The 57,671-nt window shown below is 47.2% G+C and carries 42 protein-coding genes and 2 pseudogenes (1 of these 44 only partly in view); 31 read left to right on the plus strand and 13 right to left on the minus strand.

Translation table 11 applies throughout. The features are described 5' to 3' along the window. On the plus strand, positions 1-2,287 hold a 2,287-nt coding region (locus tag QUB64_RS14245; RefSeq protein WP_333394103.1), incomplete at its 5' end, for an alpha-mannosidase. A 119-nt stretch (positions 2,288-2,406) separates the two neighbouring features. On the opposite strand, the gene QUB64_RS14250 is transcribed toward QUB64_RS14245, so the two are convergent. Continuing rightward, positions 2,407-3,594 (minus strand): anion transporter, encoded by a 1,188-nt coding sequence (locus QUB64_RS14250; RefSeq protein ID WP_333274805.1) that lies wholly within the window; start codon positions 3,592-3,594, stop codon positions 2,407-2,409. A 478-nt stretch (positions 3,595-4,072) separates the two neighbouring features. Here QUB64_RS14250 and QUB64_RS14255 point away from each other — a divergent pair, with 478 nt between their 5' ends. Further along, positions 4,073-8,020 carry a PAS domain S-box protein gene (locus tag QUB64_RS14255; protein WP_333274809.1) on the plus strand — a complete coding sequence of 1,316 codons (3,948 nt, stop codon included), beginning with the start codon at positions 4,073-4,075 and terminating at the stop codon, positions 8,018-8,020. Between the two features lie 226 nt (positions 8,021-8,246). Here QUB64_RS14255 and QUB64_RS14260 read toward each other — a convergent pair whose 3' ends face one another. Beyond that, positions 8,247-8,417, minus strand: a complete 171-nt coding sequence (locus QUB64_RS14260) for a hypothetical protein (RefSeq protein ID WP_333274812.1) — start codon at positions 8,415-8,417, stop codon at positions 8,247-8,249. Then, a complete protein-coding gene (locus tag QUB64_RS14265) occupies positions 8,418-12,866 on the minus strand; it encodes a tetratricopeptide repeat protein (protein WP_333274814.1) in 4,449 nt (1,482 codons plus the stop codon). A gap of 39 nt (positions 12,867-12,905) precedes the next feature. Between QUB64_RS14265 and rpiA the strand changes: the two genes are divergently transcribed. The 4 genes from rpiA to QUB64_RS14285 all read left to right on the plus strand — a co-directional run bounded on the left by rpiA (position 12,906) and on the right by QUB64_RS14285 (position 16,885). Then, positions 12,906-13,622, plus strand: a complete 717-nt coding sequence (gene rpiA, locus QUB64_RS14270; protein WP_333274816.1) for a ribose-5-phosphate isomerase RpiA — start codon at positions 12,906-12,908, stop codon at positions 13,620-13,622. Positions 13,623-13,854: 232 nt separating this feature from the next. Continuing rightward, positions 13,855-15,036 carry an aldo/keto reductase gene (locus tag QUB64_RS14275; protein ID WP_333274818.1) on the plus strand — a complete coding sequence of 394 codons (1,182 nt, stop codon included), beginning with the start codon at positions 13,855-13,857 and terminating at the stop codon, positions 15,034-15,036. Positions 15,037-15,419: 383 nt separating this feature from the next. Then, on the plus strand, positions 15,420-16,175 hold the full coding sequence (locus tag QUB64_RS14280; protein ID WP_333274820.1) for a Fe-Mn family superoxide dismutase: 756 nt from the start codon (positions 15,420-15,422) through the stop codon (positions 16,173-16,175). A 101-nt stretch (positions 16,176-16,276) separates the two neighbouring features. Further along, positions 16,277-16,885, plus strand: a complete 609-nt coding sequence (locus QUB64_RS14285) for a Uma2 family endonuclease (protein ID WP_333274822.1) — start codon at positions 16,277-16,279, stop codon at positions 16,883-16,885. An 11-nt stretch (positions 16,886-16,896) separates the two neighbouring features. Here the strand turns inward: QUB64_RS14285 and QUB64_RS14290 are convergent, their stop codons facing one another. Then, positions 16,897-19,341: a c-type heme family protein gene (locus QUB64_RS14290; protein ID WP_333274824.1), complete on the minus strand. Its 2,445-nt coding sequence runs from the start codon at positions 19,339-19,341 to the stop codon at positions 16,897-16,899. 129 nt (positions 19,342-19,470) lie between these two features. On the opposite strand from QUB64_RS14290, the gene QUB64_RS14295 reads away from it, so the two are divergent. From QUB64_RS14295 to QUB64_RS14320, 6 genes are all read left to right on the plus strand, one after another. Next, positions 19,471-19,944: a GFA family protein gene (locus QUB64_RS14295; protein ID WP_333343337.1), complete on the plus strand. Its 474-nt coding sequence runs from the start codon at positions 19,471-19,473 to the stop codon at positions 19,942-19,944. A gap of 133 nt (positions 19,945-20,077) precedes the next feature. Then, positions 20,078-20,995, plus strand: coding sequence for a macrolide 2'-phosphotransferase (locus QUB64_RS14300; protein WP_333274829.1), 918 nt, complete (start codon positions 20,078-20,080; stop codon positions 20,993-20,995). 249 nt (positions 20,996-21,244) lie between these two features. Then, positions 21,245-22,267 (plus strand): ATP-binding response regulator, encoded by a 1,023-nt coding sequence (locus QUB64_RS14305; RefSeq protein WP_333274832.1) that lies wholly within the window; start codon positions 21,245-21,247, stop codon positions 22,265-22,267. A gap of 511 nt (positions 22,268-22,778) precedes the next feature. Next, positions 22,779-23,456, plus strand: a complete 678-nt coding sequence (locus tag QUB64_RS14310) for a response regulator transcription factor (RefSeq protein WP_333274835.1) — start codon at positions 22,779-22,781, stop codon at positions 23,454-23,456. A 129-nt stretch (positions 23,457-23,585) separates the two neighbouring features. Then, positions 23,586-25,976, plus strand: coding sequence for a calcium-binding protein (locus QUB64_RS14315; RefSeq protein WP_333274838.1), 2,391 nt, complete (start codon positions 23,586-23,588; stop codon positions 25,974-25,976). A gap of 371 nt (positions 25,977-26,347) precedes the next feature. Then, complete coding sequence (locus tag QUB64_RS14320) at positions 26,348-28,012, plus strand: calcium-binding protein (RefSeq protein ID WP_333274840.1); 1,665 nt, start codon at positions 26,348-26,350, stop codon at positions 28,010-28,012. On the opposite strand, the gene QUB64_RS14325 is transcribed toward QUB64_RS14320, so the two are convergent. Next, positions 27,939-28,259 carry a hypothetical protein gene (locus tag QUB64_RS14325; RefSeq protein ID WP_333274843.1) on the minus strand — a complete coding sequence of 107 codons (321 nt, stop codon included), beginning with the start codon at positions 28,257-28,259 and terminating at the stop codon, positions 27,939-27,941. The genes QUB64_RS14320 and QUB64_RS14325 overlap by 74 nt on opposite strands. Before the next feature lie 100 nt (positions 28,260-28,359). Between QUB64_RS14325 and QUB64_RS14330 the strand changes: the two genes are divergently transcribed. Both QUB64_RS14330 and QUB64_RS14335 read left to right on the plus strand, forming a co-directional pair. Continuing rightward, positions 28,360-29,790 carry a type I secretion C-terminal target domain-containing protein gene (locus tag QUB64_RS14330; RefSeq protein WP_333274846.1) on the plus strand — a complete coding sequence of 477 codons (1,431 nt, stop codon included), beginning with the start codon at positions 28,360-28,362 and terminating at the stop codon, positions 29,788-29,790. Positions 29,791-30,361: 571 nt separating this feature from the next. Beyond that, positions 30,362-37,438: an Ig-like domain-containing protein gene (locus tag QUB64_RS14335; protein WP_333274849.1), complete on the plus strand. Its 7,077-nt coding sequence runs from the start codon at positions 30,362-30,364 to the stop codon at positions 37,436-37,438. A 134-nt stretch (positions 37,439-37,572) separates the two neighbouring features. Here QUB64_RS14335 and rsmG read toward each other — a convergent pair whose 3' ends face one another. Both rsmG and QUB64_RS14345 read right to left on the minus strand, forming a co-directional pair. Further along, positions 37,573-38,298 (minus strand): 16S rRNA (guanine(527)-N(7))-methyltransferase RsmG, encoded by a 726-nt coding sequence (gene rsmG / locus QUB64_RS14340; RefSeq protein WP_333343335.1) that lies wholly within the window; start codon positions 38,296-38,298, stop codon positions 37,573-37,575. A 180-nt stretch (positions 38,299-38,478) separates the two neighbouring features. Next, entirely contained in the window at positions 38,479-39,150 is a 672-nt protein-coding gene (locus QUB64_RS14345) for an ABC transporter ATP-binding protein (protein WP_333274856.1), read from the minus strand. Between the two features lie 397 nt (positions 39,151-39,547). On the opposite strand from QUB64_RS14345, the gene QUB64_RS14350 reads away from it, so the two are divergent. The 4 genes from QUB64_RS14350 to QUB64_RS14365 all read left to right on the plus strand — a co-directional run bounded on the left by QUB64_RS14350 (position 39,548) and on the right by QUB64_RS14365 (position 41,949). Next, complete coding sequence (locus tag QUB64_RS14350) at positions 39,548-40,561, plus strand: Sll0314/Alr1548 family TPR repeat-containing protein (RefSeq protein ID WP_333274859.1); 1,014 nt, start codon at positions 39,548-39,550, stop codon at positions 40,559-40,561. Between the two features lie 15 nt (positions 40,562-40,576). Next, a complete protein-coding gene (locus QUB64_RS14355) occupies positions 40,577-41,026 on the plus strand; it encodes a DUF3531 family protein (RefSeq protein WP_333274861.1) in 450 nt (149 codons plus the stop codon). A gap of 30 nt (positions 41,027-41,056) precedes the next feature. Continuing rightward, the gene (locus QUB64_RS14360) at positions 41,057-41,263 is read left to right on the plus strand and encodes a hypothetical protein (RefSeq protein WP_333274863.1); all 207 of its coding nucleotides are present in this window, start codon (positions 41,057-41,059) and stop codon (positions 41,261-41,263) included. Positions 41,264-41,514: 251 nt separating this feature from the next. Next, positions 41,515-41,949: an NUDIX hydrolase gene (locus QUB64_RS14365; protein WP_333274866.1), complete on the plus strand. Its 435-nt coding sequence runs from the start codon at positions 41,515-41,517 to the stop codon at positions 41,947-41,949. Positions 41,950-42,088: 139 nt separating this feature from the next. Here the strand turns inward: QUB64_RS14365 and QUB64_RS14370 are convergent, their stop codons facing one another. From QUB64_RS14370 to QUB64_RS14380, 3 genes are all read right to left on the minus strand, one after another. Then, complete coding sequence (locus QUB64_RS14370; RefSeq protein ID WP_333274995.1) at positions 42,089-42,445, minus strand: phage holin family protein; 357 nt, start codon at positions 42,443-42,445, stop codon at positions 42,089-42,091. A gap of 26 nt (positions 42,446-42,471) precedes the next feature. Then, positions 42,472-43,563 carry a redox-regulated ATPase YchF gene (ychF, locus tag QUB64_RS14375; RefSeq protein ID WP_293125208.1) on the minus strand — a complete coding sequence of 364 codons (1,092 nt, stop codon included), beginning with the start codon at positions 43,561-43,563 and terminating at the stop codon, positions 42,472-42,474. Between the two features lie 202 nt (positions 43,564-43,765). Further along, complete coding sequence (locus QUB64_RS14380; RefSeq protein WP_333274871.1) at positions 43,766-44,014, minus strand: gamma-aminobutyric acid A receptor, epsilon-like protein; 249 nt, start codon at positions 44,012-44,014, stop codon at positions 43,766-43,768. Positions 44,015-44,595: 581 nt separating this feature from the next. Here QUB64_RS14380 and QUB64_RS14385 point away from each other — a divergent pair. From QUB64_RS14385 to QUB64_RS14425, 9 genes and pseudogenes are all read left to right on the plus strand, one after another. After that, on the plus strand, positions 44,596-45,180 hold the full coding sequence (locus QUB64_RS14385; RefSeq protein WP_333274874.1) for a biotin/lipoyl-binding protein: 585 nt from the start codon (positions 44,596-44,598) through the stop codon (positions 45,178-45,180). Between the two features lie 36 nt (positions 45,181-45,216). After that, positions 45,217-46,383 (plus strand): NHLP bacteriocin system secretion protein, encoded by a 1,167-nt coding sequence (locus tag QUB64_RS14390; protein ID WP_333274876.1) that lies wholly within the window; start codon positions 45,217-45,219, stop codon positions 46,381-46,383. A gap of 589 nt (positions 46,384-46,972) precedes the next feature. Then, positions 46,973-47,281: pseudogene (locus QUB64_RS14395) on the plus strand (cysteine peptidase family C39 domain-containing protein); the annotation flags it as partial. A gap of 180 nt (positions 47,282-47,461) precedes the next feature. Further along, entirely contained in the window at positions 47,462-47,725 is a 264-nt protein-coding gene (locus QUB64_RS14400; protein ID WP_333274998.1) for an ABC transporter transmembrane domain-containing protein, read from the plus strand. A 63-nt stretch (positions 47,726-47,788) separates the two neighbouring features. Then, the gene (locus QUB64_RS14405; RefSeq protein WP_333274879.1) at positions 47,789-47,929 is read left to right on the plus strand and encodes a hypothetical protein; all 141 of its coding nucleotides are present in this window, start codon (positions 47,789-47,791) and stop codon (positions 47,927-47,929) included. A 115-nt stretch (positions 47,930-48,044) separates the two neighbouring features. Further along, positions 48,045-48,455, plus strand: a complete 411-nt coding sequence (locus tag QUB64_RS14410; RefSeq protein ID WP_333274881.1) for a hypothetical protein — start codon at positions 48,045-48,047, stop codon at positions 48,453-48,455. Further along, on the plus strand, positions 48,400-49,110 hold the full coding sequence (locus tag QUB64_RS14415; RefSeq protein WP_333274884.1) for an ATP-binding cassette domain-containing protein: 711 nt from the start codon (positions 48,400-48,402) through the stop codon (positions 49,108-49,110). Before QUB64_RS14410 ends, QUB64_RS14415 begins: the two co-directional genes overlap by 56 nt. Positions 49,111-49,379: 269 nt before the next feature. Then, a complete protein-coding gene (locus QUB64_RS14420; protein WP_333274887.1) occupies positions 49,380-50,576 on the plus strand; it encodes a hypothetical protein in 1,197 nt (398 codons plus the stop codon). 38 nt (positions 50,577-50,614) lie between these two features. Further along, positions 50,615-52,363, plus strand: coding sequence for an NHLP bacteriocin export ABC transporter permease/ATPase subunit (locus QUB64_RS14425; RefSeq protein ID WP_333274891.1), 1,749 nt, complete (start codon positions 50,615-50,617; stop codon positions 52,361-52,363). Positions 52,364-52,785: 422 nt separating this feature from the next. Here the strand turns inward: QUB64_RS14425 and QUB64_RS14430 are convergent, their stop codons facing one another. The 3 genes from QUB64_RS14430 to QUB64_RS14440 all read right to left on the minus strand — a co-directional run bounded on the left by QUB64_RS14430 (position 52,786) and on the right by QUB64_RS14440 (position 53,776). Continuing rightward, complete coding sequence (locus QUB64_RS14430; protein ID WP_333274894.1) at positions 52,786-52,926, minus strand: hypothetical protein; 141 nt, start codon at positions 52,924-52,926, stop codon at positions 52,786-52,788. Positions 52,927-53,041: 115 nt separating this feature from the next. Further along, positions 53,042-53,311, minus strand: coding sequence for a class IIb bacteriocin, lactobin A/cerein 7B family (locus QUB64_RS14435; RefSeq protein WP_333274897.1), 270 nt, complete (start codon positions 53,309-53,311; stop codon positions 53,042-53,044). A gap of 258 nt (positions 53,312-53,569) precedes the next feature. Beyond that, positions 53,570-53,776, minus strand: coding sequence for a hypothetical protein (locus QUB64_RS14440; protein ID WP_333274899.1), 207 nt, complete (start codon positions 53,774-53,776; stop codon positions 53,570-53,572). A 237-nt stretch (positions 53,777-54,013) separates the two neighbouring features. Between QUB64_RS14440 and QUB64_RS14445 the strand changes: the two genes are divergently transcribed. From QUB64_RS14445 to QUB64_RS14460, 4 genes and pseudogenes are all read left to right on the plus strand, one after another. Further along, positions 54,014-54,175, plus strand: coding sequence for a hypothetical protein (locus tag QUB64_RS14445; protein WP_333274901.1), 162 nt, complete (start codon positions 54,014-54,016; stop codon positions 54,173-54,175). Positions 54,176-54,382: 207 nt separating this feature from the next. Then, positions 54,383-56,246, plus strand: a pseudogene (locus QUB64_RS14450) (CHAT domain-containing protein). Positions 56,247-56,409: 163 nt separating this feature from the next. After that, entirely contained in the window at positions 56,410-57,039 is a 630-nt protein-coding gene (locus QUB64_RS14455; RefSeq protein WP_333275000.1) for a response regulator transcription factor, read from the plus strand. 53 nt (positions 57,040-57,092) lie between these two features. Further along, a protein-coding gene (locus QUB64_RS14460; RefSeq protein WP_333274904.1) for an aminotransferase class I/II-fold pyridoxal phosphate-dependent enzyme crosses the window boundary here: on the plus strand, positions 57,093-57,671 show its 5' portion. The gene runs 948 nt beyond the window's last position; only the first 579 of its 1,527 coding nucleotides appear in the window; the start codon lies at positions 57,093-57,095; its stop codon lies off the right edge, out of view.

The following is a 57,671-nucleotide window of genomic DNA, read 5'->3' on the forward strand; positions in this document are numbered from 1 at the left end:
GGATGTCGCACCGGGAAACTTGCTCGAAAATTCAGCAACTTTATCCGAAACTCGAACTTCAACTCCCGAAACTCCCGCAAGTTGGCAAATTCCTGAAGTTGTTGAAACTTTATCGGATGTCGCACCGGGAAACTTGCTCGAAAATTCAGCAACTTTATCCGAAACTCGAACTTCAACTCCCGAAACTCCCGAAAAATTGTCGTCGGGGAAAGTTGTCGAAACTTTATCAGATGTCGCACCGGGAAACTTGCTCGAAAATTCAGCAACTTTACCCGAAACTCGAACAAAGTCGCCGGAAAACCCGGAAAGTTGGAAAATTGGGAAAACAGCCGAGAATTTGTCGGAATTAGATGGTAGTTTTTCCGCCAAAATGTCGGAATCAGAACCTGAATACCTTGATTCCTCAACAGAGATTGACAACCAGAAATCCCAACTAAAAAATCCTCCCCCTCTCCCCCTCTCCCCCTCCCGCACTCTCCCGATTTGGAAAGACGAACTTTACTTAGAATTTCACCGGGGTTGCTACACGACTCGCGCTGACCAAAAACGCCAAAACCGTCGCTGTGAAGATTTGCTCTATCAAGCTGAATTGCTGTGTTCGATCGCAACAATCTGCACCGCTGCGGTTTATCCGAAATCTGAGCTAGAATCTGCCTGGAAACAGGTGTTGTTTAACCAGTTTCACGATATTTTGCCCGGTTCTGCGATCGCCCAAGTCTACACTGATGCTAATCTAGCCTTTGCTGAGGTCGATCGCACTTGCCGCCAAATCCTGCTACAATCTTTAGATGCCATCGCAACTCAAATTTCTCTGCCGAACCCACCCCAGCCCGACGCTCAACCGATTTTTGTTTTCAATCCTCTCAATTGGTCGCGCTCGCAGGTTGTCGCCGTAACCCTTCCCGATTCCCCCGATGTAGCTTGGCAAATTTACGATTTTTCGGGACAGCGGTTGATTTCGCAGATTGTCACGGGCGATCGGCTCCCACCGCAATCTACACTGTTATTTTCTGCAAATCATGTTCCGGCGATCGGCTACCGCGTCTTTTGGCTCTGTCGCGAAGATACTCAAACAGTCGATCGTCCCTCAGCAAGCTCAACTACCGAAAAACAGACAGACTTATCGAAACTTACATACGGTATAGCACAAAAAAACACCCCTTGTCAAGAAACGCATTTTGCAGCCCAAGAAATCGTCTTGGAAAATGAGCTGATTCTGGCAAAAATAGACGCAGCAACTGGTAACTTATCCAGCATCTGGGATAAAATAAATCATAGAGAAGTCCTGAATGCAGCCGGAGGCAATCAACTACAAGCCTTTCAAGACAGCGGTCAATATTGGGATGCTTGGAACATCGATCCGAATTACCAAAAACATCCATTACCCGCGCCGATACTCAAACAGATTTATTGGATAGAGCGGGGAGAAGTGTGGCAGAGTTTGCGCGTAGTTCTGCAAATTGGTAAATCCGAGTTTCGCCAAGATTATATAGTAGAAGTAGGTTCCCCACTGCTGAAAATCAAGACAGTCGTAGATTGGCAAGAAACTCACGTTTTAGTGAAAACAGCCTTCGGGTTAAATGTCGCAGCAGATTTTGCGACTTGCGAAATTCCCGGCGGCGCGATCGCACGCACGACCAAACCGCAGACACCCGCAGAAAAAGCCAAATGGGAAGTACCGATTTTGCGCTGGACTGATATCAGCAACGACGGTTTTGGAGTAAGCTTGCTCAACGATTGCAAATACGGTTGCGACATTCAACCAAATCAAATTAGACTGACTTTGCTGAGAAGTTCGACTTGGCCGGACGAACAAGCAGATGTCGGAGTTTCCGAATTTACTTATGCCGTCTATCCCCACGCTGGAAATTGGCAAGATGCCAACACAGTTCGTCACGGGTATGAGTTGAATTTGCCACTGTTAGTCAAGGTGTTGCCACAGTTGCAACAAAAGCGCGATCGAACTCTGCCGGCAGTTGGCAAGTTATTAGATTTATCCGCCGAAAATTTAGTGTTAATTGCTTTCAAACAGTCGGAAGATGATGCGAATGTCTGGATTTTGCGGTGTTGCGAATCAGAGGGCAAACAGTCTGTGTTAGCGTTGGATAGCGATTTGGGATTGGAAATTTTAGAGTCAGTCGATTTGCTAGAAAGACCTGCAAATTTGTCCGAAAAGTTGCCCCAATCGGGAAGTTTTAAGATAGAACCTTGGAAAATTGCGAGTTTTGCCGTTGTCCGCAAAACAAACACTAAAAAAATTGAGACAGCAATCCGCAAACAATTATAAACGAACCTCTCCCCTCTCCCCTCTGTGCCATCTGCGTCCTCTGCGGTTCATAAAAATCCATTGCTTACAGGCAAGAGAGCGAGACTAGAATTTAATTGTATGAGCATCATAGCACCATTTTAGTACAGCCAAAAATATGCAATTCCCAAAGTAACGCCAGTTAGCGGCAGTCCGAACCGCAAATGCTCTTTAAAAGTCAAATGATAGCCTGATTTTGCTGCAACTTCCGCGACAATCAAATTAGCCACAGAACCCAATAAAGTTAAGTTTCCCGCTAGAGTAGAACCCGCCGCTAACAGCAGCCAAGCTGACGTATTTGTTTTGACAATCACCGATTGTAGAACTAACACTGCGGGTACGTTAGAAATTAAGTTAGACAGAATTACCGTTACTCCCAACAAACTCAGTGGCGTACCTGTCAAATTAGTGAGATTATCCAACAATCCCAGTTGTTGAGTTGCCTTAGTTATCACAAACAATCCCGCAAACATGACTAGCAAATTCCAGTCAACGCCCTGCAAAATGCGATCGGACTTGACGCGCCTAGTAATTAACAATATACTGGCAGCTATCCAGGCAGATTCTGCTAAAGGTGCTCCAGCTAAAAAAGCTATTAAAAGTCCTGCTGTTACCAACAGACTTTTTGCCAGTAATGGCTTAAACAAGCGATACCGAACTTGGGCAATTTCTGGCAAAGATTTGCAAGAACGCACTTCTGGATAAAGCAACCACAGCCAAACTACTTGCACCGACAAACAAATTAAAGCTATCGGTGCGAGAGAGCGGGCAAATTCTAAATAACTAATCCCCGAAAAAGTACTGACGAGAATATTTTGCGGGTTGCCACTGACAGTTGCTACGGAACCTAAATTAGTACCTCCCGCTAAAGCTAAAAGATAAGGGATGGGATTGAGAGACAAAGAGCGAGTTAAGCTCAGGGTTAAAGGGGCTAGTAATATAGCAGTAGTGTCGTTGAGAAAAAATGCCGACAGAATCCCGCTGCCAAAAGTAACGGCGACTAAAATGCCGAAAGGAGAACGAGTGAAGCGAGTTAAAAAGTCCAAGGCGATTTGAAAAAAACCCGATGCTCGTAAAGCCGAATTAACGACCATCATTCCTAGCAAAAAAACGATCGTACTAGGGTCGATCGCCTGCCAAGCAGTTTTGAGGTCGAGTATCCCTAAAGCCACCGCCAAAGCTGACCCAACAATAGCCAGCGCGGCCCGGTTCATCCGCAGACCGGGCAAATATCCCAAGCCTAAACCTAAGTAAGTCAGTCCCAACACTAGATATTTGAATGTTATCATAGATACTTAAAACCATTGATTGCTGATTTTTTCTATTGTCGAGGATGCTAAAAGTACAGGGGGATAATTGCAGCAAACCTGCTGATACCGCAACTAGCGGGAAATATCTCCCCTAAACGGTCTACCAACTACAGCACCGCTAAGACGGTTAGGACGTTCTTAATTGCTGAAACATGGTCGATTGCGCCTTCGTCCAGGACTTCTTCCTTGCTTCGGCTACGCTAGCAGACAAGTTTTCCTGACATTAGTTACATCCGTTACATCCGTTGCATCCGTTATATAATCCGTTGTCGAACTTCCTTCAACATCTGCTATACAAACAAACACGGGGGTTGCATTGCAAGCGAAAACCAGCGCGCTGGACAAGCTGTAATTATGTTACAAATTGTAACTTTTTTCCCACAACAGGTTTAATTTAGTTTCACAAAAAAGTTAAATTCCAGAAAGTAAAAGTAATTGCAGTCGAGTTAAGCTAAAAGTGTTTGCTAAAAAAAGTCATTCAAGCAACCCAGAAACCAACAATTCTCACTTGACCGGCACGGGCGATGAGCTGGCGACAGCGAAAGTTTCGTGCAGCAAACAAGTCGAACAGGATTGGTATCGAACTCTCTACGACAATTTTCCGGGCATTTACTTCGTTGTAGACGCTTTGGGAAGAGTTTTTTCACTCAATCAATACGGCGAGTCTCGCCTCGCCTACAGGTCGCAGGAATTAATTTGTCATTCAATTTTTAACATATTTTACTGCCAAGATCAAGAGAAAATGCAGTCGGAATTTGCTAGATTGGTACACCCGCAAAACTGTACGTCAACTCCAAAAGTTGCCTGTTGGGAAGGCTACTTGACTCGCAAAGACCGCAGGATTATCTGGGTAAAAGCAACTGCGCGCGCTTTGCCTGGGGTAGAGTGGAAAATAGAGGAAAATAACGATGCTCGCTCAGTTGCTAATTTCCAACGACCGATTATTCTGTTAGTTTGTGAAGAAATTAAGACTACTCCGCCTGTACCAGCACCACCCAACTCTCAGGAAAATAGGCCCAGTCCAACTTGGGCGATCGCAAAATTAGCCAAAAGTCAACTTAAAGAACGCAACAATATAGAACTATTCATCCGCGAAGTAACAGAAACTGCTGTCAGTATTGTCAACTGCGATCGAGCCAGTATTTGGCTGTACGGGGAAGACAAAACGCAGCTTCATTGCATCGACTTTTACGAACAAAATACGAAACTCCATTCCGTACAAATAATCATCACAGCAGCCGACTGTCCGGCGTATTTTCAAGCCTTAAAATCTGCCAACTCCATCGCAACGGTGTCAGCCGAAAATGACCCGAGAACGCGAGAACTTGCCAGTCTTTATTTTGCCGGTCGGGGTACGACTGCCCTGTTAAACGTACCGATTGTGCTGGCCGGTCAAAGGTTGGGAATAGTCAGCGCCGAACGCCTGGGTTCCGGCAGCGAGTGGACGGAAGAAGAACACGAATTAACCAAAATATTAGCAGACTTTGTATCTTCAAGTTTGTCAGCAAGCGAAAGCTTAAAATTAGAAGCAATGCGGCGCGAACAGCAGCAAAACTTGCTGAGCCAATACTACGATAAACTAGAAGAAAGAGTAGAAAGACGCACGCTCGAACTCAAAAAAACTAACAAAAAACTGCAACAAGAAATAATTAAAAGAAAACAAGTAGAAGCAGAAATGCGCCGACAGCACCAAGAACAGCAAGTTATTTTTGATTCCCTGCCGGCGATGATTTGGTACAAGGATACGGAAAGCCGCCTGCTGCGAATTAATCAAGCCGCTGCTGCATCGAGAGGTTTGCCCGCCAATCAATTAGAAGGAAAATCTTTTTATGAAATCTATCCAGACGAAGCAGAGCAATATTATTTAGAAGATTTGGAAGTAATCAATTCCGGTGTTCCCAAACACGGAAAAATAGAATTGCTGCCAACTGTATCCGGTCAAAAATGCTGGGTGCGGACAGATAAAATACCTTGCCGCGATGAATCAGGTCAAGTGACCGGTGTCATCGTGTTTGCAGTAGATATTACAGATTTGATTAGAGTCGAAAGAGAACTGCGAGAATATCGCGATCGCCTCGCCGAAAAACTCGAAAAACGTACTGCTATGTACCGACAGGCAATGGCAGCTTTGTACTCGGCAAATACGCAAATGCAACAGCTAATGAATAACAGCTATTTGGGCGAAAATGGCAGCAGCACAGCAGCAGCGCGCTTGCTCGAATGCGAAGCTTATTTTGAAGCAGTTGCTGTCGCTGACCGGGACACAATTTTGAGCGTCAGCAGCGATTTTGCCGAGCTGTTCGGTTACGAACCTGCGGAAATGGTGGGAATGAGCTTGCTGGAACTGCTGTCGCCAAAATCTTACAAAGTGGCGCCGCAAATGATTTCTGCTGCCAGCAATACCGTCTGTGAAACTATTTTTCTGAGGCGGGACGGAACTTCTTTTCCTGCTGACGTGCGCAGCAAATTCGTAGTTCGCGAAGGTCGTTTGGTGCAGGTTAAAGCAGTGCGAAATCTCACGGAACGCAAATTAATGGCAGCAGAATTAGAACGCTCGCGCTCTTTGTTGCACGCTACCATGGAAGCAACGGCAGACGGCATTCTCGCTGTTACTAACGCCGGAGAATTGATTAGTTTTAATGAAAAGTTAGTTCAAATGTGGGGAATTCATGAAGAAGTTAGAAACTCAATGGATAGAACGGTGAGGCTGACATTTCTCACCACGCAAGTTAAAGATCCGAGGGCTTTTTTGCAGAGAGTTAAAGAAATTTATAGCGATGCGGAGTCAAACGGCTGCGATATTCTCGATTTTAAAGACGGCCGGACTTTTGAGCGCTACACGCAGCCGATTCGAGTCGGACAAAATATTATTGGCAGGGTGTGGCGCTTCCGCGATATTACTTCTCGCGAAAAGGTGACGGCAATGTTGGGAGATTCTCAACGGCGCTTTCGGGCAATTTTTGATTCTTCTTTCCAATTTGTGAGCTTGTTGAAACCGGATGGTACTCTGCTGGAAGCTAACCAAACTTCTCTGGATTTTGCGGGAATTAAGCTGCGGGATGTGGCAAATCGCCCGTTTTGGCTCTTGCCTTGGTGGGGAGTTTCTCCGGAAGTTCGGGAACAGTTGCAAGAGGCGATTTCTCGATCGGCAAAAGGTGAATTTGTCCGCTATGAAGTGGAAGTTCAAGGGGCAAACCGGACGGCAACTATCGATTTTTCTCTCAAACCGGTGGCGGACGAAACTGGTAAAATTGTCTTGCTGCTGCCGGAAGGTCGAGATATTACTGAAAGCAAGCAGGTACAAGTCGCTCTGCGGCAGCAAGTTGAGCGGGAACGCCTGATCGCGCAGATTCAATCGCGCATCCGTTCTTCTCTGGATCTCAAAGATATTCTCAACACTACAGTAGCTGAAGTGCGGGAGTTTTTGGCAACGGATCGCGTGATTATTTTCCGCTTCCGGCCAGATTGGAACGGAGATGTGGTGGTGGAGTCGGTTGGGGAAGAATGGATGCCGCTGATGGGTATGGCGATCGAGGATTGCTGTTTTGCTAATACTTATGTGGGACAGTATTTGAAGGGTAGAATTCGCGCCGTAGAGGACATTCACGGTTCTAATTTTGCTGAGTGCCACGTCAATTTTTTGGCCGAGTGTCAGGTGAAAGCGAATTTGGTGGTGCCCATCGTGCAGCAGGGAATCGAAAACCGCAACGGCAATCCTACTTGTCAAGTGCCGAAGTTGTGGGGTTTGCTGATTGCTCATCACTGTTCGGCACCCCGCGAGTGGCAGCAGTTTGATATGGATTTGCTGAGTCAGTTGGCTACTCAAGTGGCGATCGCGATCGAACAATCTTTACTTTACCAGCAGCTCGCTGCTGCCAACCAGCGGTTGGACGGGTTGGCGAATTTGGACAGTCTGACTCAGCTAGCCAACCGCCGCCGGTTTGATGAGGTGATTAACCGGGAATGGGAACAGTCGAGCACTGCGGAACCGCTATCTTTGATCATGTGCGATATTGACTGTTTTAAACTTTATAACGACAATTACGGTCACCAAGCCGGGGATGCTTGTTTGCAGCAAGTGGCGCGGGCGATCGGGGATGCTTGCGCCAACGCACCCGCAGAACACCTTTATTTGGCTGCTAGGTACGGTGGCGAAGAATTTGGGGTAATTTTGCCAAATACGGATATAGCGGCTGCAAAGGCTTTTGCTGAGGGAATCCGGCGGCGCGTCAAAGCTTTGGCAATTCCTCACCTCAAGTCTGTTGTCACTGATTGCGTGACTCTCAGTATGGGGGTGGCGACGATTGCTGAAAATCAAAATTCGCCGAAAATGCTGATTGAAGCTGCTGATAAGGCGCTGTATCGGGCTAAGTCTGGCGGGCGCGATCGAGTTAACAGTCATTAGGGATGGGGCATGGGGCATGGGGCATGGGGCATGGGGCATGGGGCATGGGGCATGGGGCATGAGGTTACTAGAAAAACGATCGCGCCAACCGGCATAAGGTTAGGGCGATCGTAATATCTATGAATCAGCATTTATTTATCGGACTCTGTGCGGAATTTTACGCATTTTTGCTGATTTTGTTACAAAACTTTAATGAGTTGCGTACAAATAGCGTGAAACCGCGCTTCTATAGCTGATATCGCTTTTTGAAGCGCAGAGGCCGCATAGAACACAGAGAAAGAGAAGGCACAAAAGAGTTCACAACTAATGACCAATGCCCAATGACCTGTTTGGCCAATGCCCAATGACCTGTTTGGCCGATGCCCAATGCCCTGTTTTGCCGATGCCCAATGCCCACCTATTTCGCTAACAGTTTCTGAAACACCTCATACATATCTTGGGCTAACTGTTTAGGATTCCACAAAGGCGCGAGATGTTCCGGCTGCTTAGACTCGATCAAATGCTCTTTTACCGCATTTCTCAAGCCAGCATCGCGCCCAAACTTAACTCCCCACTGCGTGTATTCTTCCCAAGTCCAAGCCGCACCCACATCAAGATTTGCACTTTTCAGAAAAGCGTAACCCATCCGCGAAAGATATTGATCGCCGGATCTAGTTACTACTGGCAAATTCGCCCACAAAGCTTCTAAATTGTGCGTCCCGCCATTATAAGGATAGGAATCTAACAACACGTCAGCTACATAATAAATAGCGCGATGTTCTTCTTCGCTTCTGGTTTGGCCGATAAACTTAATCCGTTCAAAATCTACTCCCTGAATATCGCATTCTTCGCGGTAAGTGCTGTGAATCACATCGGTGTCGCCTTGACCTTTGCGAATCAACATACTATCTGGTACTTGCTTAAGTATTTTAACTTGAGCTTGCACCATTTCAGGATTAGTTTTTCTGCCCGGAGCAACACACAGATAAGCCATTTGATCTAAGCCAATTCCGAGGGCATTTCTAATCGCCTCTCGATTCACAGGAATGCTTTGCAGTTCCCCAATTGCTACGGAACAATTAGGCAATCTCACTAACTGTTCTAAGTAATTTTTTTCAACGCCTGGGGGGTGAGTGTGTTCGTCGCAGAGAAAGTAGTGATTTTCAGAAATGTATGGCGCGTCGAATCCCAGCCAAGAAACGCAAATTCCCGCCGGATATTGGTGCAGCACTTCAACATTTGTCGGGACTGTCATTGAGTCTAAGTCTATTAAAACATCCAAATCGTCTTGTACTACTTCGGCGAGGATTTCGCCGCCGTCAGCAAAGCCGTTGGGATATTTTTTAGGCCAGTAAAACTTGCCGGCCATTTGTTCAAATCTTTCTGTAACTTCATCTCGGTTGAGTTTACCTGTGACGTAAAGGTGAACGTGGGGTGTAATGCGGCTTAATTCGCGAATTAAGGCTTCGCTGCACCAACCTACGGAGTGGCGGCGGAAGTGTTTGGAAAGGAAGCCGATTTTTAAATGCTGTTGTTTTGTTGGGTTGTTTGTGCGCTTAATTCTGTTGGCTTGTTGCCGCGGCGAGACGGCTTTTTGGTAGTATTCTTTGGCAATTAGTCGGTAGAAACTGGCATTTTTTTCGCGGTTGTCTCGCAGGTGGGAAACTGCAAATAGGAAGATTTCGTAAAGCAGTTTGAGTTCGATGACGCTAAAGGTTTCGACTTTTTCGTAGCAGAGTTTTTCGATTTCTTCGAGTTTCTGAATAGCCTGTTTGCTGACACCTGATTGCAGGTAGGAAAAGACGTAGGCTGTGGCTGACATGACTGGGGCATTGTCGCCGCAGAATTTGCAGTATTTATCGGCGACGCTGCGGGCTCTGGCTAGGTTGGTGGAGTGGCTTAGCAAGTCGCACAGTTGTTGGTGGGCTTCGCTGTATTGGGGGTTGCATTCGATCGCCTTTTCAAAATGTGCGATCGCCTCCATCGGGCGATCTTGCTTCTGAATGTGTCCCATCCGGCAGTAAACCTCTGCCCAATCCGGTTTTAATGCCAAAGCTTGCTGATAGCTGGCTAAAGCTTCTTCCAGCCGCCCCTGCATGGAAAAACAACTGCCGAGGTTCGCGTGAACTTCCGGCCAATCTGGCTTAATTTTCAGAGTATTTTGGTAATTAGTAACCGCTTCTTCGTACTTGTATTGCTGCATGAAAGAATTGGCTAAATTGAAGTGCAAAACTTCTAATTCCGGCTTTAAAGCTACAGCTTTTTGATAGTAAGTGATGGCGGCTTCGACATTGCCTTGTTGCGATCGCGCGCTGCCGATGTTAGCATAGGCTTCTGCCCAATCTGGTTTAATGGCGATCGCTTTTTCGTAGCTTTCGACAGCTTCGTCGCGCTTGCCTTGACTGAAAAGTCGGTTTCCCAGGTTAAAGTGGAAGTCGGCACCGACAAGCTGGGGGTTGAGTTCGGATGTTCTCTGAAAACAGGCGATCGCTGCTTCAATGTTGCCGTGTTTGTGATATACTTTGCCTAAATTCCAGTGAGCGCCCGCCAAATTAGGACTCAGGACAATGGCTTGCTGGTAATGTGCGATCGCCTCTTCCAAACGATCCATTTTGAAATACATACTGCCGATATTGGCGCGCACTTCCGCAAAATTTGGCTGCAATTCTAAGGCTTGAGAATAGGATCTAATCGCAGCTTCAATTTTGCCTCCCGCTTGCAAAGCATTGCCTAAAGTTACGTAAGCATGGGTGTAATCAGGTCGAATTTTGATGGCTTGGTGGCACGCTGCGATCGCCTCTTTAATTTTACCCTTAATTAAAAAGTTTTCTGCCAGTTTTTTGTAATGTTCTACTTCTTGAAAATTAGCAACTTGTGTGCTATCTGGAACATTCAGCGAGGTAACTTGTTGAGCAACTTCAGCGGGGTTGGTAAACGGAGTATTTAAATTTTCAGGAGGGGGCGCTGGCGGCAAATTGATACTCGAAGGCTGCAAGCCGTAGCCTTCATCTTTGTTAACAGATACTGGTTGTTGTGCGCCTGATTCTGTTTCTAATTCGATAAATTTGCTGTCGGCAGTTTCTTGCTGTTTTTGTGCGATTAAACTCGATAGTTTCTCAGCAGCGCTAGCATCTCCCGGTTGCAGTTGCAGCACTTTTTGACAGCAAACAATTGCTGCATCTAACTTTCCTTGCTGCTGCAAAACGCTGCCTAGCATCAAATTTACAGAGCACAAACCGGGATTAATAGCAAGAGCTTTTTCGTAATAATTTGCCGCCTGTGCCAATTCCCCTAACTTGTAATACATACTGCCGAGATTCGCGCTGGCTTCTGCTAAATGTGGCTGAATTTTTAAAGCTTGCAAATAAGCTTTAATTGCCATTTCTAGCTGGTTTTGACCGTGCAGGGCATTGCCCGCTGTCAAGTAAGCGGGAGCAAAATTCGGTTGAAATTTAATCGCGAGGTTGCATTGGGCGATCGCACCAGCAAATTCTCCTTGCAAAACATAAACCTCCGCCAACTTTTTATGAACTTCCGCATCTTTGGGGTTAAACTCTAAAGCTTTCTGATAATTCTCGATAGCGCCACCGAGATTTCCTGTATCTTTCAGGCGATTTCCCTTGACAAAATATGTTTGAGCTGATTCTAAATCCACCAAAAACTCTGCGATCATTTGCTCTGCCACTCTTACAGGTTTTACACTAATACTATTCAGCCATTCTACCCACTCTCGGGCTCGCACAGACCAAGTACACCCTCGATTTATATATTCTACCTGCTGTCTCAGATGAGTTTCAGCAGTGGCGCTGCCCGCACCCGTACAATCTTTTAAAACTGCGACTGTCGCCTCAACAAACCGCCTTGTATATCCCTCCCAATCCGGTGTACCTGCACGCTTCCAATTACTTACCAATGCCAAATTTTCCACCCCTGACATTGAAACTAGACGCGCAAATCCAGCAGTTGTTTCCGGCAAAGCTGCCAATTCACTCGTCACAATCCGGCAACCGCTGGCCATCGCCTCCATCACCGCAATCGATGACGTTTCCAGATAGGTATTCGGGTAAGCTAAAACCGCGACTGAACGCAGTTGCTGGACGAGTTCGGGTTGCGGTAAGGAACCGACATACTCGACTCCTTCAGTTTCCTGACACTCTTCGTAAAGTCTATCGAAAAAAAGCTGGTTATTCTTGTCGTCTATTTGGTGTACTTTCATGCTAGAAAATACTTTCAATCTCGTGCCGGGGACAGCTTGACGAATTTCTGGAAAAACTTTTAATAAAATATCGAGTCCGCGAAAGGGAGTGCTGGTGTAAGCGAGAATTGGCGGTTGAGATTTTTGCGATCCGATCGAAATATTATCTGCAAAAATGTTAGCAAAACAAGGGGCGATCGCATTTCTTAAAACATAACTGCGATTCAAGTCAATCCCAAAACACTGATGAAATTGATCGCGCTGCCAGTCGCTGACAAAAACCAAAGCATCACAAGCATTAATTTCTCGCTCATCCTTGAAATTCTCAAGAAAGACAAAGCCAGGTTCGTTATGAATCCACAAAATTAACTTAGTCTGTTGCCCCAAAAACGGCTTAATTTCCAGCGCTTTACCGACTATATTTACTATCACTAAAAAATCGAGCGATCGCAGTAATTCCAAATTAGCACTGTCCCCGACGCGCAGCCTGCAATCAACACCGCGCGACATCCCCGGTTCCGAAGTATTGTTGAGTAGAAATACCTCGTTTCCCAGTGCTGCCAAAGCCTCAGCTAAATAACAAATAGCCGACTGAGTGCCGCCCAAAGGTTCGCGGTAAGGAGTTTCTATGTTGTAATCCCAAGTGTAGGTATCGAGAAATCCGATTTTCATTAAATGGTATAATCTTAAAGCTATTGAGGAGTACCGAACATGACTACAGAACAAGACCCCGTAAAATTGATGAAACAGCAAGTTGGCTTTGCTGCTGCCGATCGCGTAAAATCTGGTATGATTGTCGGACTCGGCACGGGGTCAACTACAGCTTATACTATTCAAGCCTTGGGCGATCGCATAAAATCAGGCGAACTCAAAGATATCAAAGGAGTTCCCACATCCTTTCAATCAGAAGTATTAGCCAAACAGTACGGAGTACCGCTGACAACCCTCGACGAAATTGACAGAATTGACGTAGCCATTGACGGCGCCGATGAAGTAGATCCGCACCTCAACTTAATTAAAGGTGGTGGCGCCGCCCACACCCGCGAAAAAGTTGTCGATTGTCTGGCTGCTCAATTTATTGTAGTAGTTGACAGTTCCAAAATGGTAGATAAATTAGGTTCGACTTTTCGCGTCCCCATCGAAGTTATACCGATGGCAATCGCCCCCGTTACTCGCGCCATCGAAAAATTGGGCGGTAAACCAGAACTTCGCATGGGAGTCAGAAAAGCAGGCCCGGTAATTACCGACCAAGGTAATATGGTAATCGACGTTCAATTTGATAACCTTGACAATCCTGCGGAATTAGAAAAGACTTTGAATAACATTCCCGGCGTGTTAGAAAATGGTTTGTTTGTCAACTGTACAGATTTAGTTTTAGTTGGCGAAATTCAAGACGGCAAACCTGTAGTCCGGGAAATTTCTAAATAGTTATTGTAGGGTGCGTCAGGACTGAATATTTTAGCGACTACTCAACAATATTAACCCTGACGCACCCTACGGTTAATTAGTTACTCGCCAATTACCAATTATATCAAGTCCGATCGATTAACCGCATTAAGATTCGTTCGTAGTGCGGACTTCAGTCCGCAACAAAAGAGCGGACTGAAGTCCGCACTACGAACCGTACCGCTGCATATAAATCAATCTCTCTTTTTATATCATGCAATATCGCAGATTCGGCCGCACAGAATTATCCATGCCCGTCTTTTCCTGCGGCGGCATGAGATATCACCACAAATGGCAAGACGTGCCAGCAAATGAAATTCCACCAGACAATCAACAAAATCTCGAAGCGACAATTCGTTACTCGATTGAATGCGGCATCAATCACATAGAAACTGCTCGCGGTTACGGCACTTCCGAGATGCAGTTGGGGTGGATTTTACCGCAGTTTCCTCGCGAAAACTTGATAGTGCAAACGAAAGTTTGCCCTCAAGCTAACTCCGAGGCATTTCGAGAAGAGTTTGATAAATCATTAGCTTATTTGCAACTAGAATACGTCGATTTATTTTCCATACACGGCATTAATACCTGGGAGTTGTTAGAAGATTCTATGCGCCCTGGCGGCTGCTTGGATGTGGCGAAAAAGTTGCAAACAGAAGGCAAAGTTAGGTTTATTGGTTTTTCAACTCACGGCCCTACGGATGTGATTGTCAAAACAATTGAAACCAATCAATTCGATTATCTGAACTTGCACTGGTACTACATCAATCAAAATAATTGGCCCGCAATTGAAGCTGCTAAACGTCACGACATGGGCGTTTTTATTATCAGTCCTTCCGACAAAGGCGGTCAACTTTACAACCCGCCACAAAAGTTGGTAGATTTGTGCTATCCGCTGAGCCCGATAGTGTTTAACGATCTGTTTTGTTTGTCACATCCTGAGGTACACACTTTGAGTTTGGGTGCGGCAAAACCAGAAGATTTTAACGAGCATCTAAAAGCTGTAGAATTGTTAGATAAAGCTGATGAAATTTTGCCACCGATATTAGCAAGGTTGGAAAATGCAGCGATCGACAAATTAGGAGAAGATTGGTTTAAAACTTGGCACGTCGGTTTGCCAACTATCGAAAATACTCCCGGAGAGGTTAACATTCGAGTGATTTTGTGGCTGTGGAATTTGGCGAATGCTTACGATACGATCGACTATTGCAAGATGCGCTACAACCTCTTAGGTAACGCCAGCCACTGGTTTCCGGGCAAAAAAGCCGATCGCCTCAATGAATTAGACTTGCGCCGCTGTCTCGCCCACAGCCCCCACGCTGCCAAAATTCCCGGTATTCTGCAAAAAGCCGATCGACTGTTTGGAGGCGAAGCCGTACAGCGCTTATCCCAAGAATAATCGAAAAAACCCGGTTTCGAGACAGAAACCGGGTTTGTGAGCCGGAACACGTGAGACTTATGTACACGTACATCATTAGCCTATACTTGAGGTGTTCTCACCAACATCACCCATCCGTCTCATCCATTCGGGCGATAAGTCATTAGTCATCAGTCATTAGTCATTGGTCATTGGTCATTAGTCATTAGTCATTAGTCAGCAGTCATTAGGAAGAAGGAACGAAAGAAGGAAGGAAGGAAGAAGACATATACAGCAAGCTTTTTTGCGAGTTGTATTTTACGTTTAATTAAGTGGGTTTACGATTTTATGATTTTTTTCTAAACTCGCTCCCATTTTGATTTAATCTGAGATAAAACAGTTAATAATCCACTTACGTGTATTTTATGACTCTCAAACGCCGAGATTTCTTGTATATGCTAACCGCCAGCGTCGGAGCTATTACCGCAGGTGCTTGCCAAGCGTCAGGAAATAATGTAGCACAAGCCAGTCCATCCCCGGGAAGCCCAAAAGTAGCTCAAACTCCCGGGCCTTTTACACTACCGCCTCTACCTTACGAATACAACGCTTTAGAACCGCACATCGACGCGCGGACAATGCAATTTCACCACGACAAACACCACGCCGCCTACGTTAAAAACCTCAACGATGCTGTCAGCAAATACCCTGCCCTCAAAAACGTGAGTGTTGAAAATATGCTCAAAGATTTGAGCAAAGTGCCCGAAGATATTCGCACAACTGTACGCAATAACGGCGGCGGACACCTCAATCACAGTATGTTTTGGGAAATTATGAGTCCCAAGGGCGGCGGCGAACCCACAGGGGCAATTGCCACAGCAATCAAGCAAAGTTTCGGCAGTGTTGAGGATTTTAAAACCAAATTCAACGACGCAGGTACTAAGCGTTTTGGCAGCGGTTGGGTGTGGCTGGTTCGCAATAAAGCTGGCAAGCTTGAGATTACAACTACTGGCAATCAAGACAGTCCTTTCAGTGATGGTAGCTATCCCATTATGGGCAATGATGTTTGGGAACACGCTTATTATCTCAAGTACCAAAACCTCCGCGCTGACTACTTAAAGGCTTGGTGGAACGTTGTTAATTGGCCGGAAATTAACAAACGCTACGAAAAGGCGATCGGTTAGTTTCAGATTTTTTGTAGTTGCGCTGTTTTTACTTCGGCGCAGCTACATTTATGGGTAATTAACCAGAATTTAGTATAAGATAGGTTTTGGAGGAAGTTCCAATGATTCAAGTCGCAATTCCACAAAATAATCTCACCTTAGAACTGCCACAATCGATCGCGCTACAGGTTACTTACGAACAGTTTGAAGCACTGGCAATTGCCAACCGCGATTTGAGATTGGAAAGAACAAGCCAAGGAGAATTAATTGTGAATCCACCCGTAGGATGGGAATCGAGCCGCCGAAACAGTAGTTTAACGGGACAACTCTATTACTGGCATGAAGCTAATGAAGAATTGGGAAACGCATACGATTCTTCTGGAGGCTTTACCTTACCTTCGGGAGCAATTCGATCGCCCGATGCGTCATGGGTAAGCCGCCAGCGCTGGGATGCTTTAACTCCCGAACAAAGGAGAACGTTTCCGCAAATTTGCCCGGATTTTGTGGTGGAATTGCGCTCTGGATCGGATAGTCTGCCGGCATTACAAGCCAAGATGCGCGAGTATCTGGAAAATGGGGCAAGATTGGGATGGCTCATCAATCCTCAAAATCGACGAGTGGAAATTTATCGTCCCGGTACTGAGGTGGAAGTTTTGGAGAATCCGGCAGCATTATCGGGAGAAGATGTGCTGCCGGGATTTGTTTTGAATTTGCAGAAACTTTGGGGCTAATAGCTGAATGCTTAGGTTTCGGTTAAGGCAATGATGTCTTCATAACAAAGGCGATCGACTAACTGGTTAAGGGCATTTTTCAGGAGAGAATGCTCTTGCGGAATTTGCTCGATTAACTGGCAAATTTGCTTGCTATTGAGTTTAATTGCAGCTTGATGTAACTGCTCGATCCATGTGGTTGGCATTACCATCAAATCTGAAGGAGTTAGCTGTAACGGGGCGATACTCTCAGTGATTTGCTGCCCGATCGCCCCTGAAGATAAAGTATCATTCGGCAGATATTCAGCATCGCCCGCACAAATATAACAAACACCCAAATATTCAGCCATTTTAGCAAAGATAGTGTCAGTCCGAAAGGGTTTGCGTACGAAATCGTCAAACCCAGCGGCTAGAGCAACTTGACGCTCTTCTTCAAAGGCGCTACCCGTCAGGGCTATAATAATAGGAGCAGGAACACCGCTAACTTGAATGCTGGCTTTGATTTGCTGGGTGGCCGCAGATCCATCCATGACAGGCATCCGAAGATCCATCCAAATGAGATGGGGTTGCCAACTTTGCCAAAGCGCGATCGCCTCTTGTCCGTTATTAGCTGTTTGCACCTCAAATCCGATCGGGATTAATAATTCTACCAACAGTTGGCGATTTTCGAGTCGATCGTCAACAACTAGAATGCGATAGGTAATTTGTCCGTCAGCCAATCCGACAATCGATCGCTCTTGTTTTGGTAATTCGCTCCTTCGATCTGCCGCCAATCCTACTTGAATTTCAAACCGGAAGGTGCTGCCTTTACCAACGGTACTCTCAACGGTAATTTCGCCTCCCATGAGTTGTACGAACTTGCGACTGATGGACAATCCCAATCCCGTTCCCTCTTGAGATTGGACTCCGGTTGCAGTTTGGACGAAGGGCTCGAACAGGCGATCGCGTTCCGACAGATTGATACCTGCACCAGTGTCTGCTACAGTAAATTGGAGAGTGCATTCTTCACCTCTTTTTACTTGTAGCGCCACACTTCCGGTTTGGGTAAACTTAACCGCATTGCCGAGCAAATTGATTAACACCTGACGCAGCTTAGCTTCATCGGTGCGAACGAACTGAGGCACATCGCTCGATCGTGTAAACTTCAGTTGCAAACCTTTTGACTCGGCTTTCAAACGGAGCATTTGTTGTAGCGTATCTAACAGCGCAAACAAGTCAAAATCCGTCGCTTGAAATGCAATCCGTCCCGCTTCGATCTTGGACATTTCCAAGACATTGTTAATCAACGCCAGTAAGTGTTCCCCGCTGCGATTAATCGTATCCAAATATCGCTGTTGCGTCTGCGGCGAGAGAGTATTGCTTTCTCCGGCAGAACCGCTTGGCGATCGCAACATCAACTGTGTAAAACCGAGGATAGCGTTGAGTGGAGTCCGCAACTCGTGACTCATGTTAGCCAAAAACTGACTCTTCGCCCGATCGGCAGCTTCGGCTTTGGCTTGGGCTTTCTCTGCTTCCTTCATGCTATCCGCCAACTGAACCGTGCGCTGTTCGACGGCTTGGCTGAGATTGCGTTCGCGGGTGCTGACTTCGTGGGCCATATCCTGAAAAGTGCGGGCCAGTTGTCCCGGTTCGTCGCCCCGTTGCGCCACTTTGGCAATTTCCGGCGCGTCAAAAGCACCCACTTGTTCAGCAGTAATCGGACTCATGCTAACTCGACCGGCGATCGCAGTCAGTTGCCTGAGGGGTTGAATCACTCGCTGCTTCAACAATCGGTTAATCGATAATACCACCACTGCAAACACAGCCGTAAAAATGCTCATCATTGGCACCATATTGCGGCGGCTGTGGGCAAAAACTTCATCAGCAGGAACGTAAATCGTTTGGGCGGCAACCACTTCATCTAACTTCCAGCCAAAACCAGTGCGATCGCCGTAGATAGCAATTTGACCTTTGGGTGCATCCGCTGGTTTCCCGTGACATTGCAAGCAACTAACTTCTTTCATCGCCAGGGGTCGGGCGATGTAAAATAGGGTCGAACCGGCGGTTTTTCGGTAGCCAGAAAGTTCTGAAAGGTCAGGCTGACGGCGAAACTGTTCGACGAGCTCGGTTTCAAAGCGATCGGCGCGATCGCGGATATTCGAGGGATTGGGGGCTGCTTCTTTGTAGAAAAAGCCGTGGTAGTCGGGGAGATCGCGAAATCGTTCAAAAATTTGTCGCGCCGCAAAGGCGGGAATGGCTTCCGGCACAAAAGTGGACTTGGTATCGAGGCGATTTACCAGCAACGGATTGACGTGATGGCTCGTGTAGTTCCGGGCAGAATCGATCGTCTCCATCAAAATACTTGCCCGCGTGGTAATCTCTTCTTCCGCCGCGCGTTGCAGCGTACTCCAAAGCGTTATGCCACTCAGCAGCATACCTGCGAGAAAAACCAGGGCGAGTAAGAAGGTAAATTGCGGTCCGAGTTTGAGTCTGCCCATCGCGATCGACAATCTCCGTTGCTCTGAAAAATTTCTCTAAACCTACATTAACTTTGAATTAGTAAAATGTAGGTTGGGCCCTTGGAACGAACCCTCCGTTTCACTCCGCCCAACACCAACTCCTGGTAAATGCTTGGTTTTGCTACGCTCAACTCAACCTACGCGCTATCGCTTGAAGAGGTTCTTATGAATGCTCCATTTTCCGGTGGCTGCGTATGCGGCACCATACGCTACGAATGTTCTAGTAAGCCACTGGCAATGCTGAATTGTCATTGTCGCGATTGTCAGCAATCTAGCGGAGCGCCCTTCGCCTCCGGCGTGGTTGTGCCGAGAAATTCCGTTGAAATTATCGGCTCACCAAAGAATTACTCCGTTCGCGCATCTAGTGGTGCCTTGACAACGCGAAGCTTTTGCTCAAACTGCGGCAGTCCCTTGTTCACAACGGGCGAAGCGATGCCAGATTTTATGTCCATCCGCTTCACAACCTTTGATGATAAGAGTGAATTTCATCCGGCATTAGACATTTGGACATCAAGCGCGGCATCGTGGATTTGCTTGAATGAAGAATTGCCGCATTTTGCGCAGTCGCCGCCACCAGCTTGAGAAGAGTGAAAATATGCACATACGGCCCAACAAGGCGCTGCCGCCAACTGCCAACCCGCTTGCGCGGGCAGTCGGCTGCTGAGTTTAGGCGTTATACAGTTAAGATCGAGCATTCTATTATGTGGTGGGTGACATGATTAAAAATGTAAGATCGCAGCAAGAAGTGCTGGAGTTAGCTCATAAGAACGGTTTGACGATCGAGGAATATTCCATTCAATTCAATGAATCGGGTCTTGATTTTCAAGTAGTGTTAGCAACGGACGTAGATGGAGCACGCTGGATTTTACGTCTTCCTCGACGGGAGGATGTTCTGCCATCAGTAGATAAGGAAAAACGAACGCTGGAACTGATTGCTCCGCTTCTGGGCGTTGACGTGCCACGCTGGACGGTTTGCACCAATGAACTGATTGCTTATCGGGCATTAAACGGTGTACCAGCAGGCACGATCGATCCAGAAGCAAAAGCCTATGTATGGGAGATCGATCTAGCGAACGTACCCGATCGATTTCATGAATCGTTGGCAAGGGGAATCGTTTCGTTACATCAAGTTAGCATTGAGAAAGCACAAGCAGTGGGGCTTCCTGTTAAGACTGCCGAAGAAGTCCGTGTTGAGATGAAACATAGAATGGATGCCGTCAAGAGCGAATTTGGTGTTGGTCAAACGTTATGGGAACGCTGGCAGTCTTGGCTTCATAATGATGAAATTTGGATGCGAGAAACGGTTTTAACTCATGGTGATTTACACGCCGGTCACATTTTGATTAATGCACAAGCGCAAGTAACTGGACTTATCGATTGGACTGAGGCATCTGTCGGCGATCCAGCGAAAGATTTTGTTGCTCATTACCGCACGTTTGGTCAAGACGCTCTCAATAAACTGATCTCGGCATATGCAGAGGCAGGTGGGCGCACGTGGTCGAGGATGGCAGATCACGTGATTGAACTGAACGCTACTTTTGCTATAGAAATTGCTGAATTTGCGCTAAAGTCGGGTTTGGATGAATACATACAAATGGCTGTGCAGTCGCTCTGTATGGGCGAAGCAGGGTAATAGATGTCTGAATACAGGTAGAACGCATTCATTCAGTTGACAGTTGACAGTTGACACCAAACAGGTTGACATTTGACAACACTTTCCCGGTCGGTTCGATGATTGAAACAATCTCTCGATCCTTATTTAATTTCCCCTTCAACGGTGAGGCGATCGACCGATCTTCTTTGGTAAATGTTGGGCGGAGTGAAACGGATGGTTTGCTACGCTCAACCCAACCCACGTGCAATTCATTTAGACGCGCTATATATGAATACCTCTCAACATCCAAGTGCAGATATTCTCATCGTAGACGATACTCTAGAAAATCTCCACCTGCTGTCAGAAATGCTGACGCAGCAAAGTTATGACGTTCGCATCGTCAAAAGTGGGGCAATGGCATTAAGAGGAGTGCAAGCGCAACCACCCGATTTGATTTTGCTGGACATCATGATGCCGGAAATGGATGGATATGAAGTGTGTCAGCTTTTGAAAGCCAATCCTCAAACTCAGAATATTCCGGTAATTTTTATCAGCGCGCTGCACGAAGTATTCGATAAAGTGAAAGCATTTGCAGTGGGTGGAGTTGACTACATTACTAAACCCTTTCAAGTTGAAGAAGTCTGTGCCAGAGTAGCGCATCAATTGACGATTCGCCGCCTGCAAATGCAGGTGGAAGAGATGGCGAGCGTGCAGGAACGCAATCGGATTGCTCGCGATATTCACGATTCTTTAGGTCACGCCCTAGTAGCGCTCAACCTGCATATGGAAACGGCACTGGCGATGTGGGACGAACATCCAGATAAAGCGCATCCGTTTCTCGTGAAAGCCAAACAACTCGGTTCCGAGGCACTGCAAGCCGTGCGGCGATCGGTGTCGGCCATGCGAGACGATCCGTTGCAGGGGCAAGGATTGACAGAGGCGATCGCGCATTTAATCCAAGCATTCCACCAAACGACAGGCGTAGAACCAAACTGTCAGATTCACCTCGATCGATCGGTCTCCCATGCTGTCAATATAGCCATCTATCGGATCGTGCAAGAAGGGTTGACTAATATCTGCAAGTATGCTTCAGCAACAGCAGTACAGCTTCAGATTGAATCCAATCCTGCCGGAATTTTCCTCAAACTTGAAGATAATGGTAAAGGCTTTCAAATGGGTGAGAGTCGATCGGGGTTTGGAATTCAGGGAATGCACGAACGAGTTGCCGCTTTGGGTGGGTCTTTGGAGATTGTCAGCGCGTGCGATCGGGGATGTTGTATTAATGCTTATTTTCCAATAATTAGTCAGTAGTCAGTAGTCAGTTGGCAGTTGGCAGTTGGCAGTTGGCAGTTGTCAGTTGTCAGTTGTCAGTTGTCAGTTGGCAGTTGGCAGTTGGCAGTTGTCAGTTGTCAGTTGTCAGAAGTTCTCTCTTATTTCTCTGCTCTCTCTGCGTCCTCTGTGGTTCGATCGAGCTGATGCAACTGCAAACAATATAAATTATAACTATCACCTCTTATGCTAAATCCGGATATCATAGCCCCTTTCTTTATGACACGGCGGTTGAAACCGCGTCTATAGAAACAAAGCCCCTTGCTTTATGACACGGCGGTTGAAACCGCGTCTATACAAACAAAGCCCCTTGCTTTATGACACGGCGGTTGAAACCGCGTCTATACAAACAAAGTCGGCCTGCGCCGACTGAAGAAATAAATCCGGTTTCAAACCCAAATTTGAGATTACATCTCAACTGCCAACTGCCAACTGCCAACTATCAACTGCCAACTGCCAACTGCCAACTGCCAACTATCAACTATCAAATATTATGATTCGCATATTATTGGTTGAAGATCGAGAACTCATTCGCAGCGGATTAAAAGCCTTGTTGGAAACTCAGCCCGATTTACAAATCGTCGGGGAAGCAGACAACGGACAGCGGGCGATCGAACAACTAGAAGTATTGCATACTCAATTTTTACCGCCCGATATCGTGCTGATGGATATCCAGATGCCGATTATGGATGGGGTAGAAGCAACTCAACACATCTGTCATCAATATCCGGAGACAAAAATTCTGATTCTAACGACATTTAACGACACGCAATATATTGCCGAAGCGATTCGCTATGGAGCCAAAGGATATGTCCTGAAAGATACGCCGGCGGCCGAATTAATTGAAGCAATTCACTGCATTTATAAAGGTTACACCCAGTTTGGCCCTGGCATTTTGGAAAAGATGGTCGCGCAAGTGAGTGCGCCCAAATCAAACAAACTCGAACTACCACCTGGCATGACCGAACTGACTGCTAGAGAACGAGAAGTGTTGCTGTTAATTGCTAAAGGGTCGAGCAATCGCGAAATTGCTGGATCGTTATTCTTATCGGAAGGAACGGTCAGAAATCATATCACTCATATTCTGGCGCGATTGAATTTGCGCGATCGGACTCAAGCCGCCCTCGTCGCGAATTCCTTCCTGTCTTGGCTGGAAAATCCGCTCCCGTGACAAATGTCATGGGTGATACATGACAATTCTCAGGTCTAGAACATCTCTCCTTGGCAATAACCTAGAACTATACAAACCGAGGGAAACCTCACCGACACACTCTAGAACTCAACCAAAGGAGAAAATGAGATGAACAATGTTTTTGGAACCGCAGGAAACGATATCCTGACTGGCGGACAAGAAGCAGATTACATCTGGGCACGATCGGGAAATGATACCGTTTATGGCGGAGCCGGCGATGTTCTCAATGGTGAAGATGGTAACGATGTTTTTATCGCTACAGAGGCGGAGGAAATTATCGGAGGTGCGGGCACTAACACCTTAATATCCAACTACAGCCAATCTAATTATGGTGTTGGAATTCACTTAAGGGCAAAACCTAGCCCGACTTTTAATATAATCAATCGGCTTGATTCTGCTCACAGCCGCCTGCTTAACTTCGACAGTATTACTGCGTTAAATGTCACAGGAACTCAATACGATGATATTCTAGATGGCTGGCTGTACAAAGTCACCCTGGAAGGCGGCGCCGGAAATGATGCTCTGTTGGGACAAACAGGTGTTTTTTCAGGAGGTTCGGGCACTGATACACTCACGGCTGAGTACAATCAACCCTATATTTATAACTACGGGGTTCATTTAGGATGGCAAGGAGAAAACACCGTCCGGCGGCGCGATAATGGCAGCGTTATCCTCACTCACAATGGAATTGAAACGCTCAATTTCACGGGAACGAATTTTGCAGATTACCTGAGCGGTCAAAATGGTGATGATGTCCTCGATGGTCGTGGTGGCAATGACGTTCTCGAAGGAGGTGCTGGCAACGATCGATTATTGGATGTCAGTGGTTCTGATACTTTGAATGGGGGAGAAGGAGATGACTATCTGTATACAGTTGCTGACGTGCAAGGTGCAGTCAAACAACTGTATGGAGGTCGGGGTGCAGATACATTCGTCATCGATCTCAAAAATCAGATTAATCTTGGCTTTGACTTTGATGTTGCCAAATTAGGTAATTTTGTCAATGCGATTACCTTGCCTGAAAATAACGGTCCCGATTGGAAGCGATTGGGTATCGACGTGGCTTTTGCTGCTGTAGGTGCGGGTGTGGGTGCAGTTCCGGTCGTGGGGTCGCTCTTCAATTTTTGGACTTCATTAGCTCAAACGGGTGTCGATACTTATTTAGACCAAGAGGAATTGCAAGCTCAGATCGACCAACAGATTACCAAGACGAACCAAGCTGTCAAACACTACGGTACTGCCGATTGGGGCAAAGTTTCCCCCCAAGGAAAGCGAGATGTCATCTACATTAATGATTTTCAGATTGGTCTAGATAACATCGTGTTGCCCCAATTACCTGCTGCCAATTATTTTTATCAGGTCGATCTCGTTGAGGGACAAGGCGGTGGAGTCTTTTTGTCCGTTCGCAATCCAGGACTCGAACAATTCAAGAATGTTGCTTTTATTGCCAATACCTATACGAATGTTGGCATCACCGATCTCCAATTTAAAGGGATCGTCGCAGACTTAATTCAAGGTTCGACGATCGGCACGTTTACAAAGACTCCGATCGTTGGAGACAACAATACTTCTGTCGCAGAGATTATCGGTGCGGGACGATCGACCTTTGCTAACGATAATATTCAGGCGAACGGCGGTGATGACGAAGTTTTTGGCTACTATGGCGACGATGTGATTCAAGGTGGGGATGGAAATGACACGATCTTTGGAGGTTCCAACCAAAACCCATCTTACATAACATTAGAGCCGGACTATGGGAATGATGGAAATGATATTATCAATGGTGGTGCTGGAAACGATGTCATCAAGGGTGAATCGGGAAATGATTTTATCAATGGTGATTCTGGTAATGATATTCTCAATGGTGGGCTGGGAAATAATACCTTAGTTGGCGGTAATGGCAACGATGTTCTCAGTAATGCACGTGGTACTGCCGATGGTGGTGATGGTACAGATACTTTAGTTGCAGACTACAGCCAGTTGAATAATGGTGCTGGCGTACACGTAGGATACAACAACCAAAATGCTATCTTCAGTCGCCTCAACGGTAGTATCGTACTCAATTACAGCAATATCGAACGGTTTAACGTAACAGGCACGCAATATGCCGATGTGTTGCTGGGTGGTTCTGGTGGTGATACCCTCACGGGTGGTGCTGGTAACGACATCCTAACGGGTGGTGCGGGTGCTGACAATTTCCGTTTTAATGCTCCCAACGAAGGTGTTGACCAAATTACCGACTTCTCAGTTGTCGATGATACGATTCAGGTCTCGGCGGATGCGTTCGGAGGTGGATTGACCGCAGGAGGCGCGATCGCCGTTACCCAATTCGTCGTCGGTGCTGCGGCTCAAACGACGAGCGATCGCTTTATCTACAACCAACAAACCGGAGCGCTGTTCTTTGATAAGGATGGTGTGGGTGGCGCGAATCAAACCCAAATCGCTACCTTATCAACGGGTCTGGCTATGACCAATAATGACATTTTCGTTGTCGCTTAATCGGTTAAATTTGTAGGTATTTTGTAGGTTGGGTCGAGGATTCGAGACCCAACCTTCATCTGCTTTGTTGAGTCTCGCTACGTTTTGGCAAAGCATTCAGGAATAGATTTTCAACTCTTCGATCGCCTGAGAATCAGAATCCCAGCATCACCAAAATTATTATCCCACCCAGTGGGGCGATCGCCCGTGACATTTGTCATGGCTCGATCGTGACATTTGTGTGATGCGATCGACCCAGCTCGAACGATATCTTCAATATATCAACTGCAACAAGCAATTATTTACATTCTGCACCTACACTTTCAGACCAACAATTCAACAAATAACGATCGTTCAAAACTATTCAGTTACAACTATTAGGAGAAACGATTATGGCTGCTGGAACCAATGGTAACGATGCTCTTTATTCCGATCGTCCTTCGACAATTCCTGGATGGCGTTTTGTCGGTTTGCAATACGATCCATATCTATCTGGACTCGGAGGTAATGACAGCCTGTATGGTGGAGCGCGCAATGATTTTCTGTCTGGAGGCGATGGTGACGACTTTCTGTTTGCCGCAGATGGCAGCGATTTTTTAAATGGAGATGCAGGCAACGATTTTTTGGATGGGGGTAATGGAAACGACAGCTTAAATGGTGGTACGGGTAACGACACGATGGTTGGTGGTGCAGGCGATGACTTTTACTCTGTCGATCGCCCTGAAGATCGGGTCATCGAAGCCTTGAATGGCGGCATCGATACAGTGGAAAGTTCGATCGAATACTATCAGTTAGGAGATAACGTCGAAAATCTGATTCTGACCGGAAATACGGCAAACTCGGGTATCGGTAACTCCCTTAAAAACCTGATGGTTGGCAATGGAGAAAACAATGCTTTGTTGGGGCTAGCTGGCAATGACACCCTATTGGGAAATGCAGGCGACGATCAGTTATCTGGTAGCGACGGCAATGACTCGATGGTAGGCGGTATTGGTAACGACACTTATGGGGTAGATGATATTGGCGATCTAGTCGTCGAAGATGCTGAAAGTGGCACTGATTCAATTATTGCCACTATCAATTACACCTTGAGGGCTAACGTAGAAAATCTGTACCTCGATGGTAATGCCACAAGCGGGGTGGGAAATAATCTCAATAACTTCATTGGACTTGCAAACACGGGCTCCGATCGTCTGGGTGCGAGCGAGCGAAACCTGGCTTTACTCGGAAAGGATGGTGATGACACCCTCGAAGGCAGTTCGGGAAATGACCTGTTACATGGTGGCACAGGTAACGATTTGATGCGAGGCAATTCGGGTGACGACATTTATGGAGTAGAGAGTGCGGGCGATATCGTTATCGAGCAGGCCGATAATGGCATTGATAAGGTTGTTGCTGCTATCAGCTATACGCTACCCGATAACGTCGAAAATCTGACACTGTTCGACAAAGAGGCGATCGCCGGTAGTGGCAATTCTCTAAACAATGTCATCATCGGTAACGATGGCGATAACAAACTTGATGGTGGTGATGGAGATGACACTATCTACGGTCAAGATGGTAACGATAATATTTCGGGTGGCAACGGCAATGATGTTTTGTTAGATATTTTAGATCCTACTGTGACTGCAACATCCGCAGCATCAAAAACCGATGCCGATATTCTGACAGGAGGTGCGGGGGACGATCGCTTTGTGTATACCCGCTTCAACGACGCAGGGGATATCCTTACCGATTTTGGCAATGGCAACGATGTATTGGATTTACGGCGAGATTTATTTGCCAATACAGGCAACCTTATCGGCGATCCCATTGCTGAAGGCTACCTGCGTCTGGTAAATGTAGATGGCAGTACACAAGTGCAAATCGACCTAGATGGAACTGAAAAAACCAGAGAATTCGCCACATTAGTCACCATTAAGGGCATGACACCCGACGGGTTGAAGATCGGTCAAAATTTCTTAGTTCCTACAAGAATCGGATTCATCGCACCAGCTCCTCAACCAGCTCCTCAAAGTGCAATGGGTATTGAAAACATTGCGAACTTGTTAGGCTGAGGCGATCGCAATTCGGTGCCAAGCGATCGACTTCGATGGTGTTGCGATCGATCGCCAATAGACAAGATTGCAAAAACAGGTAGGAACGGGCAAGATGCCCGTTCCACAAAAATATTTTTTTATATATAACGGGCATCTTGCCCGTTTCAAAATTTGATTGAAAAGACTTTTGCAAGAGTTCTAATCTACCGAAAACTTTTCCCTGCTGCGATCGCCCGTGACAAATGTCATGGGGCGATCGTGACATTTATCGGATGTGGAACATCTGGTTCGATCGATACCTTAAGACTATCGATACTCAATCGATCGCTACAAACCACACAACAAATAACTCAGGAGTAAAAACAATGGCAACTTTTAATGGCACAATTTCCAATGACACCATCGTGGGAGGATGGGGCGACGATCTGATTAACGGCAACGATGGTAACGATCTCCTAGATGGATTTTATGGCTTCGATACGATAAATGGTGGTAAAGGTGACGATACAGCCACCTATGCTCTGTATTTAGATGAAAATGGGGCTGGCATCCTCGCCGATTTGAAATCGGGGATCGTGAGTTTTCCAGGGAATTCCACTCAAAGTGAAACCTTAATCGATATTGAAAATCTGATTGGTTCTTGGGGTAACGATGGTCTCTATGGCACCGACCTCAATAACTCACTGATTGGGGGCTACGGTAACGACTGGCTCGATGGTCGGGACGGAAACGACAACTTACAAGGCGGTGGAGGTAACGATCGACTCCTTGGTGGAACAGGCAACGATACGATGATGGGGGAAGCAGGTGATGATTCCTACTTCGTCGAGAGTGTTCGAGATGTCGTCATCGAAGCCGTAGATGGCGGCAACGATACTGTTTTCACCTCACTTGAATCCTATACGATCGGGGAGAATGTCGAAAACCTGAACCTGGGATATATGGGAATTGCGGGTACAGGCAACCGCCTCAACAACCAAATTATCGGGAATGCTCTAGATAATGCTCTTTACGGGCAAGAAGGAGACGATATCCTGTACGGCAATGCTGGTGATGATGGTTTAATTGGCAACAGCGGCAACGATACGATGCAGGGCGGTATTGGCAACGACAGCTATTGGGTGGAACAGAGCGGCGATGTCGTTGTCGAAGCAGCGACAAGCGGCACGGATACAGTTTTTGCCACAGTCAACTACACCTTGGGAGATAACGTCGAGAATCTATACCTCATGCCCCACAGTAACGCTAGCGAAGGCATTGGAAACGACCTAAATAATGCGATCGGACTGGCGAACACTAGCTCCGCCGATCGGCTGGGGGGAAGTGGCGACCAAAATCTGATTCTCAGCGGTATGGGTGGTGATGACACCCTCTCAGGAGGTTCTGGGAAAGACTTGTTAACAGGTGGTGTAGGTCGCGATTTGTTGACTGGTGGTGGTGGGAACGATCGCTATGTATACAGCCAACTCAAAGATGCAGGGGATACCATCACCGACTTTGCGAACGGCGACGATGTGTTGGATTTACGCGACTTGTTCGCAAGTTTTGATGCGATCGTTGCCGACCCAGTTGCCACAGGCTATCTGCGTCTGACCTCCGTTGGTGGCAATACGCAAGTGGAAATCGACCCCGATGGCAAGAAAGGAAAAGCTGGATTTACCACGTTAGTCACGGTGAATGGGATTGCACCAGACCAATTGGGGATTGGGAAAAATCTTTTAGTGCCGATGCCACTTGCGATCGCCCCTGTAGCGCCACCATTGAGTTCGATCAATTTCCCGAGTTTGAGTTTGTAAGTTGTAGTGATGATTGATTGCGAGCGATGAATGAGATTTGTCATGGGGCGATCGTGACATTTGTCTGATGCGATCGACCCTGCTCAATTCGTATCTTAAAGATATCAACAACAACACGCAATTATCTACATTCTCTAACCGATAGGTCATTAGTTATTAGTCCGTAGTTATTAGTCATTGATATCGGTAATCGGGGCAATCAAAATTACGATCGCGCCGGGTTTAAAGGAGTTTAAAAATAACAGGAGTTTGGGATAGTGGGGTAGAGGTTTCGGATCGCTTGGTCGCATCTGTAAATTTACGTAACAGTCTTGTGTGATACGTAAAAAATTAGCTAGTTTTGAAAAATAGACAAAAATTATTTCAGGGCGATCGCGGATTGTTAAGTCAGAGTGACGAACTTGTCTGGGCTGAGTGTACGGATATTTGACCGATCGGCTCGGATTGTGAATAACAAGCAATAGGTTACGAAAAACTCAAAAAGCAGGCTTCTCGAACAGAAACTCCAGATTTATTCAAGAAGTTGAGTTCTGTATTGTTTAAACCAAAGTAAAATTATAGCGCAAAAATTATGGCTACTTTCACCATCACCAACGCCAACGACAATGAAAGCGATCCGGGTTCCCTGCGATATGCTATCAAACAGGCTAATACTCAAGCTGGTGCAGACACAATTATCTTCGACCCAAATTTCTTTGCCGTACCCAGGACGATCGTCCTTTCGGCACAACTAATCGTCAACGACAGCCTCACCATCAAAGGCACTGGGATAAATAACCTAACGATTAGCGGCGATGCCAACAACAGCGGCATCAACGAAAATGGCGATGTCCGCCTCTTCTTTGTCAACCAAGGCACCATTAACTTCAATAACCTCACCCTGGCAAATGGTCGGGGAAAAGGTGGTAACGGCGGCGGCGGTGGCGGCGGCATGGGTGGCGCGCTGTTTATTAACGGCGGTACTGTCGGCGTAAATAATGTCACCTTCTCAAATAACCAAGCAGTTGGCGGCAATGGCGGCACGAACAACAATGGCGGTGGAGGCTTTGGTGGTAGCGGTGGCTACGGCATTGGTGCTGGTGGCGGTGGCGGTAGCTTTGGCGGCAACGGCGTCAGGCCCTTTCTTAACACTAACACTGGTGGTGGCGGTGGCGGCTTCATGAGCGATAACGGTACTCTGAAGGACTACGGCGGCGGTACTCAGAAGGGCGGTAGCGGTACAGGCACCATATTTGGCGGTAACCCAGCAGGTAACGGAGGCAGTGGCTTCACGAACGGTATCGATCAGCAAAATGGTAGCACTGGTGGTGGTGTTGGTGGCGGTGGTGGCGGTGGCGGTGTTGGTAGCTTCGCGGGTGACGGCGGCAACGGCGGCGTTGGAGGCGGTGGCGGTGGCGGTGGCGTGAGCGACGACAATTTTGGTGGTTTTGGTGGCACAGGTGGCGAATTTGGGGGTGGCGGTGGCGGGGGTTTAGGTATTGCTGGTGGCATCGGTGGCAGCGGTGGCTTTGGCGGCGGCGGTGGCGGTGGCGGTGACGCTTTCGGTGGTGCCAGCAAGAGTCCCTTCAATTTTGGCGGATCGGGTGGTAACGGCGGCTTTGGCGGCGGCGGTGGCGGTGGCGGCGGCAGCAGCTCCGGCTCTGGTGGCATTCCCGGTAGTGGGGGAAACTTCGGCGGTAACGGCGGCAAGGGCGGCAACAACGCCGTGGGCAATTATGATGGCGGCGGTGGCGGCGGTGCTGGACTGGGGGGTGCGATTTTTATTCGCAATGGTTCCCTCGCCCTGGTCAACAGCAAATTTGTGAATAACACGGCAACAGGTGGGTTGGGCGGTATTGTCGCTGCCAATTCCAACGGCTCCTCAGGCGCAAATGGTCAAGGAAAGGGCGGGGCAATTTTTGCTGTGACTCCCAACCTCGCCAGTGCGGCTGGGGTGGTGGCGGCTCCAACGGTGACAGCGATTAACACTCTACCCAGCTTCAGCGGCAGCAGTGCGGGCAATGCTGCGGGGAGTGCTACCGACAACGGGGATGTGTTTGGCAGCATCAGCGTGGCAATTCCCGCACTGCTGCCGCCAGTAGCAGAAAATGATACCGCGATCGTCCGTGCGAACAATCCCGTCAATATTCAAGTCCTCTCCAACGACATCGATCCCGATGGCAACCCCTTAACGATTAGCCTAGTTACGAAGCCTACTCAGGGGACGGCTGCGGTGAACGACAACGGCACGCCCAACAATCCCAACGATGATTTTATTACCTACACTCCCGGTGCCAACTTCAGCGGCGACAGCTTCACCTATCGCGCCAGCGACGGCAAAGGATTCAGCAGCATTGCTACCGTTTCTGTCCTGTCAGATGTGGGAGTGAATTTTTTAGTGACCAATGCCAATGACAGCGGGAAGGGTTCGTTGCGACAGGCAATTCTCAATGCGAATGCTCATCCAGGTGCAGATACTATCCAATTTCAGATTCCCACTTTCTTGCAGATTCCTCGGTTCCCATTCCCGATCTCAACCCCGATCGCATTTAACAATCCTCAGACAATTAATCTTACTTCCGCTTTACCGATAATTACAGATAGCGTGACGATCGACGGTTGGAGTCAAGGCGGCCCCGGTTTCCAGGGTGCGCCGCGAATTGAACTCAATGGTGCAGCATCCAATTCGCCGATCGGACTTGACATTCAGGCAAATAATTCGATCGTCCGAGGACTGGCAATTAACCGCTTTTCCGGCGAAAGAGATCGGGATGGCATCAAGCTGTCGAACGTGGCTGCTGGCATCAAGCTATCGAATGGTGCAGCCAAAAACTGGATTTACGGCAATTATATCGGCACTGACTTGACTGGCAATATCGCTCGCAGCAACGGTGGCGATGGTATTGCGATCGAAAACGGGACAAACAATACGATCGGCGGTATCGGTACGGGACAAGGAAATACGATCGCCCACAACGAATCTGCCGGAGTTGCTGTTAACAAAGGCACGGGCAACGCCATTCTCAACAATTCGATTTTCAACAATAGCGGCTTGGGTATCGACCTCGGGACAACAGGAGTCACCCTTAACGATGCGGGGGATGCCGACACGGGCGCGAACAACCTGCAAAACTTCCCCCGATTGACCTTTGCCTCCTCCGATGGCAACAAAACGACGATCGCAGGAACTCTCAACAGTACCGCAAACGCCACCGTCCGCGTCGAATTCTTCTCTAACCCCAGCCCCGATCCGACTAACTACGGCGAAGGCAAAACCTTCCTCGGTGCCACTACTGTCAATACTGATGGCAACGGCAACGCCAATTTCACCTATAACTTTGGCAGCGGTTTATCCGTCGGTCAAATCATCACTGCGAGTGCTACCAACGATAACAATACTTCGGAATTCTCTCAAGGATTGGCGATCGTTTACCAACCACCAACGCCTTCTCCAACACCATTTCCGACGCCGAGTCCAATGACTCCGAAACCATCTCCGACACCATTTCCGACGCCGAGTCCAATGACTCCGAAACCATCTCCGACACCGACTCCAATCACATCTCCGACACCACCTCCAATCACATTACCGACACTACCTCCGCCACCACCTCCAATCACATTACCGACACCACCTCCAATCACATTGCCAACACTACCTCCGCCACCACCTCCAATCACATTACCGACACCACCCCCAATCACATTACCGACACTACCTCCGCCACCACCTCCAATTACATTACCGACACCACCTCCGATACTGACTCCGACACCATCTCCGGCACCAACTCCGACACCTTCTGAGGGCACCAATCGATCGCCCGTAGCAGCAGGTGACAGCGCTATGGTCATCTCTAAAAATCCTGTCAATATTAATGTCTTGGCCAACGACAGCGACCCCGATAGCGACCCTTTGCAACTGAGTATTTACAAACTTCCCAGCCACGGGAAAGCAACAGTCAACGATAACGGTACGCCGGACAATTTGCGAGATGATTTTATTACCTATACTCCGGATGCAACTTTTAGTCAAGGAGATATTTTTCAGTATCAAATCGCAGATGGTCGGGGCGGTGAGGATGTTACCAAAGTTGAGGTGAATGTTCCCACCAATCACTTACCAATAGCTAGAGGTGACAGTGCTATGGTCACATCTAAAAATCCTGTCAATATTAATGTCTTGGCCAACGACAGCGACCCGGATGGCGACCCTTTGCAACTGAGTATTTACAAACTTCCCAGCCACGGGAAAGCCACAGTCAACGATAACGGTACGCCGGACAATTTGCGAGATGATGTTATTACCTATACTCCGGATGCCACTTTTAGTCACGGAGATATTTTTCAGTATCAAATCTCAGACGGTCGGGGCGGTGAGGATGTTACCAAAGTTGAGATAAATGTTCCCACCAATCACTTACCAATAGCGAACGGTGATAGCGCGATCGTCAACTTTAACAGTTCCGTCGATATTAACGTTTTGGCAAACGACACAGATCCCGATGACGACCCCCTGACCATCAGTCTGGTAACGAATCCGGTGAATGGGACAGCAGTGGTGAACAACAACGGTACGCCTAACAATCCTAACGATGATTTCATTACTTACACTCCTGGTGCCAAATTCAGCGACGACAGTTTCACCTATCGCGTCAGCGACGGCACAACAAATAGCAACATTGCTACCGTCACCATCCTGCCAAATCTTGTAGTTAGCAATATCAATGACAGCGGGCCTGATTCGTTGCGGCAGGCAATTCTCAATGCTAATGCCTGGTCGGGACCTAACACGATTACTTTTAATATTCCCGGTAGTGGCATACAGACGATTCAACCGCTTTCGGCCCTCCCTACGATTACTGATGCTGTCACAATCGACGGCACAAGTCAGCCAGGATTCGCCGGCACTCCTTTAATTGAACTAAATGGAAGCAAAGCAGGGGCGGGCACGGACGGCTTAACGATCGCAGCGGGAAACAGTACCGTACAGGGGTTAATTATCAATAGTTTCCAGGGCAATGGCATCATTCTCAAAACCAAGGGCGACAATACTATCCGAGGCAATTACATTGGTACGGATACTCAAGGCACGATCGATCGTGGCAACAGTTTAAGCGGAATCGCGATCGTTGACTCTCCTAATAACAAAATTGGGGGAACGGCCCTTAGCAATCGCAACTTGATATCAGGTAACGACGGCAACGGCATCACCATCAGCGGTAACTCTGTCGGTAACTTGGTGACAGGAAACTACATCGGCACTGATATTACAGGCAAAGTAGCTTTGGGCAATACCCTCGATGGTTTGAGTATCAATGCCCCCGGCAATCAAGTCGGAGGGAGGACTGCCGATACACGCAACATCATCTCTGGTAACGCTGGCAATGGCATCACGTTTTTGGGCAATGGACTCGGTACTCACCTCCAGGGCAACTACATCGGCACGGATGTCAGTGGCCAAGCAGCTTTGGGCAACCTTGGGGATGGTGTATTTATTCGCAACACTTCGGAAATTACGATCGATTCTGGCAACGTCATCTCTGGCAATCAAAATAATGGAGTACGGATTTTAGGTGGAAGTGGCAACACTATCTCTGGCAACTACATTGGCATTGATTCCCTTGGCATCACAGACTTGGGCAACATCCAGAATGGTGTATTCATTGACAACTCGGGAGGCAATGGAATATTAGGTGGCAACGTCATTTCTGGCAACGATCGCAACGGCATAAAAATTATTGGGGTAAATGCCATCAACAACCGCATATCTGGCAATTATATCGGCACGAATGTCGTCGGCGACCCCGATTTGGGCAACAGCCAGAATGGAGTTAGCATCGAAAACGCCTCTGGCACTTTTGTGGGTGGAGATAGCTTGCAGACTGGCAATCGGATTGCTGGCAACCAGCAGCAGGGGGTATCGATCTCTGCCGCTACAGGAAATCAGATCCAGAACAACTCGATCTATAGCAACCATCAAAACGGGGTATCGATCATCGGTGCAGCATCTAGCGGTAATTCAATCCAAGGTAACGCGATCGAAGGTAATGCTAAATTGGGCATCGACTTGGGAAATGATGGTGTCACTGCTAACGATTCGGGCGACGCAGATTCGGGGGCGAACAACCTGCAAAATTTACCCACCCTCACCTCTGTGGTACGCAGTGGCAGCAATATCACGATCGCAGGTACTCTCAACAGTACCGCGAACGGCACTTTCCGATTGGAATTCTTCTCTAACTCCAGCCTCGAACCCACCGGATTTGGTGAGGGGCTGATTTTCCTCGGTTCGACTAATGTTACAGCAGACAGCAGCGGTAATGCCAGTTTTACTTATGCAGTCCTCGCCAACGGGATTAGCACCAATGAATTCATCACGGCAACAGCAACAGATGCCAAGAATAACACCTCCGAGTTTTCCAAAGGAGTCTCCGTCAATCGATCGCCCATAGCAACAGGCGACAGTGCGATCGTCAACTCTAACACAACCGTCAATATTAACGTCTTGTCCAACGACAGCGACCCCGATGGCGACCCTTTAAAACTGAGTATTTTCAAACCTGCAAATCATGGCAAAGCAGTTGTCAGCGACAACGGTACGCCGAACAATTTCAAAGATGATTTCCTTACCTATACCCCAGATTCTAATTTCAGCGGAGACGATATTTTTCAGTATCAAATCGAAGATGGTCGAGGTGGTTCGGATGTTACCAAAGTTGAGGTAACTGTTAAAGGAATTATCCCATCTATTCTGAACGGTACTCCCGATGCAGATACACTCACGGGCACCGACAGCAACGACATCATTAATGGCAACGGCGGGGATGATTTAATAGATGGTAAGGGAGGCAACGATTCCATCAACGGCGGTGCCGGCGATTTCGATCGCATTTTTGGAGGTGCAGGCGACGACAGCATCACCGACTCCGACGGCGTTAATCGTGCTGACGGGGGTACAGGCAATGACACCATCAACATCGCTTTTGCTGCCCCCCCGAACAACAACACCAATCCTAACTATATACCGCCTACTGAGGCTAAAATTATTGGTGGCATTGGTAACGACACCATCACCGTTACCATTAACAACAACGACTTTGCGATCGATCTCAAAGGCGATGAACCTACCAGTTCAAATGCTGATGGCAATGATGTAATTACCTTGTTAGGAATCTACGCCAGGTCAGTTGTGGACATGGGAGGTGGCGACGACACATTTCAGGGTGGTTTAGGTGATGACAATGTTACCGGTGGCGACGGCAATGATACATTAATTGGTGGCGGCGGCAGCGACCAACTCGCAGGCAATGCAGGCGATGACCTCTTGACTGGCGGTGCTGGTAACGATATGTTTTTGTTCCGAGCGAACAGTGCTTTTAATACTGCTGATTTCGGGATCGATCGCATTACTGATTTTGCGATCGGTAGCGACCAAATCCTCTTATCTCAAACCTCATTCGGCACAATTACGTCGGCTAATATTGCCTTTGTAAATAGCGATTTAGCCGCGGAAACCAGCGATGGTCTAATTGTGTACAGTCGCGCCACTGGCAACTTATTCTTCAACCAGAATGGGGCAGCAGTCGGTTTAGGAACTGGTGCGCTATTTGCCAAGCTTGACGGTGCTCCATCTCTGACAGCTAGCGACTTCCAGATTGTTATTTAACCAGGCGATCGTATAAGGTTTGTAGTGAGGACTTCAGTCCGCATCCTTCCATGGTATAAGGTTTGTAGTGAGGACTTCAGTCCGCATCCTTCCAAAGACTGAAGTCCGAACCCTCAAACCGATTATACTGGTGACTAGCGAATCGGGCGATCGAACTGCTGTACAGTTTTCCGCAAATAAACGCAGTGCCGCGCGCCCTGACTCGTCGGCGTGGTGAATGATTCGACTGACTCAAGCGTACCGCCCAAACGCTCGATCGCACTTTGCAACTCCGTCTCTTCCTCCACCGTCCAATTCCCCCGGTAAAGTACGGCCAAACCCTCATTTTTTAGAAAAGGCAGCGCGTATTTAGCACAGATAGAAGCTGCACCAACGGCCCTGAGAAATGCGATATCGTAAGCTTGTCTGTGCTGCGGTTGTCGGGCAATTTCATCAGATCTGCCCAGCAAAGTCGCAGCATTTTCTATGCCCAAAGACGGCAAAACCGTGTCCAAGAAAGTGATTTTCTTGCGAGTTGAATCCAGGAGAGTGACTGATAAATGCGGAAGGGCGATCGCAATTGGCAACCCTGGAAAACCGCCACCAGTCCCGATATCGATCGCTTTGAGCGGGGAGTCAACGGGAAAATCGTTATTTTCCGCCGAATTGTGATTAACCCGCAGCAATCTCGCAATTCCCCGCAGAGAATCCCACAAATGTTTTTCCCAAAACTCGACTGGCTCAGTAATTCGAGTTAAATTCAAGGAACGATTGCCTTCAACAATTAACTCATAAAGCCGCTGAAATTGTTGCTGCTGCGACTCATCCGGCTCCCAATTCAGCGTTTTTTGCCACAATTCATTCATTTGGGGCAACATCATAATTTCTGTCTGGTTCATCTTCTAATAACTATCGAAAGAACTAATGACTCATGACTAATGACAAGGTTTGCTAACGAGGACAGCAAGCAAGGCAGGACGTTCGCGAGCGGGGACGCTCGCACTTCTAATGACTAATGACTCATGACTGGTGACTACTGACTACTGCCTACTGACTACTGACTACTGACTTACACAACTTGCTTCCTTAGCCTCTAACTTCGTGCGATCGACCTCCTGCAAATCCCCGTGATCCAACGTCCAAAACTTATCAGCAACGCTCAACAAATCGCTAGCATCGTGAGTAACAATCAACAAAGTCCAGTGATTTTTCAACTTACCCAACAAGCTTACCAACTGTCGGCGCATCGACCAATCCAAACCCGCCGTCGGTTCATCCAAAAGCAGCAAATGCGGCTGGCGAATTAGCTGCACCGCCAGGGCCACCCGGCGCTGTTGTCCGCCGCTCAAAGCGTGGGGAGAAGCGCGCAGCGGCAAATGTGCCAACCCAACTTCTGTCATCGCTGAGTTAATTTGTTCTTGTCCCAATTCGGGATGTCCCAGTCGCAATTCTTCTAAAATTGTGCCCCCACAAAAATGTCTTTCTGGAAACTGGAACACTAAACCTCCTAACTGTTGCAAGTGTTCCGGTGTTAATTCTTGTTCGCGCCAGCGGATGTCGCCGCTAGTTTTTTCGGCTAAACCTGCTAATATTTCTAAAAGCGTACTTTTTCCAGAACCGCTGCGGCCCACAATCAGCCCCATTTGCTGCGATGGCAGTTCTAAGTTGATGTTTTTCAGAATAGCATTCGGACAGGCTGTAGGATGATAGACTAAGTTTTTTAGATAAAGCATTAACGTAATAGGGAATGGGGAATGGGGAATGGGGCATCGGGAATTGGGAATTGGGAATTGGGAATCGTGTCTCCCTCAGCTCTTGGTTGTGCTATTAATAGTTAAGGTTGTTTTTGGCTGGTGCCGCTCGCCCAAATTTATTTTACATAAATCTTTACAAAAAATTTGGTTTTTTTTCAGCCTTGGCGTTTGATATTTGACATTTTTTATGGTATATTTTAACAATGGAAATCTGTCCCTTCATATATATGAGAAGTCACACTCCCATTATTAAAATATACCGCAACAGCCACAAAAAATCAAGCAAATTTAACTCTTTTTTGCTAGCGGCCCGATAGTCTGAGAACGTAAATCTCTTGTTTCTAGTTTACAATATATTTCGTTGAGAAAATTGACAATGACGAAAAACCCTTTAGCATCGCTTGGCAAGCAAATGTTAAGTTATAAACAGACGGTGCGGGCGATATGTGCAAGTGCGATCGCCCTGGGCATCTGCATCAACTCGGCAGTAGCGGGCGATCCCTTCCGCACAAGCAACCCGCAGGCGATCGGGCCCAACACCGAAACCGCCTTCAGAACAATGTTTCAGCAAGGAAACTACAAACAAGCCAAAGCCCAAGTTCAACAAGCACTATCAGCCGAACCAAACGAGCCGCTAGCCTATGCAATGGCAGCCTCATTATCCTACATCGAGCAGGACTTAAACTCGATGAATACCTACGCGCAAAAAACCCGCGAAGTCGGTGAAAAATTAACTAAGACTAACCCCTTGCGCGGCAACATTTACACAGCAGCAGGTCACTTTCTAGAAGGAGCAAATGCCATAGCCAAAGAAGGAACAGCTAAAGGCGCGCCCCAAGCACTCAACAAATTGCGAGTCGTATTTCAGTACCTAGATGCCGCTGAAAAAATAGCGCCCAACGACCCCGAACTCAACCTGCTCAAAGGCTACATGGATTTAATGCTAGCCTCAAACCTGCCATTTTCCAACCCCAGCGACGCTATTAAAAGACTGGAAGAAAAAGCCTCGCCCCGCTACTTAGCTTATCGCGGCATCGCTGTAGGCTATCGAGATTTGAAAAAGTACGATCGCGCTTTAGAATTTGCCAACAAAGCACTCGCAGAAACACCCAGCAACCCCGAAATTCTTTATCTCAAAGCACAAGTCTTATTTGCTCAAGCCAAGACTCAATCCAACAACAAAACCCTACTTGAAGAAGCCCGAAAAAACTTCGATGCCGCCTTAGCAAAACCAGACCAACTACCGCGCAGTTTAGTAGCCGAAATCTTCTTTCAGCAGTGCAAAACCCGCAACCGTCTCGACAGCAAATCTCGCGACTGTGACCCGATGCGCGATAAAATTAGAGATGCAGATGGCATCTGGGGCCCGACGGCTTTACCACAATTATAGAAACACCAAAAAACTATGCAAGTACAGTTTCGCGAGTTTAACCCCTTTGACCTCTGGATTTGGCTGAAGTTCAGCAACGTGCCTTCAAACGGTGAAAAACAGTATGTTGAAGAAGTGTTTGACTCTTGGTTTTTCTTGGGAAAACTAGGAGGATTTAATGCGGAAAATTTGCAAGTTCAAGATGAAGGCTTAGATATCAGTGACATGGATTACGATACTAATCGAGCCGACCAAAGCATGATGGCTTTGATGCACAATATGGGAGAAATGGAGTATCAAGGTTCTTGGGCTCGCTGTTGGTTCGATTTGGGGACTAGCGATGCGATCGCGATCGATGTTTTAATTAATGTTTTCCAGCAACTTAGCAAAGAATTCGTCACGATTGAAAAACTGATTATTGGCGGGGAGAATAAAAATTGGCCTGTGGAAAACAGTCGCAGTCGAGAGGCTTTTGTTGATAATTAGTCATTGGGTATGGGGCATGGGGCATTGGGCATGGGGCATGGGGCATTGGGCATGGGGCATGGGGCATTGGGAATCGGGAATTGGGCATGGGGCATGGGGCATTGGTCATTAGTTAGACGGAAGAATCAAGCAGTAAGCAAGAGCAGCCAATTACCAATTACCAATTACCAATTACCCATTATCCATTATCTATTATCCATTACCCATTACCCATTACCAGATCTACCGTCAGTATAAAGGCTATAAATCTTTGATGCAAAGAAGATGAAACCCCAGGCGTAGGGTGTATCGCCACCGACAATCCTCAAGAAAGAGGGACAATCTCATAGATCCCACCTGACAAACAGGGCGAGAGTGAAATAGACGGTTGTTTCGTATACCTAATATGTAAGGTACGTCGCTGAGATTTTCGATTAAATTTAGGGATTGTTCTTTCTTCGATGCACCTTACAAATACTGTTCGATGATTTTGGTAAAATGGTATAATTATGCAAAAATCACCTAAAATTCGTGTAATTGTTCTAGGATTAATTCGATCGCGCGATCGCATTTTCGTTTCCCAGTTCCAAGATCCGGTAAAACAAGACACATTGTACCGAGCTCTGGGCGGCGGCGTAGAATTCGGAGAACACAGTTGCGACGCTTTGCAAAGAGAATTTCAAGAAGAAATTCAAGCCGAGTTAACCAATATCCAATATTTAGCTTGTTTGGAAACCTTTTTTATTTTCAATGGCCAAGCCGGACACGAATTAATACAACTCTACCAGTGCGATTTTGTTGACTCCAGATTCTATGAATTGGAAAGTTTAGATTTTGTAGACGGAAACTTGAAATGTACCGCATTTTGGATGCCTGTTGACCGCTTTCGCTCGGGCGAATTGCGCTTAGTTCCAGAAAGCTTTCTCGACTATTGCGAAGGCTGATAACTCAATCGCTCCAAATCTCAACCAGCAAATACCTTAAAGGCAATTTTCACCGAAAATATTTGCAGTAGAAGCGGGTTTTACCAGGAAATACTTGCCAAAGCTAACCAGATAGATCGACCCGCCCCTTCCGCTTTCCCTAGCGAAGATTAGGTAAAATGCTGTAGAGAAAAGAGTTAATAAAACTTAGGGTTATAGCACCCAACAAAGCACTCCAAATTCCCCAGCGCAAGCGAAATCCATCAACTAACCAAGCCGCCAATCCAAAGATAGCAGCGTTGATAACAATCATAAACAAACCAAAAGTTATCAACAAAGCTGGAAAAGTAAACAACATAAAAATCGGCCGCACTAAAGCATTTAGCAATCCAAAAACCGCCGCCGAAACCATGGCTTTTCCAAAAGTGTCAATATCCACGCCTATGGGCAACTTGGAAATAATAAAAAAGCTCACAGATGTTACCAGCCAAGCAATTACTAGCGAAACGATATTTATGTGCACGTGCTTATCTCCTTAAAAACCTAAACATTAAATCGGAACAACAACACATCCCCCTCTTGTACAACATACTCTTTTCCTTCACTGCGAAGTAAGCCTTTTTCCTTAGCCGCATTCATCGCACCGGTAGCCACCAAATCTTCATAAGCCACAGTTTCGGCCCGGATGAAACCCCGCTCAAAATCAGAGTGAATCACCCCCGCAGCTTGCGGTGCTAACATTCCTGCGATAATCGTCCAAGCGCGAGTTTCCTTCGGCCCGCTAGTGAAATAAGTCCGCAAACCCAATAATTCGTAAGTAGCTCGAATCAAAGATTTTAAGCCACCTTCAGTCACTCCCAGAGATTCTAAGAAATCTGCTCGTTCTTCCTCTGGTAGTTCTACCAATTCTGACTCGACTTGCGCCGAAACTATGACAACCTTAGCATTTTCTTTAGCTGCTATTTCCCGGACTTGTTCGACATAGCTATTTCCGGTTCCCAAATCGTCTTCAGACACGTTCGCCGCATAGATAATCGGCTTGTTTGTTAACAATTCTAAACCTTTAACTAATTCTGCTTCTTCGTCGGTTAAACTTGACTGGCGTACTGGTTTTTCGGCATTCAAAACCACAACCAACTTTTCAAGCACGTTCACTTCTGCTTGAGCTTCCTTGTTGTTGCGGGCTTGTTTGCGAGTGCGATCGAGTCTGCGTTCAATTTGAGCCAAATCTGCTAAAATCAGTTCGAGATTGATAATGTCAATATCTCGCTGCGGATCGACAGAACCCGAAACGTGAATGATATCATCATTGTCAAAACAGCGGACAACGTGGACGATCGCATCTACAGCCCGAATGTGAGACAAAAACTGATTTCCCAGCCCTTCGCCCTGACTCGCACCCTTCACCAAACCTGCAATATCCACAAACTCCATCCGCGTCGGCACAGTTTGCACAGAATTGGAAATATTGCTCAGTACCTTCAACCGTTCGTCGGGTACTGCCACGATACCCGTATTTGGCTCGATCGTACAAAAAGGAAAATTAGCAGCAGTCGCCTTGGCATTAGCCACCAAAGCATTAAACAGAGTAGATTTGCCAACATTAGGCAGTCCGACAATTCCGGCGGTAAGCATAGCTATTTAGAAACATATCACTGTTTCAAAATATCATAAGTATCCGCAATATATCGGACTTGTGCCTTCTAACTTCCACAGCTAAGTAAGTAAGTGCAAAAAAACAATCATATCTGAGGCGTGCCCTCCGGGGCGGGTAAGGCACGGCTCTATAGTAGAAGCGAGTTGACTGTTTCACTCACCCGCCCTCCTGTTGCTTAATTTAAACAGGTTCAGGGATTGTCTGAGGAATTGGCCCTGGGACTGTCTGGGGAATCGGCGAGGGTACTGTTTCCGGCACCGGTTCGGGAATTGGCTGCGGGATTGGTGCAGGTACCGGCTCGGGTACGGGGCTGGGAATCGGTTCGGGTACGGGGCCCGGTACTGGTGGCGATGTCGGTATAGTCGGCAGCCCGGGTTCGGTACTGGGAATCTGCGGCCCGGGAAACGGATCGGGAGTGGGATAAATCACAGCAATTCTCTTAGTAACTCCATGTATTTATGGTAGATAAAAAACTAATAATATGACATCTATCTAAATACTTAAAAATTATTTTTAGTGGAATTTGAGAGCATTTTAGATCGGCTTTTGGGAATAGACTACAGCAACCTAGTTTATCTGTATTAGTCCTGGACGCATGGGGGATTGGAAACCGGGTTTTTTACGAAAAGACGCATTGCAGCCCGCACACGGGCGTAAAAAACCCGGTTTCTTTGTCGGAGTACGTAAAAAGCATTGCTAGCGTGTAGTTTGGCACGAAACCTAGCCGAAAGTTCGGGTGATGTCCCCGTCTGAAGACGAGCTTGCAGTCGGTCTTTTTGTTAGCTGAAAACTCTACTGTTGGTTAGGGTCTCACCAGGGTTAATTGTCGTACAGTGACTCGTAAGGCAAGCTGCAAACAAGCGTGAAAAAATTATAGTAATTGCACGGAAGCTTTGAAGGTTAGTTGAGAAATTGTTTGTGTCTCAATTGTGACCCCCAAAGAATTTCCCATTCAAATGCACCCCTGCTTGCAGCCAGAACGCGATCGCCCGTTACGAAAGGAGTAGCTGATGCAGGTAAAACAAAACAAACTTTTCACTACTGAAGCGATCGATCGCTTATCTTCACCGGAACGCCTCGACCAAATGATGCAGGTAGTCAGTCCTCGATCGTGGCTGCGACTAACTGCAATTGGCTGTTTAGTTGCTGCTGCGGGTGTTTGGAGTGCGATCGGGCGAATTGGGCTGACTGTTTCCGGTCAAGGCGTGTTGCTTGTGCCCCGCCGCGTCGTGCAATTTCAAGCTGCTAGTTCCGGTCAATTAATCAAGCTGAATATCAAGCCGGGAGATGTTGTCAAACGGGGTCAAGAAATCGGCAGAATTGATAAACTCGACCTCAAGCAGCAGCTAGAGCAAGAGCAAGCAAAATTAGCTGAACTGCAAGGGCAAAAGCAAGATACTAATAAGCTGCAAAAACAGCAGATTGCGCTGGAATTAAAAATCCTAGAACAGCAGCAAAAAGACCTTCAGGAAAGCTTGAATAGGGAGTCAGTTGCGCCGCTACTGCACCAGCAAACTCTGGCAGCATTAGAGCAAAAACGCCAAAGTTTGGAGGAAAGTTTGCGCCGAGAACAAATTGCGCCGGTACTGCGGTAGCAAACTCTGGCAGCATTAGCAGAAAAACGCCAAAGTTTGGAAGAAAGTTTGCGCCGAGAACAAGTGGCGCCGGTATTGCGGCAGCAAACTCTGGCTGCGATCGCTAAAAAACGCGACAGTCTTTTGCAGCGAAAACAGCATATCACTTCTTTGGTAGAAACTTTGCAGCAGCGCTTTGAAACTCGCCGCGTTCTTTACGAACAAGAAAGGGCTATCAGCGAGGATGTAATGCTGCAAGCGAGACAGGAATTCGCCGACTCTCAGATGCAATTGGCGGATCTTGAAACGCAGTTAAAGGAACTCGACGTTCAGAAAACTAATAGCGCTCGCGAATTCCTGCAAAATCTCAATAAAATTGACGACATCAAAAACAATCGGCAACAACTCAATGTAGAAGCTACCAATACCGAACGAGAATACCTGCAAAATCTCAACCGCCTTAACGAAATTAAAAACAATCTCCAAGAACTTAAAGTTCAAAAAAGTAACGCCGAACGGGATTACCTGCAAAACCTGAACAAAATTGACGAAATCAAAACTAAGATTAAAGACATGGAAACCCAAGCGGTCAAACTAGCTCAGCAAGATTTAGAAAAGTCGATCGCCCAAACAAATCAAATTCAGGAAATTAAACGCAAAATTGCCCACTTGCAGAATCAGTTGGCTGCCGACAGCAAAATTACCAGCCAATATGGTGGCCGCGTTTTAGAAGTTAGCGCCGTTGCAGGTCAAATGCTGAATGTCGGCGCTAGAATCGGGACAGTTGAAGCTAAAGCTAATCGTGAAAAAATGGTCAGCCTTGTCTATTTGGCTGACAGAGACGGCAAGCAAATTAAACCTGGAATGACTGTACAAGTTACCCCTAGCGTCGTCAAGCCAGAGCGCTACGGCGGCATTGTCGGCAAAATAACGCAAGTTTCTCCTTTTCCGGTTACTAATCAAGATATGTCGGCAATTATCGGCAATGAAAATTTGGCTGACAGCATCTCTAAAAACATAGCTGGTGGCGGTGATCCCGTGCAATTTTTTGTGGAATTGCAGGAAGATCAGAACACTTTCAGCGGTTACAAATGGTCTTCATCGAACGGGCCTCCTCTCAAGATTTCCCCTGGTACAACTGCCCTAGTTCGGGTTCAAATCGGGCAGTTAGCGCCGATTTCTTACGTGATTCCTATTTTTAGGTCTTTGACAGGGGTTTATTAACAGTTGACTGTTGACCTGGGACAGTTGATTGATAGTTGTAGGGTGCGTCGCCACCAACCATCCCAAACCAAAATCGACCATCTGGTAGCGACGCACCTTACTTACAGTTGATAGTTGGTAGTTGTCAATTGTCAATTGATTGATAGTTGTAGAGTGCGTCGCCACCAACCATCCCAAACCAAAATCGACCATCTGGTAGCGACGCACCTTACAGTTGGTAGTTGATAGTAATATCTGACGCACCTTACTATTAAACCGACCGTCTCTATTGTTTATATCGAAGTCTAGATCCCCCCTAATACCAATTCTGTATGAAGCTGCACAGAATGGGAAGCCTGAAATCCTTTCCTGTCAAGGATATATTCTATGCAGCTTCACAGAAAAATGGTATAACCCCCCTGGTTGTAGGGGGGGACAAGAGCAGTCAAAGTCCCCGCAACGATTCGGGGGATGCGAGGGGGATCGCGCAGTCGCCTACAAGCAAAATTTATTATGGGTTTCAGCCTTATAACCGATGAAAATTCCCTGGATTGACAAGTTTTTTATGCCACGCCAATTAAGGCGGGTTCGTACTCCCACACTGCTACAAATGGAAGCAGTAGAATGCGGTGCTGCTGCTTTAGGAATTATTTTGAGTTACTACGAACATCCAGTACCTTTAGCCCAATTGCGAAGCGAGTGTGGCGTTTCTCGCGATGGCAGTAAAGCTTCTAATATCCTCAAAGCAGCCCGAATTTACGGCTGAGATGCTAAAGGATTTAAAAAAACTGTTGAAGAGTTGAAAACTGTACCACCGCCTTTTATTGTTTTTTGGAATTTCAATCACTTTTTGGTCATCGAGGGGATGAAGAAAAAGCGGGTGTACCTCAACGATCCCGCATCGGGACCGAGGACTGTTTCCCTGGAAGAATTTAAGTCTGCTTACACTGGTGTTGTTTTGACTTTTGAACCAGGGCCGGAGTTTAAAAAAGGCGGAAAAAAACCGAGTATTGCTACTGCTTTAGATTCCCGATTGCAAAGTTCCCGCTGGGCGATCGCATTTTGTTTAATTGCTGGTTTGTTACTCACCGTTCCCCGTTTGGCTGGCGCGGCATTTACCCAAATTTTTGTTGATGAAATTCTCGTCGAAAACCGTCACGAATGGCTGCGACCTTTAATACTGGGAATGCTGTTTGCTGCTGCTATTCAAGGGCTGCTAGCGCGGATGCGATTGTTTTATTTGCGGCGGTTGGCAAACAAGCTTGCGATTTCGATGTCGGGACAGTTTCTCTGGCATACTTTGCGCTTGTCTGTGGGATTTTACACCCAGCGGTTTGCAGGTGAAATTAGCAGCCGCTGCTAAGTTAATGACAAGGTTGCTGATATTTTATCGGGGAAACTTGCTGCAACTGCGATCGACGCGGTGATGATGGTTTTATATGCGATAATTATGGTGATGTACGACTGGGTATTGACGAGTGTCGCTGCTGTTTTTGCAGCTTTAAACTTTTTGGCACTGCAATCTTTATCCCGCAGCCGCGTCGATGCTAACACCAGATTAGCGTAAGGATTCAGGTAAGGTTGGCGGTGCTGCGATCGCGGGCATTCAATCGATCGAAACTGTGAAAGCTAGCGGTTGAGAATTCGATTTATTTTCTAAGTTTGCCGGGTACTATGCCAACATGAGCAACGCTCAGCAAGAATTGGCTCTACCCACTCAGATTTTGTCAATATTACCAGCATTTTTAACAGCATTAGCGGCAACTGCTATCTTAGTTGTCGGCGGCTTGCGGGTGATGAATGGCGGTTTGAGTATCGGGATGTTAATTGCCTATCAAAGTCTGACTCAGCAATTCCTCCAGCCAGTTAACAATCTCGTCAATTTTGGCAGCACCCTGCAAGAATTAGAAGCCGATTTAAACCGACTTGATGACGTTCTGCAAAACCCGATCGATCCCGAAGCAGACCGCGATGCTTTTAATAATGGAAACAGCCGCGTCGCCCTTGCACCAGATGCTTTTCACCTGCAAGGAAGCATTGAATTGCTCCCGTGTCAGTTTTGGCTACAGCCGCTTGGAAGCGCCACTAATTGAAAACTTGAACTTAAGCGTAAAACCGGGTCAGCGAGTAGCGTTAGTCGGGGGCAGCGGTTCTGGTAAATCTACTATTGCCAAACTTGTTACCGGACTTTACGAACCAATGAATGGCGAAATTTTATTTGACGGGGTTCCTCGCAATTTAATTCCCCGTTCTATCCTAGCGAATTCGCTGGCAATGGTCGAACAAGAGATCTTTCTATTTGCCGGCACTGTGCGGGAAAATCTGACGCTTTGGGACCCGACAGTACCGGAAGTAGATTTAGTGCAAGCGTGCGTTGATGCGGCAATTCACGAACTTATCTTGAATAGGCCGGGAGGATACGATGCTCAACTGAATGAAGGGGGGACAAATATGAGCGGCGGACAGCGGCAGCGCTTGGAAATTGCTAGGGCTTTAGTGAGAAATCCCGCAGTGTTGGTGCTGGATGAAGCAACGAGTGCTCTGGATGCTGAAACTGAGTTAATTATTGACCGGAATTTGAGGCGGCGGGGCACTTCTTGTATTGTAGTTGCTCATCGTTTGAGTACGATTCGAGATTGCGATGAAATTATTATGCTCGCAGGGGGTAAAGTAGTTCAAAGAGGCACTCATGAGGAGTTACAAAAGCTGGGAGGAGCTTATGCTCTTTTGGTTGGGAATGAACAATAAATAGTAGAAATACTAGGGACAGCCCGATAGTCCGCCAGGGAATGAATTCCCTGTCTCAAAGCTAAAGTCCTCGCTCAGAGGACTGATATCATGTCCGGTCAATTACCCGTAATAAAGAATGTTTGTAGTGAGGAATGCAAGTCCTCAGCAGTCAAGGACTTGCATTCCTCACTACAAACTAATTTTATAGTCGTTGTTCGAGCGGACATGATATGAAATGAGCGATGGTTTGATGGGGGCTATTCAGTCGGTTTTAACCGACTTTGGCTATGAGACGGGGATTTGAATCCCCGGCGGGCCTGTGGATCTGCCCGATCGATTCGATCGATTCGATCGAACTTGATATTACTAATTACCAATTACTAACTATGCTAGATCTAAATCCTGTTAAGAAACTGCACCGAATTAAAGGAAATGAACCGCTGCTGCTGAATGACCCGCATCGGGTATGGATTGTTCGATCGGGCGCGATCGCACTTTTTGCAGGGAAGATACAAAGTGAGAAACCAGCCAGCAACCGCCATTACCTGTTCAGCGTCGGTGCAGGCGAGGCTTTGTTCGCTACGGCCCTGGGGGATCGGTGGGGAATTCTGGCGGTGCCGATCGCCGAAACCGAACTGGAACCGATCGCAGCTACAGATTGTGCCGCTTTAGTTGCTGCTGGTGACGACAAAGCGATCGTCCTTGTGGAAGGGTGGATACAGCATTTGGGATCGCGGGCGATCGCCGATGACATAGTTTCCCCGGAAACTACTGTAGTTTTAGCAGCAGCCTCGCAGCAAATATCGCTGCAAAAAGGTCAAATGCTGCGATCGCCCCCGGAAACTGTTGTCTGGGTACAGGTGCGATCGGGCGATGCGAGTGTGGGGGAATTGCAGTTAAATTCCGCTTCCCCAGCGTTTCCTTTGGCTGGGAATATGCTGTTGGCAGCGGTAGGGCAAGTTGAGGTGCAAACCTTCTCAACAGCAGAGATGGAAAATGCCTCCGGGCTGCGGGCGAGTTTAGCTTTGCTGCACGAGTATTTCGGCTGCTGCTTGAACTTGCTGGTTTCCCGGCAAAAAGCCGAGGAATTGGGCCGATTTCAGGAACGAGAACAGCTAAACAGCCAAGTAACCCAGACAGCTTTGGGAGAGTTAACCGAGGTGCTGCATCCCCGAAAAACAGCCTTGTCTGAGGAAGGAACGCCGCTGTTAATCGCTGCTGGGGCTGTAGGTAAGGCACAAGGGATAACAGTTAATCCCCCGGCGGGTTCCGAAGACTTGAGTCGAGTTAAAGATCCGATGGAGGCGATCGCGCGATCGTCCCAATTTCGCACCCGCCGGGTGTTGCTGACCGGGGATTGGTGGCGGCAGAACTGCGGCCCGCTGCTTGCTTATACAAAGTGTGGCAAACGACCAGTAGCTTTGCTTCCCGGTAAGGGATATCGCTATACTTTGTGCGATGCGCTCGCACTCGCAAACGGGTAACTAAGGCAGTAGCCCAACAGTTGTCGCCAGAAACTCAAATGTTTTACCGACCCCTGCCGCTATTGCTTCGCAACGCTGCGGAACTGTTTCGCTTCGGGACGAAGGGCTACGAAAAAGACATTATCGTTGCTTTCGGGCTGGGGATATTGGGAACGCTGCTGGGGATGGTGACACCGCAAGCTACCTCGATTTTGGTCAATGATGCTATTCCTGACAGCGATCGCGTTTTACTGTGGCAGTTAGGGCTGGTGTTGTTAGTTGCGGCGATCGGGCGGGCTGTATTTAGCATGGCCCAAACAATTATGACATTGCGGATCGAAAATGCTGCCAGCGGCACTCTCCAGCCGGCAGTTTGGGATCGATTGCTGAGATTAAAACCGGCATTTTTTCGCAGCTATTCTTCCGGGGACTTGCTAACTCGCTTGTTAGCAGTAAATCAAATTCGCGCCCAACTCAGCGGCGCGACACAGCGGACACTTTTAAGTGCCATATTTTCCCTGTTGAATTTAGGGCTGATGTTTGTTTACAGCTTGCCGCTGGCTTTAGTTGGAATTGGTTTAACTTTTATCGCAGTTATAGTAACAGTCACGTCGAGCTTGCTCTTAATCCCAAAAGAGCGGCAGATGGAAACAGGAGAAGGCGACATTAACGGGCTGACAGTAGAACTGATTAACGGAGTATCAAAGTTGCGGGTAGCTGCCGCAGAAGGGCGAGCTTTTGCAGCTTGGGCGAAAAAGTACAGCCAGCAAATCAAGCTAAAAACAGGAATTAAACGAATTGACGACAGCGTTTCAGTATTTAACGAAGCGCTGCCGTTAGTCAGTTCTATTCTGATGTTTTGGTTGGCAATTCAATTTATGCAAACCTCTCAAACAGGAGGCGACGGACTGAATATGGGCACATTTCTCGCTTTTAATTCCGCCTTCGGAACCTTTCTTTCCGGCATCACAGATTTGAGTAATACCGTAACTGATATTTTAGGAATTGTACCGCTGTGGGAGCGCGCCAAACCGATCGTCCAGGGAATCCCGGAATCTGACCCGACAAAAGCCGATCCCGGCCGCTTGAAAGGTCAAATTACGATCGATCGCGCGACATTCCGCTACCGATCGGACGGCCCCCCAATTTTAGATGATGTCAGCATCAATATTCAACCGGGGGAATTTATCGCGATCGTCGGGCCATCGGGCAGTGGCAAATCAACATTATTTCGGCTGTTATTGGGATTTGAAATAGCACAAAGCGGCACTGTTTATTACGACAATCAAGATTTAGCAGGCCTCGATTTTCAAGCAGTGCGGCGGCAGTTAGGAGTAGTGCTGCAAAACGGCAGAATTAATGCTGGTTCGATGTTTGACAATATTACCTGCGGGGCGCTGGTAACGCAGGAGGAAGCTTGGGAAGCCGCGCAAATGGCCGGTTTAGCCGCCGATATCGAACAAATGCCGATGGGAATGCACACGGTTGTCAGCGAAGGCGGCACGAATCTTTCCGGAGGACAGCGGCAGAGATTGTTAATTGCCCGCGCAATGGTTGTCAAACCAAAGGTTATCCTGATGGATGAAGCTACGAGTGCTTTGGACAACCGCACGCAGGCGATCGTAACTGAGAGTTTAGACAAGTTAAATGTTACCCGAATTGTCATCGCCCACCGCCTGAGTACGATTCGCAATGCCGATCGAATTTATGTGCTTGAAGCAGGCCGTTTAGTGGAGGTGGGTTCCTTTGAAGAATTGATCGAACAGGGAGGATTATTTGCGAGATTAGTTGAGCTGCAGATAGAGTAGAGATTCAACGTAAAATGCCCACGTAAAAAACAGAATAGAAACCGGGTTTCTGTTCTGTTTTTTAGGTAGGAATTATATCATGTAGACGTGAATCGATCCTAATTCCTGTAGGGGCGGGTTCACCAACAATAATTGCCGAAAACCCACAACTTCATAAACCCGCCCCCGCCCAACGATCGATCGCACTCTACGTCTTTCAATATAGAAGGAGCGGGTTCACCAAAATCTCGAACGCAGATCGAACAATCTCGTAAAACCTCTTTCTCCCCCGCTTGATTTAAATCAATATTTTACCAATAAATTAGCGGTACATTTGTATTTTTGGTGGGGTGGGGGCGGGTTTACGAGATTGTTGATTTTCGACAATTATTGTTAGCGAACCCGCCCCTACAGCCATCACTATGAATCGAGCAGAATGATGCTTATTCTTTGGTCAGCAAATCGGGCAACCACAACAAAATTAGCAATAGCAAGCAGGCGATAACTAAGCCAACGCTAAATATTGTAGCGTTGCCCGTATCGGGGGTTTGCTGCATCAGGTATAGTGGCTGTATTGCATTCATATTTTCTGTATATAAGGGAAGCTAAATCCTAACCCCCGTAGGGGCGAAGGATTCGGGTGAATATCTCATCGCAAAAACCCGATCCTTCTTGAGTCATTTTTCTCCTTATTTATCTTTAGCAATCATCATTGTTTCCAGTAAAATCCCTTACCGCCTCGCCTACCGCACGTCCACCTGCTGACCTACCCAGATTAGCCACAGTGCGGCCAATAACTGGGGCTGCCAACCGTACACCAAGGGCTAACAAAGGTAGTATTCCACCATTAACTTGCTCCAGCTCATCATCACTTAACTCAGAAGTATCTGACTGACTCTGATGCTGGAGTTCCGGAGCTTGCGAGACTTCTTGAAAAGAAGGATTGACGCTTTCAAATTCAAAAGACATAAGATTTGCTCCTAATCGAATTATTTGTGTCTGGCAATTGTGCTGCGTTTTGGCGAAGCATTTGGACATATATATCAAGGTATTGATAGCCCGATTGTCGCCCAAATGCTTCGCCCCTACCCAAATCTTGGTAATGAATTGTCAAGCGCGGTTTTATAGGCGCTTGACTGGTTGTGATAGTACGGATGTCGCCTGCGCGCTTCGAGTTCCAAGTCGTTCAATTCTTCAGCAACAGGATTGGCTGGATCTCGATTTGGTCTAATCCCAAAATATAATTTTGTCCACAACCTTATCGAAACCACGTCCAATCTTCTCAAGCAGCCCATCATCCTTATCGCCGGGCGGGCAACGTCGAACTCCTCCATTAATAGCTTCAATATCGCGCTCATCCAGTTCACCATCAGCCAACTCGTTTGTGGGAATCTCAGAATTAAAATTCAGGTCATGATTTGCAGTATCAGACATGGTTTTTACCCTGGTAGATGAAGTTTTTGGTCATGGAATTAAGCTGTAGGATTGCTTAATTCCTGTTAGATGTTATTAGTATATTAAATTACCCGGCTAAAGTAGCTAGCTCAAAGTAGAGTTGTGAACCGATAAAAAAGCTAGCTAAGAACTGGCTATAAAATCGGGAGATTACCTGAACTTTTGGCTAGGTATCGCCGCTCTCCTACAACGATAGACTGGTAACACTCCCCTGTGATGAGTCAAGCCTGCCTCCTATTGATGAGCGTTACCAAAGTGCGATCGGCAATTAAGAAAGCCCTAAGAGTAGTACAAAAAAAGGGCGATCGCACTCCAAGAGGCAATTGTGCGATCGCCCGAGAGTCAAGAAAGCTGCTGACATTATTAAACAAGCTGTAGTGAGAAGTGCAATGGGTATCAATATCCATTGCACTTTCCCGCAATCAACATTGCACCCCTCCGAAGATCGGATCTGTGGGTAGAACGAATGAATTTACCATCTGGGTTGCTTAAGATTTAAATTATCGATTTAAGCAGATTGAGGCGATCGCGCGATGGCAGAAAGAGCGATCGGGCTAACTCTCTAAATCCCAACCCCAGAATCCTATGCTGTATTCTTCATTTAAGCGACTCAAATCGATCGACTCTAGGCTCACTCCTGTTTTCCTAGCTTCCATTTCCCTGTTCCTACTTACCACTGCTTTCCTATTAACTACTCCTGACTCTCTATTCCCAGCGATCGCTCAAACTACCGATGCTCGTCAAGCAGAGGCCGATCGGCTCTTGCAGCAGGGGATTCAACAGCTTCAGATTAGCCAATTAAGAGCAGCGCTGAATTCCTGGCAACAGGCACTCCAAATTTATCGCGCCATCAAAAACCGCTACGGGGAGGGTGCAGCACTGGGCAATTTGGGAGCCGCTTACCTCTATCTAGGCGACTATGCCAAAGCGATCGAGTATATTCAGCAACAGTTAGCCATCGCCCGCTCCATTAAAGACCGCCAAGGGGAAGGTACGGCGCTCAACAACCTTGGATTGGCGTTCTTAAAGGTTGGCAACCCAACAGAATCTGAAAAAATGCTGATTGATGGGATTCAAGTTTGGGAATCGATGCGTCAACTGCTCGGCTCCAACGATGCCAATAAAATCTCCATCTTTGAAGAACAAGCTCGCACCTATCGGACTTTACAACAAGTCCGGGTAGCTCAGAATAACCCGATCTCCGCCTTAGAAATTTCCGAGCGGGGACGTGCTCGTGCTTTTGTCGATCTCCTGAGTGAACGCTTATCTTCAGGTTCTACCAATCCGGTTATCGCCTCTTCTCCGAATCAGGAGCAAATCCGCCAAATCGCCAAAGCACAGAACGCCACTTTGGTGCAGTATTCCATCGTCTACGACGACTTCCAGATTCAGGGCAAACAAGTAGGGCGTGAATCCGCGCTCTACATCTGGGTGATTCAACCCACAGGCGAAATCACATTCCGCGAGGTAGACCTCAAACCCCTCTGGCAGCAGCACAACGCCTCTCTAACCAGCTTAATCATTGGCAATCAAGAATTCCTGGCTGTCCGCAGTCGCAGCAGTTTTGGCTCCACCCAACCCCAACCCGACTTACCGTCGCTACATCAACTGCTGATCGATCCCATTGCCAGCCTCCTACCCAAAGATCCTAATGCCCACGTCATCTTCATTCCTCAAGGTTCCTTGTTCCAAGTGCCCTTTCGGGCCCTACAAGATACCAACGGTACTTACTTAATCGAAAAACACACGATTCTCACCTCCCCTTCGATTCAAGTTCTGGCATTAACTCGACAACAGAAGTTAGCACAGCAGCAACCTAACAGTAGTAACGCTCTCGTCTTAGGCAATCCCACCATGCCCAGTGTGTCTGCCTATCTCGGAGCTCCCAAACAGCAATTGTCTCCCCTACCTGGGGCCGAAGCTGAAGCGATCGCGATCGCCCCTCTGCTCAACACTGAAGCCATCACAGGCGCACAAGGTACAAAAGCTGCGATCGATCGTCCAAAAAATGCCCCTAGCATCAATTATTCACCTCGCAACTCATGGATTGCTGGATAATGTGCGCGGATTGGCAAGTGCGATCGCCCTGGCTCCTTCTGGTAGCGATGACGGCTTATTGACCGCAGAAGAGATTTTCGACATGAAACTGCAAGCAAACTTAGTCGTTTTGAGTGCCTGCAACACTGGATTCGGGAGAATTACCGGGGATGGCGTGATTGGTTTGTCGCGGGCTTTGATTTCGGCAGGAGTGCCTAGTGTAATTGTTTCTTTATGGGCGGTTCCCGATGCGCCTACATCCGAATTAATGCAGGCATTTTATCAAAATCTTCAGAACAACCCGAATAAGGCACAGGCTTTGCGGCAAGCAATGTTGACCACAATGAAAACGAAAACTCATTCTAATCCGCGAAATTGGGCTGCGTTCACGTTGATTGGGGAGGCCGATTAAGTTTCTTAGGACTTACGAATAAATACCAAAGAAACCAGGTTTTTCACTCTTTGTTAAAAGCTCGAATGCAGTATTTTCGTCCAACCCGGTTTCTGCGTCCAGGAATAAAGTTTGTAGTGAGGATGACCGTCCTCTTTCATAAAATTAACAGGGAAAAAAGATGATTCAACAATCAAATATGATTCGCCTTTTAATTGCCGACGATCATGCGATCCTGCGACAAGGTTTAGCCGCTTTGCTGGAACAAGAACCAGATTTAAAAGTTGTCGCCAAAGCTAGCAACGGAGAGGAAGCATTAACCATGTTCCGCCAATATCAACCCGACGTGACGCTGATGGATTTGCGAATGCCGCAAATGGATGGAGTCGCGGCGATTACTGCTATTTGTGCTGAATTTGACAAGGCTCGAATTGTGGTATTAACTACTTATGATGGTGATGAAGATATTTATCGCGGGCTGCGGGCTGGTGCCAAAAGTTATCTGCTAAAAGATGCGGAACCTGAGGAACTTGTTTTGGCAATTCGCACGGTTGTTAGTGGTAAAAAGTACATTCCCACCGCCGTTGGTGCTAAACTAGCCGATCGCATGGACAACGCTCAATTGAGCGATCGCGAATTGGATGTAATTCGCCTGATCGTAACTGGTAAATGCAACCACGAAATCAGCAAAATTTTGCAGATCAGCGAAAGTACCGTCAAGTTTCACATCAACAATATTTTGGGCAAGTTAGGAGTTAGCGATCGCACTCAAGCTGCGATCGCAGCCTTAAAACGAGGCATTGTCAGCCTGTAGTTTTGCACGACACCTAATTCCAAATAATCAAATCAGGATGCAGCGAATCAGCGATGAACTCTCAAACAAAAACGCCTTTATTAGATGCTTTGCGCGATCGCACAAATCAGCCTCACTCCCCATTTTACGCCCCCGGACACAAAGGCGGCCGAGGAATCTCGAAGCCGCTGGTTGAGTTGTTGGGCGCGCAAGTTTTTCGATCGGATTTGCCGGAATTGCCGGAATTAGACAATCTATTTAATCCAGAGGGCGTAATTGCCGAAGCTCAAAATTTAGCGGCTTCGGCTTTTGGCGCGGAACATACTCGGTTTTTAGCAAACGGTTCGACTTGCGGAATAATCGCGGCAATTCTCGCGACTTGCGGCCCTGGCGATAAAATTATCCTACCTCGAAACATCCATCAATCGGCGATTTCTGGTTTGATTTTATCCGGCGCAATTCCGATTTTTGTCAATCCAGAATATAACTCGGATTGGGATATCGCCAACTGCATCACAGCGGAATCCGCAGCAGCAGCATTAAAACAACATCCCGATGCGAAAGCAGTCATGGTGGTTTACCCAACTTATCACGGGGTTTGCGGGGATTTGTGGGCGCTCGCCAAAATTACCCATCAATACAACATACCCTTA

Origin of the sequence: Microcoleus sp. Aus8_D2 (genome assembly GCF_036702665.1) — a bacterium.
GTDB lineage: Bacteria > Cyanobacteriota > Cyanobacteriia > Cyanobacteriales > Microcoleaceae > Microcoleus.

What these genes read in the sequence shown, in the direction of transcription:
- QUB64_RS14250 (WP_333274805.1), bottom strand. Translation starts at nt 3,594, where the DNA reads ATGATAACATTCAAATATCTAGTGTTGGGACTGACTTACTTAGGTTTA.
- QUB64_RS14265 (WP_333274814.1), bottom strand. Translation starts at nt 12,866, where the DNA reads ATGAAAATCGGATTTCTCGATACCTACACTTGGGATTACAACATAGAA.
- rpiA (WP_333274816.1), top strand. Translation starts at nt 12,906, where the DNA reads ATGACTACAGAACAAGACCCCGTAAAATTGATGAAACAGCAAGTTGGC.
- QUB64_RS14275 (WP_333274818.1), top strand. Translation starts at nt 13,855, where the DNA reads ATGCAATATCGCAGATTCGGCCGCACAGAATTATCCATGCCCGTCTTT.
- QUB64_RS14280 (WP_333274820.1), top strand. Translation starts at nt 15,420, where the DNA reads ATGACTCTCAAACGCCGAGATTTCTTGTATATGCTAACCGCCAGCGTC.
- QUB64_RS14285 (WP_333274822.1), top strand. Translation starts at nt 16,277, where the DNA reads ATGATTCAAGTCGCAATTCCACAAAATAATCTCACCTTAGAACTGCCA.
- QUB64_RS14290 (WP_333274824.1), bottom strand. Translation starts at nt 19,341, where the DNA reads ATGGGCAGACTCAAACTCGGACCGCAATTTACCTTCTTACTCGCCCTG.
- QUB64_RS14295 (WP_333343337.1), top strand. Translation starts at nt 19,471, where the DNA reads ATGCTTGGTTTTGCTACGCTCAACTCAACCTACGCGCTATCGCTTGAA.
- QUB64_RS14300 (WP_333274829.1), top strand. Translation starts at nt 20,078, where the DNA reads ATGATTAAAAATGTAAGATCGCAGCAAGAAGTGCTGGAGTTAGCTCAT.
- QUB64_RS14305 (WP_333274832.1), top strand. Translation starts at nt 21,245, where the DNA reads ATGAATACCTCTCAACATCCAAGTGCAGATATTCTCATCGTAGACGAT.
- QUB64_RS14310 (WP_333274835.1), top strand. Translation starts at nt 22,779, where the DNA reads ATGATTCGCATATTATTGGTTGAAGATCGAGAACTCATTCGCAGCGGA.
- QUB64_RS14315 (WP_333274838.1), top strand. Translation starts at nt 23,586, where the DNA reads ATGAACAATGTTTTTGGAACCGCAGGAAACGATATCCTGACTGGCGGA.
- QUB64_RS14320 (WP_333274840.1), top strand. Translation starts at nt 26,348, where the DNA reads ATGGCTGCTGGAACCAATGGTAACGATGCTCTTTATTCCGATCGTCCT.
- QUB64_RS14325 (WP_333274843.1), bottom strand. Translation starts at nt 28,259, where the DNA reads ATGTCACGATCGCCCCATGACATTTGTCACGGGCGATCGCAGCAGGGA.
- QUB64_RS14330 (WP_333274846.1), top strand. Translation starts at nt 28,360, where the DNA reads ATGGCAACTTTTAATGGCACAATTTCCAATGACACCATCGTGGGAGGA.
- QUB64_RS14335 (WP_333274849.1), top strand. Translation starts at nt 30,362, where the DNA reads ATGGCTACTTTCACCATCACCAACGCCAACGACAATGAAAGCGATCCG.
- rsmG (WP_333343335.1), bottom strand. Translation starts at nt 38,298, where the DNA reads ATGATGTTGCCCCAAATGAATGAATTGTGGCAAAAAACGCTGAATTGG.
- QUB64_RS14345 (WP_333274856.1), bottom strand. Translation starts at nt 39,150, where the DNA reads ATGCTTTATCTAAAAAACTTAGTCTATCATCCTACAGCCTGTCCGAAT.
- QUB64_RS14350 (WP_333274859.1), top strand. Translation starts at nt 39,548, where the DNA reads ATGACGAAAAACCCTTTAGCATCGCTTGGCAAGCAAATGTTAAGTTAT.
- QUB64_RS14355 (WP_333274861.1), top strand. Translation starts at nt 40,577, where the DNA reads ATGCAAGTACAGTTTCGCGAGTTTAACCCCTTTGACCTCTGGATTTGG.
- QUB64_RS14360 (WP_333274863.1), top strand. Translation starts at nt 41,057, where the DNA reads ATGGGGCATGGGGCATTGGGCATGGGGCATGGGGCATTGGGAATCGGG.
- QUB64_RS14365 (WP_333274866.1), top strand. Translation starts at nt 41,515, where the DNA reads ATGCAAAAATCACCTAAAATTCGTGTAATTGTTCTAGGATTAATTCGA.
- ychF (WP_293125208.1), bottom strand. Translation starts at nt 43,563, where the DNA reads ATGCTTACCGCCGGAATTGTCGGACTGCCTAATGTTGGCAAATCTACT.
- QUB64_RS14385 (WP_333274874.1), top strand. Translation starts at nt 44,596, where the DNA reads ATGCAGGTAAAACAAAACAAACTTTTCACTACTGAAGCGATCGATCGC.
- QUB64_RS14405 (WP_333274879.1), top strand. Translation starts at nt 47,789, where the DNA reads ATGATGGTTTTATATGCGATAATTATGGTGATGTACGACTGGGTATTG.
- QUB64_RS14410 (WP_333274881.1), top strand. Translation starts at nt 48,045, where the DNA reads ATGAGCAACGCTCAGCAAGAATTGGCTCTACCCACTCAGATTTTGTCA.
- QUB64_RS14420 (WP_333274887.1), top strand. Translation starts at nt 49,380, where the DNA reads ATGAGACGGGGATTTGAATCCCCGGCGGGCCTGTGGATCTGCCCGATC.
- QUB64_RS14425 (WP_333274891.1), top strand. Translation starts at nt 50,615, where the DNA reads ATGTTTTACCGACCCCTGCCGCTATTGCTTCGCAACGCTGCGGAACTG.
- QUB64_RS14430 (WP_333274894.1), bottom strand. Translation starts at nt 52,926, where the DNA reads ATGAATGCAATACAGCCACTATACCTGATGCAGCAAACCCCCGATACG.
- QUB64_RS14435 (WP_333274897.1), bottom strand. Translation starts at nt 53,311, where the DNA reads ATGTCTTTTGAATTTGAAAGCGTCAATCCTTCTTTTCAAGAAGTCTCG.
- QUB64_RS14440 (WP_333274899.1), bottom strand. Translation starts at nt 53,776, where the DNA reads ATGTCTGATACTGCAAATCATGACCTGAATTTTAATTCTGAGATTCCC.
- QUB64_RS14445 (WP_333274901.1), top strand. Translation starts at nt 54,014, where the DNA reads ATGAGTCAAGCCTGCCTCCTATTGATGAGCGTTACCAAAGTGCGATCG.